Origin of the sequence: Neoaquamicrobium sediminum (assembly GCF_040970315.1) — a bacterium.
Classification (GTDB): Bacteria; Pseudomonadota; Alphaproteobacteria; order Rhizobiales; family Rhizobiaceae; genus Aerobium; species Aerobium sediminum.
Map to the genome: position 1 here is coordinate 1 of NZ_JAZHFV010000006.1, position 57,161 is coordinate 57,161.

53 protein-coding genes (1 of these 53 running past the window's edge) are annotated in these 57,161 nt (G+C 62.9%); 29 read left to right on the plus strand and 24 right to left on the minus strand.

Annotated features, from left to right (window positions below; all coding sequences use genetic code 11):
• The 4 genes from V1479_RS16795 to V1479_RS16810 form a co-directional block, all read left to right on the plus strand.
• Positions 1–747, plus strand: a 747-nt coding sequence (locus V1479_RS16795) for a Crp/Fnr family transcriptional regulator (protein ID WP_368803955.1), incomplete at its 5' end; no start/stop codon positions are given.
• 351 nt (positions 748–1,098) lie between these two features.
• Positions 1,099–1,863, plus strand: coding sequence for a LuxR C-terminal-related transcriptional regulator (locus V1479_RS16800; RefSeq protein WP_438620736.1), 765 nt, complete (start codon positions 1,099–1,101; stop codon positions 1,861–1,863).
• A gap of 157 nt (positions 1,864–2,020) precedes the next feature.
• Positions 2,021–4,129, plus strand: coding sequence for a GumC family protein (locus tag V1479_RS16805; protein ID WP_368803957.1), 2,109 nt, complete (start codon positions 2,021–2,023; stop codon positions 4,127–4,129).
• Entirely contained in the window at positions 4,126–5,391 is a 1,266-nt protein-coding gene (locus tag V1479_RS16810) for a polysaccharide biosynthesis/export family protein (protein ID WP_368803958.1), read from the plus strand. The genes V1479_RS16805 and V1479_RS16810 overlap by 4 nt, the downstream gene beginning before the upstream one ends.
• Positions 5,392–5,431: 40 nt before the next feature.
• On the opposite strand, the gene V1479_RS16815 is transcribed toward V1479_RS16810, so the two are convergent.
• The gene (locus V1479_RS16815) at positions 5,432–6,442 is read right to left on the minus strand and encodes a GDP-L-fucose synthase family protein (RefSeq protein ID WP_438620738.1); all 1,011 of its coding nucleotides are present in this window, start codon (positions 6,440–6,442) and stop codon (positions 5,432–5,434) included.
• Entirely contained in the window at positions 6,414–7,487 is a 1,074-nt protein-coding gene (gmd, locus tag V1479_RS16820) for a GDP-mannose 4,6-dehydratase (protein WP_368803960.1), read from the minus strand. Before gmd ends, V1479_RS16815 begins: the two co-directional genes overlap by 29 nt.
• Positions 7,488–7,765: 278 nt before the next feature.
• Here gmd and V1479_RS16825 point away from each other — a divergent pair, with 278 nt between their 5' ends.
• From V1479_RS16825 to V1479_RS16840, 4 genes are read left to right on the plus strand one after another with little or no spacing between them, the layout of a single operon-like run.
• Positions 7,766–9,019 carry a glycosyltransferase family 4 protein gene (locus tag V1479_RS16825; protein WP_368803961.1) on the plus strand — a complete coding sequence of 418 codons (1,254 nt, stop codon included), beginning with the start codon at positions 7,766–7,768 and terminating at the stop codon, positions 9,017–9,019.
• Complete coding sequence (locus V1479_RS16830; RefSeq protein ID WP_368803962.1) at positions 9,016–10,275, plus strand: glycosyltransferase family 4 protein; 1,260 nt, start codon at positions 9,016–9,018, stop codon at positions 10,273–10,275. Before V1479_RS16825 ends, V1479_RS16830 begins: the two co-directional genes overlap by 4 nt.
• Positions 10,263–12,176 carry an asparagine synthase (glutamine-hydrolyzing) gene (gene asnB / locus V1479_RS16835; protein WP_368803963.1) on the plus strand — a complete coding sequence of 638 codons (1,914 nt, stop codon included), beginning with the start codon at positions 10,263–10,265 and terminating at the stop codon, positions 12,174–12,176. The genes V1479_RS16830 and asnB overlap by 13 nt, the downstream gene beginning before the upstream one ends.
• Complete coding sequence (locus V1479_RS16840) at positions 12,173–13,354, plus strand: glycosyltransferase (protein ID WP_368803964.1); 1,182 nt, start codon at positions 12,173–12,175, stop codon at positions 13,352–13,354. Before asnB ends, V1479_RS16840 begins: the two co-directional genes overlap by 4 nt.
• A gap of 15 nt (positions 13,355–13,369) precedes the next feature.
• Here the strand turns inward: V1479_RS16840 and V1479_RS16845 are convergent, their stop codons facing one another.
• From V1479_RS16845 to V1479_RS16865, 5 genes are all read right to left on the minus strand, one after another.
• Complete coding sequence (locus V1479_RS16845) at positions 13,370–13,957, minus strand: LbetaH domain-containing protein (protein WP_368803965.1); 588 nt, start codon at positions 13,955–13,957, stop codon at positions 13,370–13,372.
• 3 nt (positions 13,958–13,960) lie between these two features.
• Entirely contained in the window at positions 13,961–15,223 is a 1,263-nt protein-coding gene (locus V1479_RS16850) for a hypothetical protein (RefSeq protein ID WP_368803966.1), read from the minus strand.
• The gene (locus V1479_RS16855) at positions 15,220–15,822 is read right to left on the minus strand and encodes a YdcF family protein (RefSeq protein ID WP_368803967.1); all 603 of its coding nucleotides are present in this window, start codon (positions 15,820–15,822) and stop codon (positions 15,220–15,222) included. Before V1479_RS16855 ends, V1479_RS16850 begins: the two co-directional genes overlap by 4 nt.
• A 56-nt stretch (positions 15,823–15,878) precedes the next feature.
• Complete coding sequence (locus V1479_RS16860; protein ID WP_368804568.1) at positions 15,879–16,688, minus strand: glycosyltransferase family 2 protein; 810 nt, start codon at positions 16,686–16,688, stop codon at positions 15,879–15,881.
• A gap of 77 nt (positions 16,689–16,765) precedes the next feature.
• Positions 16,766–17,869, minus strand: coding sequence for an MraY family glycosyltransferase (locus tag V1479_RS16865; RefSeq protein WP_368803968.1), 1,104 nt, complete (start codon positions 17,867–17,869; stop codon positions 16,766–16,768).
• A 295-nt stretch (positions 17,870–18,164) separates the two neighbouring features.
• On the opposite strand from V1479_RS16865, the gene V1479_RS16870 reads away from it, so the two are divergent.
• From V1479_RS16870 to V1479_RS16880, 3 genes are read left to right on the plus strand one after another with little or no spacing between them, the layout of a single operon-like run.
• Complete coding sequence (locus V1479_RS16870; protein ID WP_173192994.1) at positions 18,165–18,548, plus strand: hypothetical protein; 384 nt, start codon at positions 18,165–18,167, stop codon at positions 18,546–18,548.
• Positions 18,549–18,605: 57 nt separating this feature from the next.
• Positions 18,606–20,114: an oligosaccharide flippase family protein gene (locus V1479_RS16875; RefSeq protein WP_368803969.1), complete on the plus strand. Its 1,509-nt coding sequence runs from the start codon at positions 18,606–18,608 to the stop codon at positions 20,112–20,114.
• Positions 20,111–21,115, plus strand: a complete 1,005-nt coding sequence (locus V1479_RS16880) for a glycosyltransferase family 2 protein (RefSeq protein WP_368803970.1) — start codon at positions 20,111–20,113, stop codon at positions 21,113–21,115. Before V1479_RS16875 ends, V1479_RS16880 begins: the two co-directional genes overlap by 4 nt.
• 8 nt (positions 21,116–21,123) lie before the next feature.
• Here the strand turns inward: V1479_RS16880 and V1479_RS16885 are convergent, their stop codons facing one another.
• The gene (locus V1479_RS16885; RefSeq protein WP_368803971.1) at positions 21,124–22,365 is read right to left on the minus strand and encodes a polysaccharide pyruvyl transferase family protein; all 1,242 of its coding nucleotides are present in this window, start codon (positions 22,363–22,365) and stop codon (positions 21,124–21,126) included.
• 276 nt (positions 22,366–22,641) lie between these two features.
• On the opposite strand from V1479_RS16885, the gene V1479_RS16890 reads away from it, so the two are divergent.
• Genes V1479_RS16890 through V1479_RS16900 form a run of 3 tightly spaced genes read left to right on the plus strand, consistent with a single transcriptional unit; the run spans position 22,642 to position 26,539 of the window.
• Entirely contained in the window at positions 22,642–23,862 is a 1,221-nt protein-coding gene (locus V1479_RS16890) for a glycosyltransferase family 4 protein (protein ID WP_368803972.1), read from the plus strand.
• Positions 23,863–25,221 (plus strand): glutamate-1-semialdehyde 2,1-aminomutase, encoded by a 1,359-nt coding sequence (locus V1479_RS16895; RefSeq protein WP_368803973.1) that lies wholly within the window; start codon positions 23,863–23,865, stop codon positions 25,219–25,221.
• Between the two features lie 4 nt (positions 25,222–25,225).
• Complete coding sequence (locus V1479_RS16900) at positions 25,226–26,539, plus strand: glycoside hydrolase family 140 protein (protein WP_368803974.1); 1,314 nt, start codon at positions 25,226–25,228, stop codon at positions 26,537–26,539.
• A 2-nt stretch (positions 26,540–26,541) separates the two neighbouring features.
• On the opposite strand, the gene V1479_RS16905 is transcribed toward V1479_RS16900, so the two are convergent.
• Positions 26,542–27,264 carry a class I SAM-dependent methyltransferase gene (locus V1479_RS16905; RefSeq protein ID WP_368803975.1) on the minus strand — a complete coding sequence of 241 codons (723 nt, stop codon included), beginning with the start codon at positions 27,262–27,264 and terminating at the stop codon, positions 26,542–26,544.
• A 236-nt stretch (positions 27,265–27,500) separates the two neighbouring features.
• Between V1479_RS16905 and V1479_RS16910 the strand changes: the two genes are divergently transcribed.
• Together V1479_RS16910 and V1479_RS16915 are read left to right on the plus strand one after the other, a co-directional pair.
• Positions 27,501–28,568, plus strand: coding sequence for an NAD-dependent epimerase/dehydratase family protein (locus tag V1479_RS16910; protein ID WP_368803976.1), 1,068 nt, complete (start codon positions 27,501–27,503; stop codon positions 28,566–28,568).
• A gap of 39 nt (positions 28,569–28,607) precedes the next feature.
• Positions 28,608–29,900, plus strand: coding sequence for a DUF4910 domain-containing protein (locus V1479_RS16915; RefSeq protein WP_368803977.1), 1,293 nt, complete (start codon positions 28,608–28,610; stop codon positions 29,898–29,900).
• A gap of 7 nt (positions 29,901–29,907) precedes the next feature.
• Here V1479_RS16915 and rfbC read toward each other — a convergent pair whose 3' ends face one another.
• Entirely contained in the window at positions 29,908–30,447 is a 540-nt protein-coding gene (rfbC, locus tag V1479_RS16920; RefSeq protein ID WP_173192961.1) for a dTDP-4-dehydrorhamnose 3,5-epimerase, read from the minus strand.
• 311 nt (positions 30,448–30,758) lie between these two features.
• On the opposite strand from rfbC, the gene V1479_RS16925 reads away from it, so the two are divergent.
• The 4 genes from V1479_RS16925 to V1479_RS16940 are packed head-to-tail and all read left to right on the plus strand — an operon-like array spanning position 30,759 to position 35,064.
• Positions 30,759–32,054: a methyltransferase domain-containing protein gene (locus tag V1479_RS16925; RefSeq protein WP_368803978.1), complete on the plus strand. Its 1,296-nt coding sequence runs from the start codon at positions 30,759–30,761 to the stop codon at positions 32,052–32,054.
• Positions 32,051–32,866, plus strand: coding sequence for a sugar phosphate nucleotidyltransferase (locus V1479_RS16930; RefSeq protein ID WP_173192957.1), 816 nt, complete (start codon positions 32,051–32,053; stop codon positions 32,864–32,866). The genes V1479_RS16925 and V1479_RS16930 overlap by 4 nt, the downstream gene beginning before the upstream one ends.
• Positions 32,863–33,519 (plus strand): PIG-L deacetylase family protein, encoded by a 657-nt coding sequence (locus V1479_RS16935; protein ID WP_368803979.1) that lies wholly within the window; start codon positions 32,863–32,865, stop codon positions 33,517–33,519. The genes V1479_RS16930 and V1479_RS16935 overlap by 4 nt, the downstream gene beginning before the upstream one ends.
• A gap of 24 nt (positions 33,520–33,543) precedes the next feature.
• The gene (locus V1479_RS16940; RefSeq protein ID WP_368803980.1) at positions 33,544–35,064 is read left to right on the plus strand and encodes a phosphomannomutase/phosphoglucomutase; all 1,521 of its coding nucleotides are present in this window, start codon (positions 33,544–33,546) and stop codon (positions 35,062–35,064) included.
• A 15-nt stretch (positions 35,065–35,079) separates the two neighbouring features.
• On the opposite strand, the gene modC is transcribed toward V1479_RS16940, so the two are convergent.
• From modC to V1479_RS17005, 13 genes are all read right to left on the minus strand, one after another.
• Positions 35,080–36,174 carry a molybdenum ABC transporter ATP-binding protein gene (gene modC / locus V1479_RS16945; RefSeq protein WP_368803981.1) on the minus strand — a complete coding sequence of 365 codons (1,095 nt, stop codon included), beginning with the start codon at positions 36,172–36,174 and terminating at the stop codon, positions 35,080–35,082.
• Positions 36,174–36,842 carry a molybdate ABC transporter permease subunit gene (gene modB, locus V1479_RS16950; RefSeq protein ID WP_368803982.1) on the minus strand — a complete coding sequence of 223 codons (669 nt, stop codon included), beginning with the start codon at positions 36,840–36,842 and terminating at the stop codon, positions 36,174–36,176. Before modB ends, modC begins: the two co-directional genes overlap by 1 nt.
• A 3-nt stretch (positions 36,843–36,845) precedes the next feature.
• Positions 36,846–37,637, minus strand: a complete 792-nt coding sequence (modA, locus tag V1479_RS16955; protein ID WP_368803983.1) for a molybdate ABC transporter substrate-binding protein — start codon at positions 37,635–37,637, stop codon at positions 36,846–36,848.
• 183 nt (positions 37,638–37,820) lie between these two features.
• Positions 37,821–38,828, minus strand: coding sequence for a proline racemase family protein (locus V1479_RS16960; protein ID WP_368803985.1), 1,008 nt, complete (start codon positions 38,826–38,828; stop codon positions 37,821–37,823).
• A 48-nt stretch (positions 38,829–38,876) separates the two neighbouring features.
• Positions 38,877–40,331 (minus strand): N-acyl-D-amino-acid deacylase family protein, encoded by a 1,455-nt coding sequence (locus tag V1479_RS16965; protein ID WP_368803986.1) that lies wholly within the window; start codon positions 40,329–40,331, stop codon positions 38,877–38,879.
• 11 nt (positions 40,332–40,342) lie between these two features.
• Positions 40,343–41,998: an ABC transporter ATP-binding protein gene (locus V1479_RS16970; RefSeq protein ID WP_368803987.1), complete on the minus strand. Its 1,656-nt coding sequence runs from the start codon at positions 41,996–41,998 to the stop codon at positions 40,343–40,345.
• Positions 41,995–42,903, minus strand: a complete 909-nt coding sequence (locus V1479_RS16975) for an ABC transporter permease (protein ID WP_368803988.1) — start codon at positions 42,901–42,903, stop codon at positions 41,995–41,997. The genes V1479_RS16970 and V1479_RS16975 overlap by 4 nt, the downstream gene beginning before the upstream one ends.
• A 7-nt stretch (positions 42,904–42,910) precedes the next feature.
• Complete coding sequence (locus V1479_RS16980; protein ID WP_368803989.1) at positions 42,911–43,852, minus strand: ABC transporter permease; 942 nt, start codon at positions 43,850–43,852, stop codon at positions 42,911–42,913.
• Between the two features lie 7 nt (positions 43,853–43,859).
• Entirely contained in the window at positions 43,860–45,455 is a 1,596-nt protein-coding gene (locus V1479_RS16985) for an ABC transporter substrate-binding protein (protein ID WP_173193710.1), read from the minus strand.
• Between the two features lie 66 nt (positions 45,456–45,521).
• Complete coding sequence (locus V1479_RS16990; protein WP_368803990.1) at positions 45,522–46,772, minus strand: D-amino acid dehydrogenase; 1,251 nt, start codon at positions 46,770–46,772, stop codon at positions 45,522–45,524.
• An 8-nt stretch (positions 46,773–46,780) separates the two neighbouring features.
• Positions 46,781–48,445, minus strand: coding sequence for a thiamine pyrophosphate-dependent enzyme (locus tag V1479_RS16995; protein WP_368803991.1), 1,665 nt, complete (start codon positions 48,443–48,445; stop codon positions 46,781–46,783).
• Complete coding sequence (locus V1479_RS17000; RefSeq protein ID WP_368803992.1) at positions 48,442–49,092, minus strand: TetR/AcrR family transcriptional regulator; 651 nt, start codon at positions 49,090–49,092, stop codon at positions 48,442–48,444. The genes V1479_RS16995 and V1479_RS17000 overlap by 4 nt, the downstream gene beginning before the upstream one ends.
• Positions 49,079–50,020: a DUF6963 family protein gene (locus V1479_RS17005; RefSeq protein WP_368803993.1), complete on the minus strand. Its 942-nt coding sequence runs from the start codon at positions 50,018–50,020 to the stop codon at positions 49,079–49,081. The genes V1479_RS17000 and V1479_RS17005 overlap by 14 nt, the downstream gene beginning before the upstream one ends.
• 495 nt (positions 50,021–50,515) lie before the next feature.
• On the opposite strand from V1479_RS17005, the gene rnk reads away from it, so the two are divergent.
• The 4 genes from rnk (at position 50,516) to V1479_RS17025 (ending at position 53,033) form a co-directional block, all read left to right on the plus strand.
• A complete protein-coding gene (gene rnk / locus V1479_RS17010; protein ID WP_368803994.1) occupies positions 50,516–50,953 on the plus strand; it encodes a nucleoside diphosphate kinase regulator in 438 nt (145 codons plus the stop codon).
• Between the two features lie 156 nt (positions 50,954–51,109).
• Positions 51,110–51,649, plus strand: a complete 540-nt coding sequence (locus tag V1479_RS17015; RefSeq protein WP_368803995.1) for a GreA/GreB family elongation factor — start codon at positions 51,110–51,112, stop codon at positions 51,647–51,649.
• Positions 51,650–51,683: 34 nt separating this feature from the next.
• Positions 51,684–52,430, plus strand: a complete 747-nt coding sequence (locus V1479_RS17020; RefSeq protein ID WP_368803996.1) for a sulfite exporter TauE/SafE family protein — start codon at positions 51,684–51,686, stop codon at positions 52,428–52,430.
• Between the two features lie 99 nt (positions 52,431–52,529).
• Complete coding sequence (locus V1479_RS17025) at positions 52,530–53,033, plus strand: DUF305 domain-containing protein (protein ID WP_368803997.1); 504 nt, start codon at positions 52,530–52,532, stop codon at positions 53,031–53,033.
• On the opposite strand, the gene V1479_RS17030 is transcribed toward V1479_RS17025, so the two are convergent.
• On the minus strand, positions 53,013–53,147 hold the full coding sequence (locus V1479_RS17030) for a hypothetical protein (RefSeq protein ID WP_368803998.1): 135 nt from the start codon (positions 53,145–53,147) through the stop codon (positions 53,013–53,015). The two genes, V1479_RS17025 and V1479_RS17030, sit on opposite strands and share 21 nt — an antisense overlap.
• A gap of 265 nt (positions 53,148–53,412) precedes the next feature.
• Between V1479_RS17030 and V1479_RS17035 the strand changes: the two genes are divergently transcribed.
• From V1479_RS17035 to V1479_RS17055, 5 genes are all read left to right on the plus strand, one after another.
• Positions 53,413–54,165 carry a L,D-transpeptidase gene (locus V1479_RS17035; protein WP_438620637.1) on the plus strand — a complete coding sequence of 251 codons (753 nt, stop codon included), beginning with the start codon at positions 53,413–53,415 and terminating at the stop codon, positions 54,163–54,165.
• A 51-nt stretch (positions 54,166–54,216) separates the two neighbouring features.
• Positions 54,217–54,882, plus strand: coding sequence for a response regulator (locus V1479_RS17040; protein ID WP_368803999.1), 666 nt, complete (start codon positions 54,217–54,219; stop codon positions 54,880–54,882).
• Complete coding sequence (locus V1479_RS17045) at positions 54,879–56,249, plus strand: ATP-binding protein (RefSeq protein WP_368804000.1); 1,371 nt, start codon at positions 54,879–54,881, stop codon at positions 56,247–56,249. The genes V1479_RS17040 and V1479_RS17045 overlap by 4 nt, the downstream gene beginning before the upstream one ends.
• Positions 56,246–56,848 carry a DsbA family protein gene (locus tag V1479_RS17050; RefSeq protein WP_368804001.1) on the plus strand — a complete coding sequence of 201 codons (603 nt, stop codon included), beginning with the start codon at positions 56,246–56,248 and terminating at the stop codon, positions 56,846–56,848. Before V1479_RS17045 ends, V1479_RS17050 begins: the two co-directional genes overlap by 4 nt.
• 172 nt (positions 56,849–57,020) lie before the next feature.
• A protein-coding gene (locus V1479_RS17055) for a FadR/GntR family transcriptional regulator (RefSeq protein WP_368804002.1) crosses the window boundary here: on the plus strand, positions 57,021–57,161 show its start. 621 nt of this gene lie beyond the right edge of the window; only the first 141 of its 762 coding nucleotides appear in the window; the start codon lies at positions 57,021–57,023; its stop codon lies beyond the right edge, outside the window.

Sequence of the window (57,161 nt, forward strand, 5' to 3'; positions counted from 1 at the left end):
GCTCATCAGCCTGCCCGCAGTGGCGCGCTGATCAGCCCGGCCAAGCCGGAGAGCGCGGCCACCAATGCCGCCAGCTACACCACGCGGTGGGACACCATCGGGCTGAAGGATCTGGAGTCATTTGGCTTCATGCCAAAGCGTTACGCCGCGCATGGAACGATTGCGCCGCTGGGCGAGGAAAGACATCGCGTCCGTATCGTACATTCGGGGTGGTGTCGGATCGAAAAGTTTGTCGGCGAAGGCGAACGGCAGATCATCGATTTCCCGATCAAGGGCGACATCATAGGCCTTGCGGGAGACAACCGCATGGCCGGGTTCTCGGTCACGGCGATCACGGACGTCATCGTTTTCGAGTCCAGGCCAGGCTTTGCGATGGAGCGTTTGGACGCCAACTCGCCTGTCGATCGCGTGCTGCTGAATTCAGCCGGTCGCCGGCTCGCCATTATGTGCGAACACATGGTCAACCTCGGTCGCCGCAGTGTTCTGGGGCGGATATCGCACATCGTTCTGGAGCTTGGTTGTCGCGTCACAGGAAAAAGGCCCTCGGAAATAGGCCAGTATGCCTGTCCCCTGACGCAGAACGATCTGGCGGACGCGGTTGGCCTTACGCCGATCCACCTCAACCGCAAACTGCGGGAATTGCGGGAAGAGGAATTGCTCTCTTTTCGTCAGGGTACAGTCGAGTTCCTCAATCCAGACCGGTTGATAGAACTTGCGGATTTCGATCACCGATACCTTCGGGTGTGAGGTATCCTCCGAAAGGTGATGGTCTGGCTATCATCATGGGTGAGGGTCGGCCAGTTGTCGTTCAGTAAACTCATCGCGTTGGCGGAGAATCCTTCTTTGTCAGCTATCAAGTGCGAACAAAGATTCTGATTATCTATCCCATTTATTGCGAAGAATGTTCATTTTTCCTGATTTTTAGAATGAAATTGTGCAATTCACTTAATCCTAATCAATGTTTGCCTGATCGATAGGGCCTACTAATGGTTTGTATACCGCCCGTTAATCTTAATGTTTGGCAAACGCCAACGGAATGACGGGCACCAGGATGCGGCGCGGAAACTTGGTGTAGGTAGTAAAGGGGAGCAACTAGTCATGCGCAGCATCCATGAAGAAAGACCGGAGCGTTCTATTTTTCTTGTGAGTGAAGACAATTTGACTGACAGATCTCGCGACGGGGTCGAGCGGCAGGAAGATAGGGGTACTTTGCTCATCTTCGATACCCGTGTCCTCGATCGCGATTGCCTGGCTCAAGGACTTCGCGCCAAGCAGATGCCCTTCGATGTCGTTGCATGCGGTTCGATCGCCGAATGGCGGCAGATGAAGAACCAGCATCCGCCTCTTTCCGCAGTACTTCTGTGTATCGGACGGCAGCGTCCTGCAGACGCGGCGGTCGGATCGACGATCACCAAGCTGGTAGCGGAGTATGCATGCCCCGTTATCGTGCTCGCCGACAACGACGAGCTGGCCCATGTGCTGAAAGCTCTCGAACTCGGCGCCAAGGGTTACATCCCGACTTCGGTCCAGATCGATGTATGCATCGAGGCAATCAATCTTGCGCTGGCAGGCGGAATATTCCTCCCGGCCAGCAGCGTCTTGGCAATGCGCAGGGCGATCGAGGCCGGCAACGACGTGAACCGGCCGATGTCGGGCATGTTCACGCAGAGGCAGGAAGAGGTCGTCAACGCTCTTTGTCGCGGGAAGGCCAACAAGATTATCGCCTACGAACTCAATCTTCGCGAAAGCACCGTGAAGGTTCACATCCGCAACATCATGCGGAAGCTCAAGGCAACCAACAGGACCGAGGTTGCTTTCAAGATCAATGAAATGTTCCCGGAGCACGCGAACTTCCAGCACTGATCGCCGAAGCGATTAGTCAGTTAGTTCTAACGCGGGGGCGTTTCAGATGATTGTTGATGATGTACGGCGTTCGGCCGGGAGTGTGAAACTACGTCAGTCCTGGAATCCCTGGCTCACCTTGCGACGACGACGCATAACGATTGCCGTCGCAAGCGCCTTGGGTTTGTCGGCTGCATGGTTCGGCTATGCCAACGCACCGTCCAGCTATGTTTCGCAGGCGGTCATCGTTCTCGACGTGCGACGGGTTCAGGCGATCCCGAATGAGTCCGTCGTCTCACCGCTACCGCAGGACAGTCCAGTTCTGCGGACACAGCTCGACATTATCGGGTCGCGTACTCTGGCCTTGAACGTGGTCGAACGGCTGAAGCGCGAAGGTATCGATGTCGAGGAGCACCGGCTTGTCGATTGGAGCCCGTTAACGCTCATTCGCTCGGTCGTGGGATTTGTTGCTTCGGGCAACGCCGGTTCATCCGGCGAGGCGGAACAGGCGCCGCAACCCACGACGACCAATTCCGATGAGCGTATGATCGACCTGCTGTTGTCAAACCTCAGAGTCAGCAACGACGGTCGCTCATACACGATCTTCATATCCTATGCTTCGGCAAAGCCCGAGATATCAGCCAGCGTCGCGAATGCGTTCGCGCGTTCTTATCTGGCTCATCAGATCGACATTCAGAAAGCGGCCAATCGCCGGGTAAGCGACTGGCTTGGGGAGACGCTGATCGGCCTGCGAGCTCAGCTCGAGCAATCGGAACAGGCGCTGGAGCACTTCCGGCAGGGCGCTGGGCTTATCCAGACCAATGGCGTATCGCTCCAGTCGATGGCCGTGGCGGCTGCAAACACCGAAACGGCAAGGGTGAAGGGAGCTCTCGCAACGGCCGAGGCGCGGCTTGAAGTCGTGAAACGGCTGGCGGGCGAGCAGGATGTGCCGGCTCTCGCGGAATTTCTCGGCTCGACGGCCATCCAGACCCTGCATACAGAACATTCGAGGGTCGAGCGCGAGCTCGACACCTTGAAAAAGAGCGGTGCGATCCGCAGCAGGCAGATCGATCTGCTGACGGCTGAAAAGGAAGCTCTCGACAGGCAAATCGGCGTCGAGGTCGACCGGCTCATCCAGAGCCTTGCAAACGAAGCTGATATCGCGCGGGAGAACCTCGCCGCGCTCGGACAGTCGTTGCAGGCTGCCCAGACAGAACTTTCGGAAGCCAACAATGCGGAGTTGACCGCAGCGCAGTTGCAACGCGAGGCGACCGCCAACCGGGCGATCTATGAAAGCTACCTTGTTCGCTACAAGCAGACGATCGAACAGGATGGTTTCGAGATGCCCGAGGCGCAGCTTATCTCGCCTGCACAGCCAGCGGCTGCGCGCGCAAGCCCGCGGCCGTCCAACTGGTTGCTACTGGGTATCGGCCTTGCCGGCTGCTTCGCCGCCTTCGGCATCACATGGCGTGAAATGACGGACAGGCGTCTGCGGATCCTGCGGGACCTGGAGGCGACAGGCATCCCGGTAATCGGCGCGGTTCCGCGCCTGCCGGCGCGCCGTTTTGGCAAGGTCGAGACGGTAGCGGATCAGGCTACGCCTCTCGGCCTGGCACTGTCGGGTATCCGGCTCAGCCTGCGGGCGCGAGGCAAGAAGGTCGTTGCGGTCACGTCGGCCGGTAGCGGGCGCGGAAAGACCAGTCTCGCGCTGGGGCTCGTCCGTTCGGCTGCTGCAGCGGGGCTCAAGGCGGTGGTGGTTGAAGCGGATCTCCGGAATCCGAGCCTAGCCAGTACGGCAGGGCTGAAGCCGGACGAGTGGCTGGACGGCATACTGGACAGTGAGCTCGCAAGCGATGCCGTCATCCATCGCGATCCGCAATCGCAAGCCTGCATCGTGCCTGCGCGGTCGCGCAAGGTCGCGCCGGAACTGTTCCTGCAGAGTTCCGCGTTCGGCCAGTTCGTCGCCCGCCTGAGGGAAAACTTCGAACTGGTGGTGCTCGACGCACCCGATCTCGAGCGTGCCAACGATGCTGTGGTGATCGCCGGGCTTGCCGATTGCTCGCTGTTTGTCGTCGATTGCGAGCGCGATCGTTCGGAACAGGTGGTGGATGCGCTTCGCCGCATGACGGCGATCGGATCCGCGCCGGACGGTATCATCCTCAACCGGGCCAGCAAGGATGTCACGCTGGAACCCGATTTTTCGCCGGAAACCACATCTTGGTCGCTGAAGCGACAGCCCGGTGACCCGGCATCCGGCCAAGGGTCGGTGATAAGGATAGCGCGATGAAAAGCACCATTGCCACCAAGGCCGGGCAACGCCGGTTTGCCCAACGCCTGTTCGCTACGGTCGCCGGCAGCGCTTTGCTGGCTGTCACGGTATCGAGCGCGTTCGGCCAGGCTGCAAACGAGCCGTACCTTCTCGGAAACGGTGATGTGCTGGCTATCAACGTCTTCGGCGAGGAGGGCCTGTCTGGCGAGTTTACGATCAATGATGGCGCGATCGCGTATCCGCTTCTGGGGCAGGTCGTGGTATCAGGCAAATCGACGGCGGATGTTGCCGATGCGCTTTCCCGTGACCTCGCGGAATTCGTGCCGGGCCTGTCCGTGGCGGCGGCGGTCAGCCGCTATGCGCCGGTTTTCGTCCTTGGCGACGTGCAGACTCCAGGCCGCTACGACTATCGGCCCGGGATGATCACGCTGGAGCTGTTTGCTCTGGGCGGCGGCCTCCGGCGTGCGGAAACGCCCCTGGCCAGCGGCAGCGGGCTCCAGCTTCTGGGAATGCGCCAGGAACTAAACGACAACGAACTGCAGATCATGGGTCTGGAGGCTGCGCGTGCGCGACATCGTGCCGAACTGGACGATGGCGACTTCATTCCGCCGGAGCCACGCAAGGACGAGCCGGCGCTTCTGGCTTTCCAGCGAAAGGTCAACGAGCGTGAACGGGATCTGCTGACGATCCGCAACGCCAATCTGGAGGCTGAGGGGAAAGCACTTCTGGCCCAGGAGCAGAGTTTCGTCGACGAGATAGCAAGCATCACCCAAAGCATCAAACTGCATGAGGACGAAATAAGGCTGCTTGGCGAGGACGTGGCGGCGACGACCCAACTCGTCGAGCGCGGCCTGACGTCCAAGTCAAACCTGCGCGAATCCGAGCGCCGGCTTTCCGCCACGCGACGCGACGCCCTGGAACTCAACTCATATCTTGCCCGCGCGCGGCAGAATCTGCTTGCGGTCCAGCAAAGGCGCGAGGGCCTCAAGGAGCAGCGCCGCAACGAGGCGGCCGCCAAGCTGCAGGAAGTCGAACTGGAGCTTGAGCGCAAGGCCAAACGCGAGGAGGCGCTTCTGGCTTCCATGGTTGAAGTCGCCATGACGGCGGATTCCGGCGCGCAGCTTCAGGCGGGTGTTACGCTGTCCTATCGCATCCTGCGCCGGACGCCCGAGGGTGACTATGAGGAAACGCCTGTCGGCGAACGTGAACAGATCAGGCCGGGGGATATCCTCAGAGCCGAGATGGTTCGACCGGTCGCTACGAGCGCCAACACGAACTGAAGGTTCCGGCGGCTTCATGCCGCCGGCGCCGCTCCCTCTCTCATCCGACAATTTGCTCCACGGCGCGGCCCAACGGCGGTTGCGCCACAGCGTTGCGGGCGCGCCAGGCGCGATACATTTCGCCAAGCCCGTCTTCTAGAGAAATTGACGGTCGCCAGCCGAGCGATTTGACGCGCTGCGATCCCAGAACCTTTCGCGGCGTTCCGTCGGGCTTGGTCGGATCGAAGACGATCCGGCCGCGATAACCGACGACGCGGGCGACCACATGCGCGAGGTCGGCAATAGAAATCTCCAGGCCCGACCCGACGTTGACCGGTTCGCCGCTTACGTGGCGACTGAGCAGCAACACCACAGCGTCCGCCAGATCGTCGACGTGCAGGAACTCGCGAAGCGGCGTTCCCGTGCCCCAGAGCTCCACGGTCTGCGCCCCAGCTTCCTTCGCTTCGTGCATCCTTCGCATGAGAGCGGGGATCACGTGCGAGTTCTGCGGATCGAAATTGTCGTTCGGTCCGTAGAGGTTGCACGGCATTACCGTGAAGAACTGCTGGCCATGCTGCCGGTTGTAGGATTCTGCCAGCTTGAGCCCGGCGATCTTGGCGATCGCATAGGCTTCGTTGGTTGCCTCCAGCGGTCCGGTTAGAAGCGAGTCCTCCTGGATTGGCTGTTCGGCCTCGCGCGGATAGATGCAGCTCGAACCAAGCCAGACTAGCCGTTCGACGCCGATCTCGTGCGCTGTCCTCAGCACATTCGCCGCAATCATCAGATTGTCGTAGAGAAAGTCGGCCGGGTAGCGGGAGTTGGCCATGATGCCGCCCACTCGTGCCGCCGCGACCACCACCACCTGAGGTCGCGTACGGCGCATCCATGCCTCAGTCGCATCCTGGCGGATAAGGTCGAGTTCGTCATGGCCGGCCAGCAGCAATTCGCACGGCTCCTGCGACAGGCGCCTGTGCAGGGCCGAGCCCACGAGACCAGTGTGTCCGGCGATCCAGACCCGTTTGTCGCGCAGCTCGAACGACTGTTCACATGCCATTGAAGTCATTGCGACCAGCCTCGAGCGCTATGGTTCTCATGTCCGAGCTGACCATCTCGGTGACGAGATCGTCGAAGGAGCAGCTGTGCGACCAGCCGAGCTTTTCGCGCGCCTTCGACGCGTCGCCCAGCAGGAAGTCCACTTCGTTCGGCCGGAAATAGCGGGGATCGATCTCGATGATCGTATTGCCGTTGCGCGTGTCGATGCCGATTTCCTCGACGCCGTTTCCCGCCCATTCGATCGGGCAGTCGACAACCGAGAAAGCCTTCTCGACGAACTCGCGGACCGTGTGTGTCTCGCCCGTTGCCAGCACGTAGTCGTCAGGGATGTCCTGCTGAACGATGCGCCACATGCCTTCCACGTAGTCGCGAGCGTGACCCCAGTCGCGCTTGGCGTCGAGATTGCCGAGCATGAGACGCTTCTGCAGCCCGCGTTCGATGGCGGCGACGCCACGGGTGATCTTGCGGGTCACGAAGGTTTCGCCGCGCACCGGGCTCTCATGGTTGAAGAGAATGCCGTTCGAGGCGTGCATGCCGTAGGCATCGCGATAGTTGACCGTGGTCCAATATGAAAACAGCTTGGCTGTCGCGTAGGGGCTCTGCGGCACGAACGGCGTCATTTCGTTCTGCGCCGTCGGTGCGGTCTTGCCGAAGAGCTCGGATGTCGAGGCCTGGTAGAAACGGCACTCCTTCTCCAAACCGAGGATGCGGATCGCTTCCAGCAGCCTCAAGGTTCCGAGCGCGTCCGCGTTTGCCGTGTATTCGGGGGTTTCGAAGCTTACCTGAACATGGCTCTGGGCACCGAGATTGTAGATTTCGTGCGGCTTCACCTTCTGGATCACGCGGCAGAGATTTGTCGCGTCGGTCAGGTCGCCATAGTGCAGGATGAAACGAATATCCTCGTCGTGCGGGTCCTGGTAGAGGTGATCGATGCGCGCGGTGTTGAAAGAGGACGAACGCCGCTTCAGACCGTGGACCTCATAGCCCTTCGAGAGCAGAAGCTCCGCGAGATAGGAACCATCCTGTCCCGTGACGCCGATGATGAGTGCTCGCTGTTTCGGCAATTGCGCCCCCTTTTATGTTGGCAAGACCAGACCGCAGCTTTGCCGGTCTCGCGCGGGCGCGGAACTTGCCAAATAGGTGCATGGCGGGGCGAAACAGCACAGCCCTAAAGGTGTAGCCTGCAGGCGGGTGGCACGTTCTGCCGCAATCGGAGCGGCCTTCCGCAGCCATAAGGGGTAGGCGGGTTCGAATACCGCTCTGGCTCCACCTTTCGCTGAAATTGCGGTTCCGGTTGTGAAGTCACAGCCTGCGATGCACCAAAACGAACACAGGCGCTCGCATGCGGATCGTTCTCGTCAACCGCTACTTCCATCCCGACCAGTCGGCAACGAGCCGAATGGTCTCCGGGCTGGCCTTCGCGCTTGCAAAACGGGGCTATTCGGTGGCCGTGGTCACAAGCCGGCAATTCCACAATGACAACGATGCGGTCCTTCCGGCCCGCGAAACGATCCAGGGGGTCGAGGTCACGAGGCTGGCTACCTCCGCGTTTGGCAGGGGGAGCCTGCCCGGCCGTGCGGTAGACTATCTTTCATTCCACGTTCTTGCCGCGTGGTGGATGCTTGTGAATGCCCGCCGGGGCGATCTGTGCGTCAACTGCACCGACCCGCCGCTGCTTTCGGTCGCCACGGCCTTGCCGATCCGCCTTCGCGGCGCGGCGCTGGTGAGCTGGGTCATGGACCTGTTTCCGGAAACCGCGATCGAACTCGGCATGCTGGATCGGCATCCAAGGCTTGCAGCGCTCGCGCTGCGCCTGCGGAACTGGTCGGATCGGCGCGCCTCGTTGATCGTCTGTCCGACAGGCACCATGGCCCGCCATCTGGCGGCGACTACAACGACGCCGATTTCGGTCGTTCATCACTGGTCCGACGGCGGCGAGATACGGCCGATTGAACGACAAAAGAACGAGCTGCGTGCCCAGTGGGGCCTCCGGGACAAGTTTGTGGTCGGATATTCCGGAAACTTCGGGCGTGCGCATGATTTCTCGACGCTGCTTGAAGCATCGGACCTGTTGCGCGACCAGAACGACATCCATTTTCTGATGGTCGGTGACGGACAGCAGCGCAAGACGGTCGAGACGGAGGTGAGGCGCCGCCGGCTCGAAAACGTGACCTTCAAGCCGCTACAGCCGATCGATGTGCTTTCGCAAAGCCTCTGCGTCGCGGATGCGCATCTCGTGTCGTTGCTGCCGGAGCTGGAGCACTGCATCATTCCCAGCAAGTTTTACGGCGTGTTGGCCGCAGGCCGCCCGACGCTTTTCGTCGGTTCGCTTGGGGGAGAAGTCGCCCGCGTCGCGCGCGATTACGATTGCGGAAATGCATTCGAGATCGGAGACGCGAAAGGCTTGGCTGCCGAGGTCGTCGCCCTGCGCGATGACGAAGAGCGCCTTCGTATGTTGGGCGAGAACGCAAGGCGGCTGTTCGAGAACGAATATTCGATTGGCATCGGCGTTAACGCATGGCTTCGCGCGGTGTTGAAGCTCGCGCCCCAGAGCGGCATTCCTGTCGAGACGCGCGGAGGCGCAGCAACCGCATGAAGGGAACAGTCGTCGTCAGTCAGCTTGGCGCGCGCATGCACTATGCGGTGCCTCGCATCTTCGAAAACCTTGGCCGCCTCGAGCGCCTTAACACCGATATCTGCGCCGCACGCGGGTGGCCGCGCGCGCTCGGCATGATGCCGCGCCGCGCACTGCCGGCCTCGCTAAGACGCCTCGCCGGCAGAGTTCCGCAAGGCATACCACCCCACAAGATACGCTGCTTCGAGACGATTGGGCTTCAGTCCGTCATCCGTCGCATGATGACGCCGACCATCGCTGTCGATACGCAGGTCGCGCTGGAAGCGGGGCGCGCATTCTCGCGCGCGGTGGTGGCGGAAGGCTTCGGGGAAGCCCGCGCCTTCTACGGCATGAGCGGCGAATGCCTCGAGCAACTGCAGGCGGCGCGAAAGCAAGGCCTCTGGAGCGCCGTGGAGCAGGTTATCGCGCCGCGCTCGGTGGCCGACCGTCTGGTGGCCCTCGAAACCGAGCGGCATCCGGGCTGGGAGCCTGCGCCGGACGAGGTGCCGCTGGCTGGCGAGTACGCACAACGCGAAAAAGACGAATGGGAGGCGGCCGACCTCGTCATATGCGCGTCCGACTTCGTGCGTGACGGTATCGCTGCGGCTGGAGGGCCGGTCGAGCGTTGCGTGGTTGTGCCTTACGGAGTCGACGCCACGGTCGTGCGAAACTTTTCGAAGCCCCGGTTGCCGGGCCGGTTGCGGGTGCTGACGGTGGGAGCAGCCTGTCTCAGAAAGGGCACGCCGGACGTAATGGCCTCGGCACTGCGTCTGAGCAAGGAGGCATCATTCCGCTTCGTCGGGCCGGTCGAGCAACTGCCGGCGGCGCGCCAGCGCGAGCTTGCTGACGCCCTCACCGTGACGGGGCAGGTGCCCCGCTCCGAAATTCCGGCGCAATACGACTGGGCCGACATATTCTTCCTGCCGTCGATCTGCGAGGGGTCGGCCACGGTGATCTACGAGGCGCTGGCGGCCGGACTGCCGGTCGTGACGACGCCGAATGCAGGCAGCGTCGTTCGCGATGGAGTCGATGGTTTCGTCTGCCCCGCAGGCGATGTCGACGCCCTGTGCGACAGGATTTCGCGCCTGGCCGCCGACCCCGATCTCGTCGTGTGGATGGGACGCAATGCGCGTGCGCGGGCGGCCGAGTTCGATGTGGCTGCATATGGCCGGCGGCTGTGGGCCGCCTTCGATCCTTCCGCATCGGCCGAAATGGAAAAACTGTCATGTGCGGTATAGCAGGTGTCATTTGCCAGGATGGCGGGATTGCGCGGCTGGCGTTGCCGGCGATGGTTGACGCGCAACGTCATCGCGGCCCCGACGGCGGCGGCGAGCATTATCTGACGATGGGCGATGCGACCCTCGGGCTGGGCCACCGGCGGCTCTCAATCATCGATCTGTCGGCCCAGGGCGCGCAGCCGATGGTTCATCCGCATACCGGTGACGTGCTCGTCTACAATGGCGAGATATACAACTATCGCGATCTCAAGGAGGAGCTGAGTGCCGGCGGCACCGTCTTTCTGGGCGATAGCGATTCCGAGGTGCTGCTGCACGCGCTCGTCGAGTGGGGGCCGCGCGCGCTGTCGCGCTTGCAGGGCATGTTCGCGTTCGCATTCTACCGGGCCGCTACCGGGGAGATGATGCTTGCGCGCGATCCCCTGGGGATCAAGCCGCTCTATGTCGGGCGGCGCGGGCGTACATTCGTCTTTGCCAGCGAGGTGCGCGCCATTCTCGCCTCGGGTCTGCTCGAGCCGCAGATCGACCCGCGCGGCATCGCAGGGCTATTCTCCTACGGCGCATGCCAGCATCCCTATACGATGTTCCGCAACATCCGGTCGTTTCCGGCCGGCGCGTGGCAGATGCTGACGGCCAGGGGCGAAGAAGAGCCGCCGGTGCACTACTGGTCGCCACCGCGGCCTGAATCGCATCTGAGCCGATCGGAAGCCGTCGAGGCTGTACGTGGAACGCTGGAAGCATCGGTGCGCGATCATCTGGTGAGCGATGTGCCGGTAGGCGTGTTCCTGTCTTCCGGCCTCGACAGCACCATCGTTGCCGGGCTTGCCGCGCGACACGCCTCGACGCTGCGAAGCTTCACAGTCGGCTTTGCCGAGAACCCCGATCTCAGCGAACTGGAACTGGCCGGCGACACAGCGCGCCGCTTCGGCCTCGACCATACGGAAATACGCATCGAAAGCGCGGATGCGATTGCAACGACCGAAGCATGGCTGGGCGCGATCGATATGCCGTCGATCGACGGGCTCAACGTCTATGTGATTTCAAAGGCAGTGCGCGAACACGGCATAACCGTCGCCCTGTCAGGGCAGGGCGGAGACGAGCTTTTCGGCGGATATTCGAGCTTTGTCGATGTGCCGCGCCTCTACCGGATGCTGAGACATGCATCCTGGCTGCCGGCGCCGAAGCGGCGGCGGCTGGCGGAACTCCTCAGCGCGGGCAAGCCGGCAGCGTTCCGGGCCAAGGCTGCCGCTCTGGCCGAATCCGGCGCGGACCTGACCAGCCTCTACACTCATCGGCGGCGGCTAATGGCTCCTGCGCAGATGAATGCGCTCGGTCTCGATGCGCGATGGCTGGGACTGGATGAAAATTTCCTCGATCCCGAGGAAATGGAGGCGATGCCCGTCAATCCTCGGGACCCGATATGGAGTGTCGGCCTGCTCGAGAGCCGCCTCTACATGGGCAACATGCTGCTGCGGGATGGGGATGCCGACGGCATGGCGCACTCGCTGGAAATTCGCGTACCGTTGCTTGATCGACGGCTTGTCGACCTTGCTTTCGGCCTGCCGGGACGCGTTCGCCTTCCCAACGGGCGCGCCGACAAACATATGCTTCGCGCGGCAATGCCGGACCTGCTTCGTCCCGAACTCCTCAACCAGCCCAAGCACGGCTTCACGCTGCCGATACGGCGCTGGATGCTCGGCCCGCTGGCCGAGAGCTGCCGAAGCGGATTCGAACATCTTCGCGCGTCCGGGCTGGTCGAGGCGGAAGGCCTCGAGGCCTTGTGGTCGACCTTCGTCGCCGAGCCGGAAAGTCCGGCATGGTCACGCGCTTTCGCCTGCTGCGTGCTCGGCCACTATCTGCGCCGAACCGCCCGCACCTCGCCTGCAAGGGAGTACGCGTCATGAAGGTCGTCCACGTCATCGGCTCGATCGACCCGGCCTTCGGCGGACCTCCCGGGGTCGTGATGCGCATAGCCGCAGCCCAGGCTGCCAAAGGGCACAATGTGCACATCGTTAGCTACGCGGATGCGCAAGCGGAGCCGCGCATTCGAAGGGCGCTGCTGGACGTGCCCGGGATCCTCGATGTCGAACGGCACCTGCTGCCCGAACCGGGCCGCAGCGAACGCATACTGGCGCTGGCGACACGCCGACCTCTCACCGAAATCATCGCTGGCGCCGATGCCGTTCATCTTCACGGAGTATGGGAACCGATCCTGCGGCAGGCGGCGAATGTCGCGCGGTCGGCCGGCATTCCATACTGCGTTCGTCTGGCGGGAATGCTTGATCCCTGGAGCCTGCAGCAGAAATACTGGAAGAAGCGGATCGCGCTCGCGTTGGGCTATCGACGGATGCTCGACGAGGCCGCGTTCATCCATGTGCTGAACGATGACGAGGCACGACTGCTGGCGCCTTTGAACCTACGCGCGCCAACGCGAACGATCCCCAACGGTATCTTTCTCGACGAGATCGAACCCTTGCCGCCAAAAGGCAGCTTTTCGAACCAGCATTCGGCGCTGGCGGGACGGCGCTTCGTGCTGTTTCTGTCGCGGCTGCACACCAAGAAGGGGCTCGATTATCTGGTTGATGCCTATGCACGGCTCGCGCCGCAGTGGCCGGACGTCGATCTGGTGATTGCCGGCCCGGACGACGGGGCCGAAGCGTCCCTGCGCAGCGCCATTGCCACCCATGGACTTGGCAAGCGCGTGCACCTCGTCGGCGGCCTCTACGGCCGCGAGAAGCTAGAGGCGCTTTGCGATGCCGCGTGCTTCTGCCTACCCAGCCGGCAGGAGGGGTTCAGCGTGGCGATCACGGAGGCGCTCGCCTGCGGCGCCCCAGTCGTCATCTCCAAGGAGTGCCATTTTCCGGAGGTTGCGGCAGTGGGCGCCGGCATGGTCGTCGATCTGAATGCGGAGGCTGTTGCATCCGCACTTTCGGCTATCCTGGCCGACGCCGAGACAGCCGAGGCAATGAGCGCTGCCGGCCGCGCGCTCGTCAGGCAGCGCTTCACCTGGCCGGTTATCGCCGATATGACGCTCGATGCCTACGGGCTTGCGAGAAAACCGAACATCTGCGTCGCTGCTTGAGTTTGATGGGCTGGTTCAGACGATCTTTTTGCGACTTCTGAGCGGCTTGGCGTGATTGCCGCCATAGACTGTCCAGTCTTCGAGGTTGCGGAAGGTCACCGCGCGGGCTCCGAGAACCGCGCCTTCGCCGATATGTACCCCCGGACCGACGAACGCCTCGGCGGCCACCCACGCGTTTCGCCCGACCTTGATCGGCCGAGCACGCAGCGGGAAGTCCGGGTCGTCGATGTCATGTGTGCCGGTACACAGGTGCGCCCGCTGAGAGACGATTGCGAAATCCTCGATCGTCACTGAGGCGACGTTGTAGCAGATTGCGCCAGGTCCCAGAGAGGCCCGCTCACCCATCTTCAAATTGCCGGGCCACCAGATCTTCACGCTGCTGCGCACCATGGCCGTCGGATGGATGTCGGCTCCGAAGGCGCGCAGGACCAGCCGTCGCAAAGGCTGCAACTGCGGCGGCGTCCATCTCGCGAACAAGATCCAGCAGGTCGACCATGCCACCCTTGCCACACGATGGCGCAGTTCGAATGTCGCCCCGCCAAGCAACGGAGACCGTCCGCGTGCGCGGCCCCTGGGTTCTACTGTCTCGCTGTGACGGGCCATGGCTCACGCCACCGTTGCCGGCACCAGTCTGTGTCGGCTTCTGACCTGGTGCAGCGAAGCGAGCATCAATGCCGGCGCTAGGAAAAAGATCATGTGCACCCAGACCTGCAACACCCAGTCGGTCACGTGCGAGATCGAATGCATCGCAGGTACGATGCTGAGCATGTAGACGATCTGTCCCGTCGTGGACCCGCTCATGGCCGAGGCCCAGATGCGGGACATGAGATAGGAGAGGATGAGAAACTTGACCGCTCCGAAATACCAGAACGACAGGAAAGCATCGACAAAGCCGGTCTCGGTCGTGCCCGTTGGGGGAAGATAGTCTCGCGAGGGTTCCGGCGTCGGGATCATCAATGCCTTCTTCGTCGAGGCCCCAAGAATCTGGGCAGGTACGAAGTTGAAGACGAGACGGTTCCAGTGAACCGCGCCGTAGTCGAATTCGCCGCTGCGATCGATCTGCCCTATGCGCTGGACGGCGTTGCGAAACTCGAGCCCGCCATTGGCCAGGTTTTCCCTGAAGTTGTCGACGACATCGATCTCCATGATCTGCCGGGCGTCGAAGCCACCGCTTTCGCGGTTGATGTGACGGTAATCGGCGAGGCTTCCCATGACGAGCGTGATGCCGACCACGCCAGCGATCGCAGCGAGCCGCGGCGGTGTCCAGCCGCGATGGAACCAGTAGGCAAGCGCCAGGATCAAAACGATTTCCAGGGTCTCGGCGCGTTTGCCCGTGACCAAAATCCGGTCGAGGCAGAATACCAGGTCGAAGGCGATGACAGCGCCGGCCAGCCAACTCGGTCGTCGTGCGAAACAGAGGGCGGCGATGGCAAGTCCGTAAATCAGAAGCCGGCCGAAGAACAGGTAAACCACGCTGATGCCGGACATCTGAACGCCGACGGTCAGTTCCGAGGGCATGCGGCTGAGCTGGAAGTAGAACAGCGCTCCCACGAGCGACATGACGACGGCGACTTTCAGAAGCCTCGCTTCGGAAAAGCTCTGGGCGAAAAACGGAAGCGGCGCGGCATTCTCCCGCCAGCCAACACGGATCATCGCCATGCAAAGCACGGCGACGCCCATCGCGGCGGTATAGGCGCCCTCGGGCAGCGTCATATCGCTGATGACCGGCGGAATCTGCGGCAGCAGGAAAGCGAACGCCATCATCCCTGCAAGAAACGGGAACTCGTAGACCCGCCGGGGGGAGGCAAAGCCGGTGGCAAGGAACCAGGCGACGATGCCGGTGAAAATCAAGGTCAGGGCCCAGCTCATGCCGGCTCTCCCGCGCACCAGCCGGTGGGCTTATCCGTAGCTTCGATATCTCGCGCAAGATCGCCAAGCGCGTAGACGACGGTCTTGGCATATTCCTGGGCTATCGCGGGGCCGTGATGGCTGAATGCGGCTCCCGGGAATGTCGGCGGGGGTTCCGTCGGATTGGATTTCCAGTCGATGCGCGGACAGGCCCTTTCGAAGCTCGCCAGAGCGCGGCGCGAATGGTACCAGCTTGTCACGAGCGTGGCCGAAGCCGTCTCAGATCCGGCAAGTATGGGAGCGGAGAGCTGCGCGTTTTCGCGGGTGCTACCGGATCGGCATTCCGTGGTTATGGCACCCCTGGACACGCCCGCTGCAATCATGGCGTCGCGGATGTACAGACAGTCGCCGTCGCCCGATACGAGAATCCTGGGCGCCAGGCCGGCGAGCCACAGCTCTGCCGCTTTTGCAGCGCGCGGCGGTCCGTCTCCCCCAAGTACCACAATGACATCGGTCCTCGCGAACGCGTCCCTCACCGTCAGCAGCGGTTCGGCCAGGGCGACCAGACAGAGATAGAGCACGAAAACCGCAATCGCCGCCAAAGCGGCCGCGGCGAGCATGCTTGCTCTCCCGATACCCGTTGTGATGAGTGCATTCATGAGCTGCATCGCGGTCGTCAGATTCGCAGGCCTTGCCGCCTGCGACGAAGCTCTTCCGTCTTCAGCCCGATCATGAACTCATAGCCGGAAATGAGCCGGCAATAGGCGTAGCCCGGCCAGCCATCGAGGAAGCCGCCGCGCAGCACGTACATGTAGAGAAAGCGCAGGGTGGGGCGGAACGGCAGCCTGGCCGCCATCGCCTTCAGCGCGCCGCGCCGCTGGTCGGCACGTCGGCTGAACAACGATACCCAGCGGAGCGGCGGCGGCGGATTCTCGATCGCGAGTTCAGCCTCCACGCTCGAATAGCGGTTGTGCTTGTCGAACCAGGCGCGGAGCCCGTTGTTGAAGCTGTAGTGGATGAAATGCGCTTTCAGCAGGCCACCCGGCTGGTCGGAAGCGCAGACGGAATGGACCTCGCGGTCGAAGCGGACCTTGGCGGGCCTGACAAGCCGTGTGATCCAGGTGGGATACAGGCTCGCGTGCTTGATCCAGCGCCCCATGAACATGTTCTTGTAGCGCGCCTTGAAAAACGCTTCCGGCCGGCCTTGATCGGCGGCGATCGCCAGCATTTCGTCGCGCAGTTCGTCGGGCGTGATTTCGTCGGCGTCGGGCGTATAGACCCACTCGTTGAGGAACGGGATCTGGGTGAGCCCGAACATGCGCTGGCCGTTTTCGGTCGTGTAGTGATGCTGCACCACACGTGCGCCTGCTGCCCGTGCGATCTCGACGGTGCGGTCCGTGCTGAAGGAATCCAGCACCACCACATCGTCGCTCCAATCGACCGAGGCAAGGCAAGCCGGCAGGTTCTGCTCCTCGTTAAAGGTCATGATGAGCACCGACACGCCGGTCCGAGTACGGCCTGCTCCTGAAGCTGCTCCCGACTTCCTGTCGGCCAGAACAGTGGTCATTGCCCACCTCCCATGACTGGCGGTGTGTCACGCCTGACGAAGCCGGCATTGCCAGCAGGCTGGACATTGGAGCTCCGCCCGGCTCCGGTGAGTGCAGTCACCGCTGCGACGTGCGCGGCAACCGGGATCGCAAGGCCGAGCGCCATCAGAATATCCGGTACGCCGAACAGAATGCCGAAATAGCCAATCGCGCCGCACAGCGCGCTGACACCTGCGATCAGAACGGCAGCCTGCGCGTGCGGCATGCCGCGGTCGACCAGCAGATGGTGCAGATGCATCCGATCTGGCGAAAAGGGGCTACGCCTAGCCGCGATGCGGCGCATGATAAGGCTCAGCGTATCCATGAACGGGATCACCAGGATCCACAGTGCACTGACAAATGCGACGCTGCTGCCGGTCGAGAGGCGAACGACGAAGTAGGCCAGGAACGCACCGAGCATGGCGCTGCCGGCATCTCCGAGGAAGACGCTGGCCTTGGACCGCCAGGGATGGCGCATGTTGAAGACGAGGAAGCCGATCGTTGCTGCCAGCAGCACGAGCGCCTGCAATACCACGTCGGTGTCACCCACATGGGCGGCTATGAGCGCGAGCCAGAAAAGCGCGGCAGCGACGCTTGCACCGGCGAGACCGTCGATGCCGTCGAGCATATTGATCGCATTGACGCTGCCTACGAGGAAAACGAGGGCAAGCGCACCGCCGAGCAGGGGTGACAGCAGCACCGGCAATTCGCCGACATAGCCCAGATGGATCGACAGGCTCATTCCAGGAAGGATGAGCAACAAGGCGGCACAAAGCTGGATGACCAGGCGCGTCGCTGCGCGCAGACCCCAGCGATCGTCGGCGGCACCCGTCAGGACCAGGATGCCGATGCCCGCGGCCATGTACCAGGGCACCTCGTGATGCCCGTCAAAACCGAGGGCGGTTATCAGGAAAGCGCCGAAAATCGCCAGTCCACCGCAGAGCGGCACCGCGCCTTCGTGCTGCTTTCGCAAATCTGGAAGATCGACGAGCCGGAAGCCAGGCGCAACGCGGCGCATGACTTCGATCAGCAACACGGTCGTCAGAATCGCGTTCAGAAGATGTGCGTAGAGATTTGGCAACCCCGCCTCCAAGCCCTTCCCAACCATATGATCGGTACCACTTGCGCGATCCGAACATGATCCGATGCTAGCTTGAACGCTGCTCCGCTCTATCTGGACATTCAGGGAGTCGTTGGGCCCAAAAGAACTAGCTGCGTAATCCTCTGGTAGAGTGTACGGGTTGCCGCGAGCGGCACCGTCCTCCCCGAAACCACCCGCCTTGTCGGCCTTGTCGTGGTTTCGAGCCATATCGGCGCGAATCGGTCGCCCACAAGCTCTTCCGATGCCACCAAAGGCTTAACCCGGTGTCATTCGGATGCCGCAAAAGGACAAATCGTTCAAAGCGATTTCGAGTGCGCTCGGTGCGAGCATCAGCATCGGCGAGTTATCGGTCAATGTCTGCTCGGTAGCTGGGCAGATCGTGTGGAGTACGACCGAAATGGACGTGGTCATAAGCAGTTCCGAGACGCGATCTTTGAGCCTGGCCGCTCTCTACATCTGTCAATCTCTGTTGCTCGAATTGGAAGAGACCGGCAGGATCGATCATGATGGCGTCCAGGGGTTGCTGAAAGATGCCGCTAACGCGCTACGCCAAAGCAGCGCTGTCGCTGCCAAGTCGCAATGGATGGAGGCGGGCCGCATCGTCGATGCGATGCGCCTGAGACACGACCGGCTCTCCGTCCTCGATAAGCCAGGATAGCAGGCGGTCTTCAGCAGACCATGAAAGCCGGCGGCGGCCGGCCGGGCAGGAGGGGTAATGAATCGCGTTCGACGTGCCTTCGTGATGGCTTCGGTTGAGCAGTATCTTTCGCTCATCATCAATTTCGTGCTCGTGGCAACCCTCTCTCGGCTCTTGACGCCGGCGGAGATCGGCATCGCCGTGGTCGGCCTGGGTGTGTGCGTCATCACCTTCTCTTTGCGCGAATTCTTCACCGCCGAGTTCCTCGTGCAGCGACCGGCCGTGAATGCGGAGGAGGTGCAGAGTTCCGGCACCATACTCATCTGTGCATGCGTGATGTTGGGGGTAGGCCTGATGCTGGCTGCCCCCATGCTGTCGCGGTTTTATGGCGAGGAAGGGCTGCAGCTTTTTCTCGCCGTCATGATCCTGGCAACCGTGATCGACACCATGTCCTACCCGGCGGTGGCGTTGCTGCATCGCGAGCTCGATTTCGGCAACACGGCAAGGATCCGCGTGGCCTCGATCGTGGCGATGGCCATCACCACCATCAGCCTCGCGGCGATGGGATTCGGCTTCATGAGCTATGCATGGGGCAATCTCGTTGCTGCGTGCGCAACGACACTGATGACGAGTTTCATCCATCCAGACGCCCTGCCGACGAAGCCGACAGTTTCCGCGTGGCGGGTCGTGCTGGATTTCGGCCGGTTCCGGGGCGCGGCAGGCATCGTCGACAAGATCTACGAGGCGATCCCGCAACTCGTGCTTGGCCGCTTCATGCCGATGTCCGATGTCGGGCTCTACAGCCGCATGAATGCGATCTCGGGCATACCCGACAAGATGCTGCTGTCTTCGGTATTCTCGATCGCCTTTCCAGCCCTTGCCGACGGCGTGCGCAACGGGCGGGACGTCAAGCGCGCGTATTTGCATGCGTTGAGGCTTATTTGCGTGATCTACTGGCCCGCCCTGCTTTTGATGGCGCTGCTTGCGCGGCCGGTCGTCAACCTCATCCTTGGGCCGGCCTGGATGGAGGTGGTGCCGCTTGTCCGGATCGTCGCGGTTGCGGGCATCTTCTTCTTCCCCGTCATACTTACCCATCCGCTGCTAATGGCTACAGGCAAGAACAAGACGGCATTCGTTTCCAACCTGACCGCCAAGTCCAGCGCCGCAGTCATCCTGTGCAGCGCCAGCATGTTCGGATTGACGGCGATGGCCTGGAGCCAGTTGGTGGCCCTGCCGTTGCAAATGATCATCGCGCTTCATTATGCGCGGAAGGCTGTTTCGTTTACTTGGCGCGACCTTGCCGGCGCGATCGGCAGCAGTGCGATCGTCACGGTCGCGGCGATGGCATGCCCGGTGGGTTTCACCTGCTGGATCCGGCCTGATCTCGATTTCACCGTCCTGGAGTTCGGGGCGGTCTTGCTTCTGGCCTTCTGCGGCTGGCTGGCGGGCGTGTTGCTTACGCGCCATCCCGTGCTTTCCGAGATGCTCAATCTGCTTCGACTGCGGCAATGGATAAGGAGCGGGGAGGACCGTTCCGCCGAGAGGGCCGGAGAACGAGGCTTTCTTCAGGGAACGGGCCAGGCATGAGCGACAAGATGGCCAGCATCGACATTCTCGTTCCGAGCTACAACTACGCGCGCTATCTGGACGAGTGCCTCCGAAGCATCCGATCTTACCGTGGATCTGAAATGCGGGTGCTGGTTATCGACAATGCCTCGACCGACGAAAGCGTCGCGATCGCTCGCCGACATGCATCCGAGGATTCGCGGATCGAGGTGCGAGCCCGCACCAAAAATCTTGGATCGACCTCCTCTTTCAATGAAGGTATAGACTGGGCGCATTCGGACTATTTCGCCGTTCTGTGTGCGGACGATTTGTTTACGCCCGGGGCTCTGGCGCGCGCGGTCGCGATCATGGAGCGGCACCGCAACGTGAATCTCGTTTACGGCCCCACGCGGTTCGTGATGGGTGACGACGAAGCCTCTCTTGCATCGACGGATGGAGCCGCAGAAGGCTATCAGGTGATGGCAGGCGGCGACTTCCTTGAAGAGTTCTGTCGAACCGGTCGCAATCCGGTTGCCGGTCCGGCCGTGGTCGTGCGGACAAGCACGCAAAAACGTGTGGGTCACTATCGCGCCGAGCTCACCCATACCGATGATGTCGAGTTGTGGATGCGTTTCGCCGCCATAGGCGATGTCGCGCAGGTCGACGCCACGCAGGTCATCTCCCGTATCCACGGGGAAAACAAATCGTCCGCGGTTCGCGACGTCCATATGTGGAACGTCGAGATGGAGCGGGCCTTCAACGTTTTCTTCGCCGGGCCGGGCGCAAATCTGGCTCAAGCGGAAAGGCTAAAGAGGCTTGCGGTAAACAGCCTGGCGGCGCGGGCCTACTGGTGCGCGGTTTCCCACCTTGTTCGGCGGGAACCGGGGGTAGCCAATCTCATCCGCTTCGCTTTAAGCAGGCGTCCGTCGTTTGCGGTGCTGCCTCCGGTGGGAAGCCTGATGACCAGAGGCGATGCCATGGAGCGTATCGCCGCAACGTTGCGATCCGTGACGGCTGGCGGTGTGCAGTCGACGCGTGGTTGATGCCCTGATCAATGAGACGAGGGCGCACCGGGCGCGAGTTCCACTTCCCGCTCGGGAGGCGATGGCAGCAATTCAAGCACAGCGTCTCGCTGTGCGATCAGGCGTTTCATGTAGCCTGAAGTGACAATGGCCATCCGGTCAGCGATCTCGACACGCTCGGCCGATGCGCGCATGAATTGCTGCTTCAACAAATCAAGATCGAAGTGTTCGATGTGCTGCGAGAAGCCATAAAGGCCGATCTGCCGCAGCAGCGCTTCGTTCTTTTCGGCATAGCCGAGAGAGATCAGCGGCCGCTTCAGCTTGATTGCGCAGACGACGTTGTGGAACCTGCTGGCGACGACAACGTCTGTCAGCGCGATCTGGCGCATCACCTCGAAAAGCGTCGTCGTCGGCTCGACGATGAGGGCTGATGTGAGCTCGGGAGATAGCGTTGCCTGCAGGCGCTCCAGCGCGTGCCACACGGCGCGCTGATCCATGATGTCGCCGGTCAGCAGCCGAACGTCGTGCCCCTTTTCCAGGAGCCAGCCGATGAAGGATACGACCTTACCCATATAGAGGTCGTAGATCTCCTCGGAGTTGGCTCCGCGATTGACCCAGCCCGAATAGGCCATAACGCCCACACCGACGGTCAAAACATCCCGGACGGGCCTCGGCTTCGCGGGAGGCGGTGTAAGGGCAAAGGCCAGATCGGGACAGACCTGGTCCGTTCCGCGACCGATTCCCAATTTCACCATGAAATCGCGCGACTGGATGTCCCTGTAGGAGCGGTAATGGCACAGGCGCGCGGCTGCCGTGAGGAAGAAGCGGCTCATCGGGTGCCGGATGGGTCCGGCTCCAATGCTGACAAATGCCAGACGCGCGCCGACCAGCCGTGCCGCAAGGCACCAGCGCAGTATCATCAGCGGCCATCCGCGCGGTATCTCCTGAAAGTCGTCGAGAAAACCGGTTCCCGGAACGAGAACCATATCGGTGCCCTTCAATTGTCTGATCGGATCCAGCAGGTGGATTATGCGGCCGGGAAGCCTCAACAGCACACGATTGAGAAATGAAGCGACCCTGCCGGTCATGACAGGGCGCGATGTTCCGATCGACGAGATGCCAAGGTCGGACTCGACATTGGCCGGGTTCGGACAAGCGCAGACAATCTCGGCGTCCGGCCGCGCATCCCGCAACAGGTCCGCCATTGCCTTCAGCGATCCGTCGTTGCCGGTGTTGCCGCAGCCGAACTGCCCGAACAGCACGATTTTCATACCCACCCCTCGTGGATTTTTGCCTGACATAGTGGCGAGCGGGCTGCCGAAGGACAGTTGGCATTTCGAGGGTGGTTCACCAAACGCCAGACACAGGGATGCTGGCCCGCCACTCCAATGCACCTTGCCTAAGCCGCACGCACACGCGCTCACCACAAAGGGGTAGGGTCAGCTTGCACCAATGCCCGACTATCGAGCCGGGGCGTTTCGCCTAGCATGCAATGGATTCAGGCGACACCGCCGACGTCCCGGCGATGGAAACCCGACGGTGATTTCGTGAAACTCGCATATTTCGTCAAGCCGCATCTGGGCGGTACCTATACGGTCTTTCGGCAACTTCGGAAGGGTCTGCGGGCACACGGCATCGAAGTCGAGTGGATGGGGCTGTCGCATGACGCGCGCGAAGCCACCGCCTGGACCGATACTTCGGAGAACGGCGTGCTGCTTCACACCGAAAGCTGCAGCAGCGAGAAGCAGCAGGCGGAGGCCATGCTGGCCGCCTTGCACGAACGCGGCTTCGACGGTGTCTTCGTCAATGTGCTGGCCGATCGCGTGCAGATGAATCTCGCGCGCTATCTGCCTGCCCACATGCTGCGTATCATGATCGTGCACAACATCACGCCCGGCACATACGCCGCGGCCCGCGCGCTGCGCGACCATGTCCACGCCACTGTCGGCGTGTCGCAGCGCTGCCGGCGCGACCTGGTTGTCCGCCACGGTTTTCCCGTCTCGCGCACTTTCGCGATACCGAATGCGCTGGAGGTCGAGGAAATTGCCGATAGACGACGCCGCCGCGAGCCCGCAGAGCCGCTGGGGGTTCTGTACCTGGGGCGTGTCGAGGACGCGTCTAAAGGCGTCTTCTGGCTTCCCGACATCATGGCCGCTGTCACCGAGCCGGTCACGCTGACGGTGGCCGGCGACGGGCCGGACCTCGAAGCGCTGAAAAAGCGGCTCGAACCCCATGCCGCCATAACCACTTTCCTCGGTGCGGTGTCGCCTGATCAGGTTCCCGAAACGCTTGCTTCTCACGATGTGCTGCTGATGCCCTCGCGCTTCGAAGGCTTCGGTCTGACTTTGCTGGAGGCAATGGCGGCGGGCTGCGTGCCCGTTGTTTCCGACATTGCCGGCGTCACCGATACGATCGCGGAAAACGACGTGTCGGGCATTCGGTTTCCCATTGGCGACTGGCGCGCAGCGGCGCGGAGCATCGACGAGCTTGGGCGTAATCCGGAGCGACTGGCGACGATGTCCGTGGCTGCGCGGCATCGCGTGGCGGACAAGTTCGGGCTCAAGCGCATGGCCGGAAGCTATGCACGTCTCATCGAAGACATGGCGCATCAGCGCCCTGCGATCGCGCTGCCGCTACCGATGGACGAATGGGCAACGCCGCTGGGCCTTCGCGCCGGCCTGCGAACCTACCTGCCCGCGCCGGTCAAGAACTGGCTCAGGGTTGCACGCGAACGCTGGTACCGAAATCCTTCGAGGGATGCTGCCTAGATGATTACCGACTTTACGCGATCCGACGCGTTGCGCAGCCGTGCCGCGGAACTCATTCCCGGCGGTGCCCACACCTATGCCAAGGGAGACGACCAGTACCCCGTGCTGTCGCCCGGTTTCATCGCCCGTGGCGAAGGCTGCCATGTATGGGATGTGGATGGCAACCGCTACATCGAGTACGGCATGGGCAACCGCGCCGTGGGTCTCGGCCACGCCTACGCTCCGGTTGTCGATGCTGCCGCTCGCGCGATGCGCGACGGGGCAAATTTCACGAGGCCGCACCGCCTTGAGGCCGAATGTGCCCAGTCATTTCTGGACACTGTCAAGGGCGCGGAGATGGTCAAGTTCTGCAAGGACGGGTCCGATGCCACCTCCGCGGCGGTGCGGCTGGCCAGAGCCTATACCGGTCGCGACATGGTCGCGTGCTGTGCCGACCATCCGTTCTTCTCCACCGACGACTGGTTCATCGGCACCACGCCGATGAATGCCGGCATTCCCGAGGCCGTCAGGCGGCTCACCGTGACGTTCCGCTACGGCGATGCCTCGAGCGTGGAAGCCCTTTTCGCACTCTATCCCGGCCGGATCGCGGCGGTCATCATGGAGCCCTCGCGCGGGGATGATCCGCCGGCCGGCTATCTGCACGAAGTACAGCGCATCTGCCGCGACAATGGCGCACTGCTGATCCTCGATGAGATGATCACGGGTTTCCGCTGGCATGAGGGCGGCGCCCAGACGCTGTATGGCATCGTTCCGGACCTGTCGTGTTTCGGCAAGGCACTCGGCAATGGCTTCTCCATCTCGGCGCTCGCCGGCCGACGCGAATTCATGCGGCTGGGCGGGCTCGACCATGTCGACCGGCCACGCGTGTTCCTGCTGTCGACCACGCACGGCGCGGAGACGCATGCGCTGGCGGCGGCGATTGCGACGATGCAGGTCTATCGGGACGAACCAGTCATCCAGCATCTCTATCGCCAGGGCAGGCGGCTGCGGGAGGGGGTAACGCTCGCCGCGAGAAGGCGAGGGGTGGAGAGCCACTTCGCAGCCGTCGGTCGCGATTGCTGTCTGGCGTTCAGTACGCTCGATCGGGCGGGTAAGCCCTCGCAGGCCTTCCGGACCTTGTTCCTGCAGGAAATCATCCGCCGTGGCGTGCTCGCCCCGTCCTTCGTGGTGAGCTACACACATGGTGACGCGGAAATAGACGAAACCGTGTCAGCCGTCGATGCCGCTTTGGAGATCTACGCGCGGGCGCTTGAAGATGGCGTCGAACGCCACCTCGTCGGTCGGCCGTCGCAAGTGGTTTTCAGAGCGTTCAACGGTGCTGCTACGGCGGGGCACAAGCAGCTTGCGGCCGTCAGATAACGGAATGCCGGCGACCCTGCGTGCCATTCTCGTATCCGTTTTGCTGCTCGCGACGGCTTCGGCCGCCTGGGCGAGCGCTTTCCCGCTTCGCATCGATGACGCAGGGAGCTACCTCGTCGATTCAGACGACCGCCCGTTCCTCCTGCACGGCGATACCGCTTGGTCGCTCATCGCGGAACTGACCAGGGAGGAGGTTGACGTCTATCTGGCTGACCGTCGATCGCGTGGCTTCAATACACTCGTCGTGTCGCTCATCGAGCACAAATTCGCCAGCAACGCGCCGGCAAATGCCTATGGCAATCTTCCGTTTGCCGAGGGGCGGCCCTTCGAGCCGAACGATGCCTTTTTCGATCATGCGCGATGGGTTTTGTCGCGGGCGCGGGAGGAGGGCTTCGTCGTGCTGCTGACGCCCGCCTATCTTGGCTTCGGTGGCGGCGAAGAAGGTTGGTACGCGCAGATGCAGGCTGCCGGCACGGAGAAACTCGAGGCCTACGGCCGGTATCTGGCCGAGCATTTTCGTGGGCTCGACAACATCATATGGCTACACGGCGGTGACTACGATCCGGCCGACCCGTCGCTTGTCGAGGCGGTGATCGATGGCCTGCGCGCCGGGGGCGATAGCGCTCTGGCTGCCGCGCACGGAGCGCCTGACTCGATCCCTGCGCAGGTGTGGCGGAATGCCGACTGGATGGACATCGAGACGATCTATTCCTATTCCGATGTGCATCGTCAGGTCCTCGAAAGATACCAGATGGAGCTGGGCCGACCTCTGCTGCTGTTGGAGGGGGTATACGAAGGCGAACACGACTCGAGCGAGCAATCGCTGCGTGAAATCGCCTATGGCGCTCTTCTCGGCGGTGCAGCGGGACAGGTGTTTGGCAACAATCCCATATGGCATTTCAGCGGACCCGGTATCTACTCCGTCGAGGAGACGTGGCGCGAGGCGCTCGCGAGCCGCGGCGCGGAAAGCATGACGCATTTGAAAACGCTGTTCGATGGGATCGCGTGGTGGACGCTTGAGCCTGCTTTGGTGGATGGCCCGATCCAAGCAGCGGGAGGCCGGCTGATGACGGCGGTCGCTCCCGACCGAAGCTGGTCGATTTCCTATCTGGTGGCGCCGACTGGCGTCGAGATCGACCCCTCCAAGTTCGGTGCCGAAAGACTGAGTATACGGTGGTACGACCCCTCGGCTGGAGTGATGGGGCAACCGACCGCGGTTTCGGCCGACCAGGGAAAACCTTTAGCAGTAGCGCCACCGGCACCACAAAACCGGGCAGGCTTCGCAGACTGGGTCCTGCTCGTTTCGGCAGGAGAATAGCTCTACGGCGACACTTTTCGCGCGAGCGCCACAAGCGTCCAGCCAAGGCCGAGCCGCTCCTTGAGCCGTTCGAACCTGTCGTCGAAGAGAGCCCGGACCGGATAGTTGATCTTGCGTGAGTTCAGCAGGCGCATGACACCTCGATTGGCTCTCGGCGTCACCGACTTCAGTTCGAGTATCCGGAAGGAACGGGAGAGCAGGGTGGTCAATTCGCGGGCGTCGACCCATCGTCTGATCTGCCCCGGCCCAGGCGGTTCGATCCGGTTGTATCGCTCGAGCACCGGGCGGTTCTGAGTCGGGAGCATCAACAAGCCGTTGGGTTTCAGCAATCTCGCGATGCGCTCGACAAATGCCTGCTGGTCGGCAACGTGAGCCAGAACTTCGAGAGTGACGACAACGTCGAACTGCTCTGGCTCCAGTTCCAGTGTCATGAAGTCCCCCGCGAGGAAACGGACCTGTGGGAACAAAGTTCGGGCGGTTTCGATCTGCGTCGGCGACAGATCGGTTGCCGTGACGTTGCCGAACGCTGCAAGCCGAGGGCAAAGCCACCCCGTGCCACATCCGACTTCGAGCAGCTTCATATTGGTGACGTCGAGCGATGAGAGCCAGTCGCAAACGGTTCTGGCCTGACGCGCCGATATTTCCTCGTATCCCTTGTCGCCCGAAATGGCGGCCCAACTGTCCCAGAACTTCCGTTGCAGGTTGAGCGGCGGCTGCGCTGTCATCGTCATATGTCCAAGAGGAATGTCTCATGACGATACGCACAGGTCGAAGATGCTGTCGAAGTGGCGAAATCATCCTTGGCATGGAAGCCGACCGCCAACGAACGGTCAGTATACCTCCCAACGGGTGATGCCAGGCCACCATCACCCGCCGCATTCATCCTTTCGGCGACCTCGTTGCGTGGCGGGCGAAGAGGCTAGCCTTGCAGCAACCGAAACGCTGAAAACGGACATATGCGATGCGCGTGCTTGTTACCGGCCACAAAGGCTATCTCGGATCCGTGATGGTGCCGCACCTGCTTGAGGCGGGGCACACGGTTACCGGTCTCGATTCCGACCTGTACGAGAGATGCACCTACGACAGAGGCGGCACGCAGGCGGCAGTGCCACATATCCGCAAGGATGTCCGCGACGCCGTACCGGAAGATTTCGAGGGGCAGGATGCGGTCATTCATCTGGCCGCGTTGTCCAACGATCCGCTGAGCAACCTCAATCCCAACGTGACCTACGACATCAATCATCGCGGCAGCGTGCATGTGGCGCGCATGGCCAAGGAAGCGGGTGTGCGCCGCTTCCTGTTTGCGTCGTCCTGCAGCAATTACGGCCAGTCGACTGCAGAGCTGATTGACGAGACTGGTGCGCTGCGCCCGGTGACGCCCTATGGCTGGTCGAAGGTCCTCGCCGAGCGCGACATCACCAAGCTGGCCGATGCCGACTTCTGTCCTGTCTTCTTCCGGCCGGCGACGGCATATGGCATGTCGCCACGCATCCGCTTCGACATCGTGCTCAACAACCTCGTGGCCGGCGCCGTCGCCGACGGCAGCATCTTCCTGAAATCCGACGGCACGCCATGGCGCCCGATCGTTCATGCGCAGGACATTGCCCGCGCATTCGCTGCAGGGCTGACGGCGCCGACGGACAAGGTTCACGGCCAGGCATTCAATGTCGGCACCACCGCCCACAACTACCGCATCAGCGAGATCGCCGAAATTGTCGCGAGCGTAGTTCCAGGTTGCCGGGTGGACTATGCCGAAGGTGCCGGTCCGGATACGCGTTCCTATCGTGTCAGTTTCGAGAAGCTCGCCACGGTCTTGCCGGCGGCGCGGCCGCAATGGGATGCCGAAGCGGGTGCGAAGGAACTCTACGCCGCCTTCTCGCAGTCCGGCGTGTCGCGCGACGATTTCGAGGGGCCGCGCTTCCAGCGCATTGCCCACATAAAACAGCTCATGCGCGATGGTGTCATCGACAGCGAATTGCGTCACACGGAAAAAGCCAGGGTCGGCAAGACACTGTCACTTGTCGATTGATCGCCGCAAGCGATGGAAGTTCGTGTCCTCGATTCGAATATGACCGGCGCCGGCGAGACCGACGTCGGTCAAGCCATGTACGAGCTTGCCAGCAGTCTCTTTCCCATCTGCCGCAGTCTGACCGGGCAGGGGGTGCGAGATACGCTTGATGTTCTGGCGCAGACCGTCGAACTGCAGCGCCGTGCTGTCGCCACCGGTACGCCGCTCTTCGATTGGGTCGTGCCTCCGGAATGGACCATCAGGGATGCGTTCATCAAGGCGCCAGATGGAAAACGCGTCCTCGACTTTTCCGCGTCCAATCTGCACGTCGTCGGCTACAGCATGCCGATCCGCCGCCTGATCGACCTGGCTGAGCTGAAACGCCATGTCTTCACGCTACCCGATCAGCCCGACCTGATCCCTTACCGGACGTCCTATTACGGTCGAACATGGGGCTTCTGCATGAGCCACACCAAGCTCATGTCCCTTCCGGACGCCGTTTATGAGGTCTGTATCGATTCCGAGCTCAAGGACGGACAGCTCGACTATGGCGAATACATTCATCGCGGCCGCACCGAGGATGAGATCCTTCTGACGACGCATATATGCCATCCGTCGCTTGCCAACGACAATTGTTCGGGCTTGGCGCTGCTGGCGATGTTGGCGAACGCAATGCGCGGCCGCGACACGCGCTACACCTACCGCTTTCTGTTCGCGCCCGGCACACTCGGCCCACTGGCCTGGCTGTCGGCGAACGAGGACCGGGTCGGCAGGGTCAAGCACGGCATGGCAGTGTCCTGCGTGGGTGACGGGGGAGGCCCGACCTACAAACGCAGCCGGCGCGACAATGCGGTCATCGATCGCGTCATGACGCATATACTGACCGGGGAGGGCGAGCAGGCGCGATCCGTGCCATTCTCGCCTTATGGATATGATGAGCGCCAGTTCTGTTCACCGGGCTTCGACATGCCGTTCGGCCTCTTCCAGAACAGTGCTTTCGGTACCTTTCCGGAGTACCACACGTCGGCGGACAATCTGGATTTCATCCGTCCCGAGCACCTTGCGCGCTCCTATCGCATCGTCACTGATGCAATCGACATTCTGGAAGAGGATTGGATTCCGATCAGCCTGAACCCGAAGGGCGAGCCGCAACTGGGGCGCCGGGGGCTCTACGCGTCGGTAGGAGGCCCTTCGTCGGGAGGCCATTCCACCATGCCGATGTTGTGGGTGCTGAACCTGGCGGATGGCCGGCACTCGCTGATCGACATGGCCGAGCGCTCGGGTCTGCCATTTTCGCAGATCATCGAAGCAGCGCGCAGGTTGCGCGAGCACGATCTGCTGCGTCCGGGCTAGTTACCCGTCAGGCTTCCGTCATTTCGAGGAGAGGCCATGCGCGGTCCCGGTCCGAAAGGGTCGTCGGCCGGGCAGGCCATTCGATGCCGAGGAAGGGATCGTCGAACCGAAGGCCACACGCCGCATCCGGCACGTAGTAGGTCGACATCAGGTAGTTGACCAGACAATGGTCTGCGAGCGTGATGAAGCCCTGCGCGAAGCCCTTCGGCACATAGAGGAGCCGGCGGTTGACGGCCGAAAGCTCGACCGCAAGCCATTGCCATCTGGTGCTGGATCCGGGACGCATGTCGACGATTACATCGAGCACAGCGCCGTTGATGCACGAAACGAGCTTCGTTTCGGCATGCGGCTCCCGCTGGAAGTGCAAGCCGCGCAGTGTCCCCTTCTTTACCGAGTAGGAGTGGTTGTGCTGCACGAAGCGATGTTCGAGCCCACGGCTCTCAAACGCTTTTGAGCAAAATGTGCGGGTAAAGGTGCCCCGGTCATCCCGGAACGGTTCTGGTTCGACGATCCAGGCCCCATTAAACTGCGTTTCGATGAATTTCATGATCTCGCCCACGCTGTTCTTATGCGGCGATGATCGGGTGTGCGGGCGCGTGATGCAAAACACGCTTTCGGCTGATGTCGGTCGTGTCGGTTCTACGAACGGGGTATCGCGGCATCTCGCATAGCCAAGGGCAGGCCGGGTTCGGCCTCAACCTTAGCCCGCCTACTCCATTGGGGGATGCGTTTGCCCATTCTGCGGTCTCGGCTTCGCGGAGGCCGGCTCGTATCGTTCAATCCAGGCTTGGCGGGGACATGCAACCTGATGTCATCCGCTTTTCCCGAAACCGCAGAGTCGATAGCTGGAGAGACGCGATGAATTATCAGGCGGTGGAGACCACGTATCGAGTTTCGTCGGTTCATCCGGCCGCCAGTTGCAGGCTCTGCGGCTCGCCTTTGTCGGCAACGTTCGTCGATCTCGGCATGTCGCCTCCCTGTGAGGATTTCCGGACGGCGGAGCAGCTCGACGAACCGGAAGTCCATTATCCGCTGCACGTGCAGGTGTGCGACAAGTGCTTCCTTGTTCAGCTTAAGGAGTATGTCAGCCCGGACGCGATCTTCACCGAATACGCCTATTTCTCGTCCTATTCGACGAGCTGGGTCGCGCACGCCAAGGCCTATTGCGAAGCGATCACCGACAGGCTCGGGCTGTGCGGCAACCATCTCGCCGTCGAGCTTGCCAGCAATGACGGCTATCTTCTCCAACACTTTGGCGCGCTGGGTGTACCGGTGCTTGGTATCGAGCCGGCCGCCAATGTCGCGCAGGTCGCAATCGAAAAGGGCATTCCTACCCGCGTCGACTTCTTCGGTGTGCGGCTGGCGCGCCAGTTGATCGAGGAAGGCATTGGTGCAGATCTCATCATCGGCAACAATGTGCTGGCGCAGGTGCCCGACCTCAATGATTTCGTCGCCGGCATCAAGCTGCTGCTGAACCCGGAGGGTGCGGTCACGCTGGAGTTTCCGCACCTCGAACGACTTATCGCCGAAAACCAGTTCGACACGATCTATCACGAGCACTTTTCCTACTTCTCGCTGCTGACCATCCAGGAGATGGCGCGACGCCACCGGTTGAAAGTGTTCGACGTCGAGAAGCTGCCGACCCATGGCGGTTCGCTGCGCGTCTATCTCGCGCATGCCGACTCGGCGCAAGACGTCGGTCCAGCCGTCGGTGAACTTGAGGCGCGGGAGCGCGAACTCGGTTTCGACCGGATGGAAACCTACACCTCGTTTGCGGCCAGCGCCCAGCGAGCCAAGCGGGACATCCTTTCGTTCCTGCTGACAGCACAGAGCGAAGGCAAGGTCGTCTGCGGCTATGGCGCGCCCGGCAAGGGCAACACTTTGCTCAACTATTGCGGCATCGGTCCCGACCTGCTGCGCTTCACGGTCGATCGCAACCCCTACAAGCATGGTCGCTATACGCCCGGCATGCACATCCCGATCCTGCCGGTCGAGGCTATCGAGCAGGCCCGGCCGGACTACATCCTGATCCTGCCGTGGAACCTGCGGCACGAGATCGCTCAGCAGCTCAGCTATGTCGCCGGCTGGGGCGCCAAACTCGTCGTGCCGATCCCCAACGTCCGCATTGCATCGCCTACGGAGTTCGCAAAATGAAAGTCGTTCTTTTCTGCGGCGGTCTCGGGACCCGCATCCGCGAGTACAAGGAAGGTGTGCCCAAGCCGATGATCCCGCTGGGGCAACAGCCGATCCTCCATCACGTCATGCAGTACTATTCAGATTACGGGCACCAGGATTTCGTCCTGTGTCTCGGCTACAAGGCGAACGTCATCAAGGATTTTTTCCTCAACTTGAGGCCGCAGTCCTTTGCCGACTGCGTGGTGTCGGCTGGCGGACGGCAGGTTGAATATCTCGGCGATATCCCCACCGACTGGCGTATCGCGCTGATCGACACCGGCATCTGGCGCAAGATCGGCGAGCGTCTGTGGGCGGTGCGCGAGATGGTCGAAACCGAGGACATGTTCCTCGCCAATTACAGCGACGGACTGTGCGACGTCGACCTCGACGACATGGTCCGGCGTTTCAAGGCCAGCGACAAGCTTGCCTGTTTCCTGGCCGTTCGCCCGCCGCTGACCTATCACCTGGCCGATATTGCGGAAGACGGCCGGGTGGTCGAATTCAGGACTTCCGATCGGTCCGACATCTGGATCAACGGCGGATACTTCCTCTTCCGCCGCGAGATATTCGACTACATGCGCGAGGGCGAGGAACTCGTGCTGGAACCGTTCGAGCGGCTGATCCGGGAGGACAAGCTCATGGCCTACAAGCATGAGGGGTTCTGGCGGTCGATGGATACGCTGCGCGACTGGCAGGCGCTGGAGGAGATGGTCGAGCGCGGCGAGATGCCCTGGAAGCGCCACACGATTGCGCCGGCTGCCTCGAAGAGGCTCGAGCTCGCATTGCCATGAGGTCGCTGGAACTCACACGCGGCAACGAGCCGTTGACCGTTTTGTGCCTCGGCGCGCACTCCGACGACATAGAGATCGGGCTAGGCGGCACACTCATCTCCATGGTGACGGCCGACCGGCCTTTGCGGGTTTTCTGGTGCGTGTGCAGCGCCAACGGCATTCGGGCGGACGAAGCCGAGGCGTCAGCCAATGCGTTTCTTGGTCCCCAGGTCGAGCGCCACACGCATTTCGGCAATTTCGAGGACAGCTATTTCCCGTCGCAGAGCATATCGATCAAGCAGTGGATGACCGAGATCCGCGACACCGTCGTGCCCGACGTGATCTTCACGCATACGCGCGACGACGCTCATCAGGATCATCGCGAGATCAGTCTGCTGACCTGGAACGTGTTTCGCGACCAGTTCATCCTGGAATACGAGATACCGAAATGGGATGGCGACGTCGGGCGTCCCAATGTCTACGTGCCGCTCAGCAGGGACGCGATGGATCGCAAGATCGATCTCCTGTCCTGCCACTTCGCGACCCAACGCTCGAAGGACTGGTTCGACGAGGAAACGTTCCGCGGGCTTGCGCGGTTGCGGGGAATGGAGTGTCGTGCTCCTGAACGCTATGCGGAAGCGTTTCACATTCGCAAGGCAACCGTCGTCTTCTAGCGGATAGCAGTGGGGGAGGGTCTCATGTTCGGCAAGCCCGCAGATCGGCTGGAGCGCAACAGCGTAGCGTTCGAGACCACGCCCCTCGTCAAGCCGTCCGGCTTTCGCGAATACGATGCGCGCTGGTGGTTCGGCTATCCGGGCTCGGATGTCGAGCCGGAGATAAACCTGCCAGGCCTGCAGGCGCTAGGCCTCGGTCTCGGCACCCTCCTGCGCCGCATGGGCAAGCCGCCCGAGATCGTCACCGGGCACGACTTCCGCTCCTACTCACAGTCCGTAAAGCAGGCGCTGACGCTGGGTCTGATCACGGCTGGCATACGCGTGCACGACATCGGGCTGGCGCTGTCGCCGATGGCGTATTTCGCGCAGTTCGCGCTTGGCGTGCCGTCCGTGGCCATGGTGACCGCATCGCACAACGAAAATGGCTGGACCGGCGTCAAGATGGGCGTCGAGCCGCCGTTGACGTTCGGCGTCGACGAGATGTCCGCATTGCGCGACATCGTTCTTTCGGGCGCAGGAGAGCCGGCGCCCGGAGGCGCATACGTGGCCGTATCGGGCATGCGGGAGCGCTACCTTGACGATCTTGCCGGACGGATAACGCCGAAGCGGCGCCTGAAGGTGGTGGCGGCATGCGGCAACGGTACCGCGGGCGCCTTTGCCCCGGAGCTTCTTGAGCGTATCGGCTGCGAGGTCGTTCCCCTCGATGTCGAGCTCGACCACAGCTTCCCGCGCTACAACCCGAATCCCGAAGACATGAGGATGTTGCATGCCATCCGCGACGAGGTGCTGCGCACCGGTGCGGATCTCGGGTTCGGCTTCGACGGCGACGGAGACCGTTGCGGCGTGGTCGACGATACGGGGCGGGAGATATTCGCCGACAAGATCGGCCTGATGATTGCGCGCGACATCGCCGTGCAGCATCCCGGCTCGCGCTTCGTCGTGGATGTGAAGTCCACGGGCCTGTTCAAGGAGGATCCGCTGTTGCGCGAAAACCGCGCCGCGACTGAATACTGGAAGACCGGCCATTCGCATATCAAGCGGCGGATGAGCGAAACAGGCGCCATCGCCGCTTTCGAGAAATCCGGCCACTTCTTCTTCGGGGAGCCGATCGGTCGCGGGTACGACGACGGGCTTATGACCGCGATTGCCGTCTGCCGGATGCTCGACCGCGAGGGCGCGCCAAGCCTTTCTCGCCTCTATGACGAGCTGCCCGTCACCTACGGAACGCCGACCATGTCTGCGCATTGCGACGACGGCGAGAAATACGATGTCGTCAGTGCCGTCAGCCGGCTGGTCGGAGATGCTGCGCGCAACGGCGAGATGATCGGCGGCGGTTCGGTGCGCGAACTGATCACCGTCAACGGCATTCGCATCGTGCTCGACGATGGCACCTGGGGGCTTGTCCGGGCTTCGTCCAACAAGCCGGAGATCGTCGTGGTCGTGGAAAGCCCCGTCTCTGGCGAGCGCAGGCGGGCCATGTTCGACGCTGTCGATATGGTCCTGCGCCGCCATCCCCAGGTCGGACCGTACAATCAGACTTTCTGAAGTCTCTGCCGTCCCCTACAACGCATCGTGCTGCACGTCGTCGCGCGCCACCGCCATCGATTTCAGGATGGCGAAGCAGGGCGCTCCTTCTTCGAGTGAGAGTGCATGGACCGACCGGGCCGTAATGCGCGCCAGCAGCTCGTGGCCGGCAAGGTCGAGCCGCACCACTGCCCCTGGACCGTCGCCCTCGGCCAATCCCTTCACGACAGCAGGCAATACGTTGAGCGCCGAGATTTCCTGCGGGCGCTGGCGTGCAACGATGACTTCGTGCGCATGGATGCGAACCTGAACGCGCGCGCCGGGACCCGCATCCATGCCGGGCAGCCAGATCTGGCCCGCCGGCGTGGAAAGCCGCGTCAGTCCGTCATCCTCATGCGCTTCCACCGATGCCGGCAGCACGGAAACGAGATCGCGCAGGCCCATCGCGCGCAATGCCGCCGGGTCGAACATGATCTCCGCTGTGGTGCCGGTTCGCACAAGGCGGCCATGCTCGATCACGACGATACGGTCGGCGAGTTCGCGGGCCTCTTCCAGGTCGTGCGTCACGAGCACGGTCGGCATTCTGAGATGCGAGCGCAGCGCGCGCAGTTCGCGGTAGAGAATCTGGCGTGTCGCGCGGTCGACGGCCGAAAACGGCTCGTCGAGCAGCAGTGCCGCCGGTTCGCGCGCCAGCGCGCGGGCAAGCGCCACGCGTTGTTGTTGGCCGCCCGACAGCGCGGCTGGCTTGCGATGCTCCAGGCCGGGAAGGTTTACCAGCGACAGCAGTTCCATTGCCTTGTCGACCTTATCCCGACGAGGGACATGACCCATCGCCGCCACAACGTTTGCCAGGGCACTCATGTGCGGAAAGAGCGCATAGGACTGGAAGACGATGCCGACGCGCCTGCGATGTGCGGGAAGATCGACACCGGTTTCCGTGTCCAGCCATGGCTCGCCGCTGACCGAGATGTTTGCGTGCGTGGGCGCCCACAAGCCTGCGATCGAGCGCAGGATCGTGGTCTTGCCGGACCCTGAATGGCCAACAAGCGCCATCAGTTCGCCGGGTGCCACGCGAAAGGAAACATCAAGAGGGATCGGCCCTGCCGCCTTCGCTGACATGTCCAGCGCCATCAGCCGAGCCTCCGCCCGACACGCGCCGAAAGCCAGAAGGTGAGTGAGATGGTGGCGAGCGAAATCGCCAGCAGCACTGCCGACATGATGGCGGCAGACTGATCGTCGAAGGCCTGGACCCGGTCGTAGATGGCGATCGCGATCGTCTTGGTTTCGCCGGGAATGGAGCCGCCGACCATAAGCACGACGCCGAACTCGCCGAGCGTGTGCGCGAAGGTCAGCACCATGGCCGTCAGCAGGCCAGGCCAGGCAAGCGGAAGCTCAACCTTCCAAAGCGAGCAAAGCGGGGAGAGGCCGCAGCACTGTGCCGCCTCCCGCACTTCCGTTGGAATTGCCTCGAAGCCACGCTGGGCCGGCTGGATGGCAAAAGGGAGATTGAGCACGACTGATGCCAGCACCAGCCCCTCGAAAGAAAAGACCAGTTGCCGGCCGACCAGCGATTGCCATATCCCGCCGACCGGGCTGTTCGCCCCGAACGCGACGAGCAGATAGAAGCCGAATACAGTCGGCGGCATCACCAGCGGCAGCATGATCAGAGCTTCCGTGAGGCCTTTGCCGCGAAATCTCCGATAGGCCAGCAATCGCCCCAGCAGGATCGACAGCGGCAACAGGATAAGGACCGTCCAGCCAGCCAGGCGAAGCGACAGCCAAAGCGCTGTCCAGTCCACTGGTTATTGGCCCTTGGGCGGCGCGAAGCCGTAGCGTTCCAGGATTTCGCGTGCAGTCGGTTGGTCCATGTATTCGTAGAATGCCTCCGCTACCGGACCTGCATTCTTGAGCAAGGCCATGCGCTGGCGCAAGGGCTCATGCCATTCCTCCGGAACAAGTTCGAAGGTGCCGCGCTCCCTGTTGCTTGGTGCGAGAGCAAGCGAATACGCAATGATGCCGCCGTCTGTGTTGCCCGATAGCGCAAACTGGGTGGCCTGGCTGACATTCTCGCCGAGCACGATGTGCGGCTGGATGGCATCCCACAAACCTTCGTGGGTCAAGGCTTCGCGCGCGGCAACGCCGAAGGGCGCATGCTCGGGATTGGCGATCGCGAAGCGTCCCAGCGTACCGCCCGCCAGTGCCTCCTTCAGCGAGCCGAGGCTGCCATCCGCAGCCAGCTTGGATCCATTCGGCGTGATCGCAACGATGCGTCCGACGGCATATACCGTCCCCTCGTCACGCGTCAGGCCGTCTGCTGCCAGATCCAGCAGCGTCTTCTCGTCGGCTGCAAGGAAAAGTTCGAATGGAGCGCCCTGACGAATCTGGCGGGCGATATTACCGGTGGACCCCATCGAAAGGCGCACTTTCTTGCCCGTATCGGCTGCAAAGCTTTTCGCGATCTCTTCAATGGCGAACTGGAGGTTTGCCGCTGCCGCGACCACGGGTGCGTCTTCCTGAGCGCTGGCAGTTGTGGAGAACAGGCCAATAGCCAGCAACAGGCTGCAGGCAAGTCGAACACGAAATTCGCGAAACATGAAACCCTCCGTTATTTCTATGAGAATATATCGACATGGTTCCTGCGCGAAAGCAATCGGGGGGCTGATTGAAATTTACGGCCTCAGGTCGTCTGGCCGATTTCCATCGACCAAACGCTTGAGATGACACATGGGCGAACCATGCGTGGGAATGGAGATACGCCTCCGACAATGAAGTCGGCGTCAGGACTCGACGATGAAACCGTGGGCGAAGGGGTCCGCCGGATCGATCACGAACTGATTCATGCCCATCATGAAGGATTTGGTGCCGATGCTCGGCACGACGCAGGGATGGCCGTTTGGCAGCTTCGAGCGTGTGGCCGTGCCGGTGAAGTGTGTACCCAGCAAGCTGTGCTGCACGAAAGGCTCGTCCGGGTCGTGAATGCCCTTGGCGACGCGGAGCGCCAGATGGGCGCTGCTGCCTGTGCCGGACGGCGTGCGGCCCATGCGGCCGGGCCGATAGACGTTTGCTGCCAGATAGCTACTGCCGCGATCGGCCTCCCGCCGTTGCACGAAAGTGAACAGATCGACCGGTACCGGCTTGCCGGTGGCGGGGTCTGCCAGAGCGGTCGTTTCGCCGATCGCTTCCCACAGCGCCTGTGCCGTATTGACGATCTCCCGCTCGGCCTTCTGGGAAAGCTCGATGCCGGCCGATGCGGCGTCGATGAAGCCGTAGAACAGCCCGCCGAATGCCGTCTCGATGCCGATGGTGCGGCCGTCGGGCAGCGCGACCTCGAAGTCGCCGACATGGTAGGATGGCACGTTGCGGAAACGAACTTCGCGAACAATGCCGTCCTTGACGTCGGCTTCGATCTCGAGCGGCCCCAGGACCGTATCGAGCGAAAACCGTGTTGCCGGCTCGGTTGCGGGAACCATGCCCGATTCGATCAAGGCTGCGGCGGTGGCGAACGTGCTGTCGCCACACCCGTCGAACATGCCCGATGGATGCAGGAAGATAACGCCGTAGGCGGCTTCATCGCTGACCGGATCGGTGAGCACGGCGCCCAGCATGTTGCGATGGCCGCGCGGCTCGCGCAGCATCGATTCATGCAGCCAGGACATGTTTCGAATGTAGTAGTCCGCCTTATCGCGCATGGTCGTGCCGCGAATGGCGGGATAGCCGGAGAGAATCGTTCGCGACGCCTGACCATGATGGTGGTCGACGCAGGTAACGATATTTCGTGCAAACATTGGAAAAGTCCCTCCCATTCCCCTGCGAACCGTGCGCAGCCGCGAAGCCTAATCTGCTTCGCGTCTCAGCACCCGGCCCGGTCGTGCGCCGGTCGATTTGCCTTCGCGCCAGACGATATTGCCGTTGACCAGCACCGTGTCGATGCCCGCCGATAAGGCGATGGGCTTTTCGAAGGTGGCGCGGTCGATCACCGTCTCCGGATCGAACAGCGTCACATCGGCGAAGGCACCCTCGCGCAGCACGCCACGATCCTTGAGACCAAATTCCATAGCGGTCAGCCCGGTCATCTTGTGCACCGCCGTTTCGAGCGGGAACAGGCCGAGGTCGCGGCTGTAGTGGCCGAGCACGCGGGGGAAGGTGCCCCACAGACGCGGGTGCGGCTGCTCGTCATGCGGCAGGCCGTCGGAACCGATCATCGTCGGATCGAATTTGAGGATGCGCTTCACGTCCTCCTCGTTCATCCGGAAATAGACCGCGCCCGCCGGCAGGAGGCGCTCGACTGCCGTGTCGAGGTCGCAGTCCATCTCGGTCATGATGTCGGAGAGTTCCTTGCCGGCGTGCTGCGGCATGGCCTTCGACCACGTGACGATCGTCTTGGGAGAGCTCTTGGCATGATCGGCGGTCAGGATCGTCGACGATGCCGCATAGGGATAGCAGTCGAGGCAGACATGCTGGTGTGCCATATGCGCCTCGATGTGCTTCAGCGTCTCGACCGAGCGGCCGTGGTTCTTCTCGCCTGCGAGCTTGTGGTGCGAGATGAGAAGCTGCACGCCGACTTCGCGGGTAATGCGGAACGACTCGTCCAGCGAGTCCATCGAATGGTCGCCCTCGTCGCGCATGTGTGTGCAATAGAGCCCGCGATACTTTGCCATCGGCCTGCAGACTTCGATGACCTCTTCGGTGGTCGCGGCCTTGGCAGGCGGATAGGCAAGGCCGGTCGAGACGCCGATCGCGCCGGCTTCCATCGCCTCGACGACGTGTTCCTGCATGGCGGCGATTTCGGCAGCGGTCGCCGTACGGCTCAGGTCGTCCATCGTGATGGCGCGTAGCGTCGTGTGACCGACCAGCATCGCGCAATTGGTAGCTGCCGGCTGCTGCCGCAGCGCGTCCAGATAGTCGCCGAAGGTGCGGTAGCGATACCAGTCGCCGCTGTCGTCGAGCAGGTCCAGCGGCGGCGTGACCGGGCGATTGACCGGGCGTGGCATCGGCGCGAGCGAGATGCCGCAATTGCCGCCCACGACCGTCGTCACGCCCTGGCTGACCTTTGCGGTCATATCCCCGGCCGACAGCAGGATGCGGTCGTCATGCGTATGGGCGTCGATGAAGCCGGGCGCTGCCACCCGGCCATTGGCGTCGATCTCGCGCTCGCCCCTGGGATCGCGAAGGTCGCCCATCCGCGTGATGCGGTCGCCGACGATGCCGATGTCTCCGGCGAAGCGCTCGGCGCCGGTGCCGTCGATGATCGTCGCGTTGCGGATGAGGATGTCGAAGGTCTGCTGCATGGCGTTGTCTCTCAAAGAGGGCGGAAATGCTGGAAATCCCAATGGCGGCCGGGGGCGGCGTCGAGCAGGGCGCGCGTGTAGGCCTCACGGGGGGCAGTCAGGACATCGGCTGCGGCACCGAACTCGACCATGCGCCCGTTCTGCATCACCATGATCGTATCGCAGATCTGCGCGGCAACCCGCAGGTCATGGGTGATGAACAGCACGCCGACGCCGGTCTTCTCGCGAATATCGTCGAGCAGCGCCAGAACCTGCGCCTGCACGGATACGTCGAGTGCCGAGACGGCCTCATCCGCGACCAGCACGTCCGGCTCGAGCGCGAGAGCACGCGCTATGCACAGGCGCTGGCGCTGGCCGCCCGAGAACTGGTGCGGGAAGCGTTGCAGCACGTCCGGCGACAGGCCCACCAGCGTCATCAGTTCGCGTGCCCTGGCAAGGGCTGCATCGCGGCTGACGCCGAAATTGGTCAGACCCTCGGTGATGGAATCGCCCACCGTCAATCGCGGGTTCAGTGACCGGTACGGGTCCTGGAAAACCATCTGGACGCGCTTGCGCATCGCCTGCAGCGGCTGGCCGCGCAACGCTGCGATGTTTTCGCCGCAGATGACGACTTCGCCGCTGGTCGGGTCTTGCAGACGTACGACGCAGCGGGCGAGCGTCGACTTTCCAGAACCTGATTCACCAACGACACCGAGGATTTCGCCGCGACGCAGGGTCAGGTTGATGTCGACCGCCGCAGCCACGTCGCGGCGCCGTTTCAGGAAGCCCTTTTCCGAATAGGTCTTGCCGAGTTCCTTGACCGACAGCACGATCTCGTTGCGGTTTTCGGCGCGCGTATCAGGCACAAGGCTCGGCACTGACGACACCAGCATGCGGGTGTAGTCCTCCGCCGGTTCTGCCAGAATCTGGTCGCGCGGACCCATCTCGACAACCTCGCCACGGTTCATCACCACCACGCGATCGGCGATGTCGGCCACCACGCCGAAATCGTGGGTGATGAACAAAACGGCCGTGTTGTGCTTTTCCTGCAATTCGCGGATCAGCAGTAGGATTTGCCGCTGGGTGGTGACGTCCAACGCCGTCGTCGGCTCGTCGGCGATCAGCAGCTTGGGTTCCAGGATCAGGGCAATGCAGATCACAACTCTCTGCCGCTGGCCGCCGGAAAGCTGGTGCGGATAGGAATTGTAGATGCGTTCGGGGTCCGGCAGGTGCACGGATTCCAGCATCGCCATGACCCGCTGCCGGCGCTCGCGCTTGCCGAGCTCCTTGCGATGAATGCGCAGGACCTCGTCGATCTGATCGCCGACCGTCTCGACGGGGTTCAGCGCCGTCATCGGCTCCTGGAACACCATCGCCATCGTCGTGGCGCGCAGGTCGCGCAGGCGTTCAGCACTGGCCTCGAGCACATTCTCGCCCTGCAGAAGTATGCTTCCGCTCGTGCAACGGAGCGCCTCGCTCGATAGCAGGCCCATGATCGAAAAGGCGGTCACGGACTTGCCCGATCCCGACTCGCCGACGACGCAGACGGTCTCGCCCGGGTTCACGGTGAGGCTCACGTCGCGCACGACCCTGGTCTGACCCGCACCCACAAGGCTGACGTCGAGGTTACGAACGTCGAGGACCGGCTGACCTTTTGCGTTGCCGCCGTCTTTTTTCTGGTTGGTCATGTGCGTTTCGCCATTTTCGGATCGAGCACGTCGCGCAACACGTCGCCCAGGATATTGACGCTCAACAACGTGAGCGCCAGCACGATGCCGGGGTAGAGCACGAGGCCGGGATAGAGCTGGAAGTACATGCGCCCATCGGCCATCATGTTGCCCCATGACGGGATTTCCGTAGGAAGGCCGGCACCGAGGAAGCTGAGCGTCGCCTCCGTCAGGATGGCCGAGGCAAAGATGAAGGTGCCCTGGACGATCAGCGGCGCGATCGTGTTTGGCACCATATGGCGCGTCAGGATGCGCAGCGTCGGCGTGCCGAGCGACACGGCCGCCTCCACATAGGCCTCCGACCGGACGTTGAGGATGATGCTGCGCACCAGCCTGACGACGCGCGGTATCTCGGGCACTGTAATGGCGACCAGCACGGTCACCAGCGATGCGCCGGTCAGCGAGACGAGCGCGATGGCCAGCAATATGCTTGGGATCGCCATGACACCGTCCATCACGCGCATGATGATGGCGTCGAGCACCTTGAGATAGCCTGCCACCACGCCGATGACGAGCCCGGCTGCGATGCTGGCCGCAGCCGCGCCAAGGCCCACGATGAGCGAGATGCGCGCGCCGTAGAGCAGGCGCGAATAGAGGTCTCGGCCATAGGCGTCGCTCCCCAGCCAGTAGGCTTCGGAGATGGGACTGAAGCGCCCACCTGGATTGATGGCTATCGGGTCGACGGTGCCGAGCACGGGCGCGAAAGCCGCCAGCACCACGACCGTGACGAGCACGACAAGGGCCACAAGGACCGGGATGCTCTTCAGCGAAAGCAGGAGCTGGTTGAAGGTCGAGTTCTTCCGGTCGATGCCGGCGCCTACCGGCGGCAGTTCTGCGACGGCCGGATTCTGGATGGTCTTCATCATCGCGGCCTCAGTAACGGATCCGCGGATCAAACACGGTGTAGAGAATGTCGACCGTGAGGTTGATCAGCACGTAGGTGAACGAGAACAGGAGAATGAGCCCCTGGATGACGGGGTAGTCCCGGGCAAGCACGGCTTCCACCACGAGCCGTCCCAGGCCCGGCAGGTTGAAAACGGATTCCGTGACGACGACGCCGGTTATCAGAGACGCTACGCCGATGCCGATGACGGTGACGATCGGCACGGCGGCGTTGCGCAGCGCATGACGCAGCAGGACCGTGCTTTCGCGCGCGCCCTTGGCGCGGGCGGTGCGTATGTAGTCTTCGCCCATCACGTCGATCACGCTGCTTCGCGTGATACGGGCAACCAGCGCGACATAGATGCCGCTGAGCGCGACGGTGGGCAGCACGAGGCGATGCAGGAACGGGCCTATGCCCTTTTCGAGCGGGCTGTAGCCCTGCACCGGGAACCAGCCCAGCTTGAGCGACAGCAGGTAGATCAGGAGATAGCCGATGACGAAGGTCGGGATTGAAAATCCCATCACCGAAAAGGTCATGACGGTGCGGTCGAGCAGCTTGCCCGGGCGCCGCGCCGCCACAACGCCCATCGGTACGGCGACGATGATCGTCAGTACGATGGTGGCGAGCGCGAGCGAGATGGTCGGGGCAACGCGCGAACCGATCATGCTGACGACCGGAGTGCCCGAAATAAGGGACACTCCAAGATCGCCCTGAAGCAACTGCTTCAGCCACACGAAGAGCTGGGTCAGGATCGGCTGATCCAGTCCCATCGTCCGGCGAATCTGCTCGAGCTGCGCGCCCGAAGCATCATCGCCGGCAAGGATCGCGGCCGGGTCGCCAGGCGTCAGCCGAAGCATGGCGAAGACCACGATCGCGACCATCGTCATCACCGGTATCGTCGCCAGTACCCGCTTGATGACATAAGGGAACATCGTTTCCTCACTCAGCCGTTTTCTGGACGTTCCAGAACAGGGTGACCGGAGCCTTCGGGAAGCCCGTCCATTCGGTGCTGTAGGCGGCCGGGATGCGGAACTGGCCCAGCGGGCCCACGACGCCTTCGTCGATCGCGAGCTTCTGGATCTTCACCGCGATCTCCTTCTGCTCCTCCGGCGTTGCTGCGCGCGCATAGTCGAGCCTCAGCGCCTCGATTTCCGGCACGTCGGGCCAACCGGCCCATGAAGAGCGTCCGGCCGTCGACAGGGTGGTGTTGCCGAACGGATCGCCGCTGGTCGCCAGGATGCTGTAGGTCGAGAAGATGTTCCAGCCGCCTTCAGAAGGCGCGTTCTGGTTGCCCTGCTGGGTCACGACCGTCTGCCAGTCCATCGTCTTCATCTCGACGGTGAATCCGGCCTTGCGCAGCGCGTCGCCGAGCACGATCGGCTGGGCGGCCAGCATGGCGATGTCGGTCGGCTGGAGAAGCACGACGGGCGTGCCATCGTAACCGGCTTCCTTCAGCAGGGACTGCGCGCGCTCGATGTCGGAATTGACGACCCACTCGGCGCCATACTCATCGCCGTTCGGGTTGCCGCAGCCCATGACGGCGCCGCAGGTCTGGTAGAAATCCGGATTGCCGACCAGCAGCTTGAGCACGTCTTCCTGCCCGACGGCCGCCATCGCCGCCTGCCGCACAAGCTTGTTGTCGAAGGGCGGGTACAGGTGGTTCATGCGGAAGTAGGTCCAGGCACCGAGCTCGTCCATGACCTCGGCCTTGATGCCGTCGGCGGCTTCCACCAACGGCAGCAGGTCGAACGGCACTTCCTGGATGAAGTCGACCTCGCCGTTCTGCAGCGCGTTGATGGCGGTCATCTGGTCGGGCATCGTCACCCATTCCACGCGATCGACATTGACCACCTTGCCGCCAGCGGTCCAGCTCGACGGCTCGTCGCGGGGCACGTAATCCTCGTTCTTCTCGTAGACGACGGAGATACCTGGCTGGAATTCGGCCTCGACGAACTTGAACGGACCCGAGCCTACGAATTCCGTGATCGGTTCGGAGGAGGGCGTCTCGGCGATGCGCTTCGGCATGATGAAGGCCGGCCGCGAGCTCAGCTTGGAGAGGCCGGAGAGGACCAGCGTCGTCGGCTGGCTGAGCTTGATCTCGAACGACTTGTCGTCGACGGCGTCGATGCCTTCTACCATGGTCATGAGCGCCTGGCCGGTGGTGTCCACCTCGGCCCAGCGCTTCAGCGAGACGACGGCGTCCTCGGCGGTGACCGGTTCGCCGTCATGCCACTTGAGGCCGTCGCGCAGCGTGAATGTGTAGAGCTTGCCGTCTTCGGAGACGGTCCAGCTCGCCATCTGCGGCTGCACCTTGAAGTCGGAGTCCACGCCAAGCAGGGTGTCGTAGATCATGTAGCCATGGTTGCGCGTCAGGAAGGCGGTGCTGAGCACCGGGTCCATGACCCGAAGGCCGGACTGCATCACGGCCCGCAGGGTTTCAGCCTGCGCCACCGAATGGCCTGCCATCGGCACCATCACCGCTGCCGCGCATAGCAGCGCGCGGGCATGCCTGAAAAATCGTCCATATGTCTGCATCATGATATTCCCCTTCTCGTTGATCGCCGGGACGTTCCTGCCCCTTTGGCGGATTGATGCTCTCTGCTAGTGAAGCGCGAATTTGCCCTCCCTGATGGCTGTGGGACGGCGCGCAATCCTGTCCCGCAGCAGGCCGGCGCTTCCCGCCGCCAGCGTGAATCCCAGGCTTCCGTGCCCGGCATTGATCCAGAGGTTCGTGTAGGGCGTGGCCCCGATCAGCGGTGTGCTGTCCGGACGCGCCGGCCTCAGGCCAGCCCAAGGCTCGGGTTCCGCCGCCGGTGCGAGCTGCGGCAGGAAATCGTGGACCTGTGTTTTCAGCAACTCGATGCGGCGGCTGCGGATGCCCGCGTCCCCGTCGCCGATGTCCACCATTCCGGCGACGCGAAGCCGGTCGCCGAGCCGCGCATAGACAACCTTGGTCCTGATATCGCTGACGCTCAGCCGGGGCGCCTGGCTTTCGGGCGTCAACTGGTAGGTGAGGCTGTAGCCCTTGAGCGGATAGATCAGCGGGTTGAAACCTGCTTGCGTGGAAAGCCGCTGTGCCCCAAGCCCGTTGGCGATCACGTATCCGTCTGCCTGCAGAGAGCCGGCGCTCGTATCGAGCGCGGCCACGCGACCGCCCTCCAGTTTCAGACCGCGTACCTCGGTGTCGAAATGGAAGTCCACGCCGGACGCGGGATGCGCGAGCTTGCGGTGAAGCTGGGCGCAGAGCTTCAGGCAGTCGCCTGCATCCTCCTCCGGCAAGAAGATGCCACCGACGATGCCGCGTCCGCTTTGCGCCAAAGTCGGCTCCATATCGAGGCAGGCCTGCGTGGTCAGCACGCTGTGCTCGCCACCGGAGCCATCCTGAAACGCCATCTGTGCACGGGCTTTCGCGTACGTCGCATCGTCCTCGTAGACGAGCAGCTTGCCGGACGGTGAAAAGTCGAAGTCGAAGCCCTCATCCGCCACCATCTTGCGCAGCAACTCGCGGCTGGAGATGCCGAGTTCCAGCAGCTCCATCGTGACGCGGCGGGCCGTGGCGCGCTGGCACGCGCGCAGGAAGGACAGCCCCCAGCGCCATTGCTGCGGGTCGGCGCGGAGACGGAAATGCAGTGGAGCGTCCCTGTCGGTGAGCCAGGAAGGCAGTTTCGGCAGCACGCCCGGATCGGCCAGCGGCGCGACGAAGCTGTAACTCAACTGCGCGCCGTTGGCCTTGCTCGTTTCGATGCCGGGTTCGCTCTGCCGGTCGATAACCGTTACGGCATAGCCTTCGCGGCGCAGGAAATACGCCGTGGTCATGCCGATAATGCCCGCTCCTATGACGGCGATGCGCATAAGCCCTGCTACCTGTTTGCCGTGCGCAGCGCATCGATGGTCGCCGCTGCCGATATGTGTTGGAGGCTGGTTTTGACCGAGATCACGACCGGGCGGTCAGCCGAAAGCGCGGTCGTGATCGCTTCTTCGATCTCGCCGGCAGTCTCGACCCGCAGTCCAAGCGCACCGTAGGCGGTTGCCATGGCGGCAAAGTCCGGGTTCGTCAGGGCGGTCATGCCGACGCGTCCCGGGAAGTGCTTTTCCTGATGCATCCTGATCGTGCCGTAGGAACCGTTGTCCGAGACGACGAGGATGGGCGCCGCGCCGCTTTGCATGGCGGTCGCAAGCTCGCTTCCCGTCATCAGGAAGCCGCCATCGCCCACGAAACACACGACCTTGCGATCCGGGTGGCGCAGACTGGCGGCGACGGCTGCCGGCACGCCATAGCCCATTGCGCCGGACGCGGGCGCCAGCATCGCGCGGCCGCCGCCGAAGCGCATATGCTTCTGCACCCAGCCGCCGAAGTTGCCGGCATCGAGAGCGATGATGGCCTCGTCGCCCAGCAGCCGGTCGAACGCCTCCACGAACGCGCCGAAGACGATGCCGTCCGGCGCCTCTGCCGTTCCGCTCCACTGGCGCAGGGCTGTCGCGGTGGCGTGAAGCTCGGCGCACCATTTGATGTGATCCTCGCTCGGCGTCTCAGGCGCGACGGCGCGTAGCTGGTCGAGGAACAGGAGCGGATCGGCGGCGATGCCCATGTCGAGGCTGCGAACACTGCCGACCGCGGCTGCATCCGGCCAGACCTGCACCACGCGTTGTTCAGGTGCGGGTGCCGCTGGAAAGGCATAGCCCTGGGTGGTGACGTCTCCCAGCCGCGTGCCCACGGCGATCACGAGGTCCGCCTGTTTGAGGCCGCGCAGCAGTTCGGCCGGCGCGCCATAGGTCATGTGACCCGCATAGTTCGGGTGGTCGCCGGGCATGAGGTCGGCATGCCTGACGGCGGCGGCAACGGGCACGCCGAAGGCCTCGGCCACCGATTGCAGCGCTGCTTCGCCACCATTTGCCTTCAGAAGGCCGCCAGCGACAATTAGTGGCCGCTTTGCCTCGTCGATCAACGTCCTCAGCCGTTCGATGTCTTCGTGAGGGGCTGCAGCGCGGGCCAGACGGTTGACGGTCACCGGGACTTCGGTCACGTCGTCGTCCAGCATGTCCTCGGGTAGCACGACCACTGCGGGGCCGGGCGTTCCGCTCGCCGCCGCATGGAAAGCGGTTGCCACGGTGTCGGCCAGCCGTGAAGCGTCGTTCACCTCGGCGACCCATTTCACCATCGGGCCGAACACGCGGCCGTAATCGACCTCCTGAAACGCTCCCATGTTGCGATGGGCGCGTTCCACCTGGCCGATGAACAGCACCAGCGGCACGGCGTCCTGTTGCGACGAATGCACGGCGATGGCCGCATTCATCGCACCGGGCCCTCGGCTGACGAAGGCCACGCCGGGGCGCCCGGTCAGGCGGGCATCGGCGAGCGCCATGAAGCCCGCGCCGCTTTCATGCCGCGTGGTGACGACGTCGATTTCATCGCGCGCCGTCAGTGCGTCCAGCACGCTGAGATAGCTTTCACCAGGCACGCAGAAGAGCCGATCGACGCCATGTGCGACCAGTGCATTCACCAGCAGGTCGGCCGCGCGCGTCATTGGTCGGTTTCCTTCGGAGTGCGGCGCGTCTCGAGCGAGCGCAGCGACTGTTCCTTGAGGTCTGGCGGCAAGGCACCCGTCAGGTGCTGGGTGGCCTTCCAGAGCCGGTCCCAGCCTTCGGGCGTGCGCAGCGAGACGCCGAGGAAGTATTCCTCGGTCTTGGAGCGGAGCATCAGGTAGAGAATGCCGGCCAGCATGATGCTGACTACGGCGGGCACATCGACATCGTCGGTCAGGCCGTCAACACGGTCGATGAAGGCACGCGCTGCACTTTCGCGGCGGTCTGCGAGCTTGGCGCTTACCTCATTGCGCTCGATCAGCTCCCAGCGGCGCACCTCGCAGAGTGCCTGGTTGTTTGCCAGGCCGTCCATCTGCTCGCGCAGCATCGCGAGGATCAGGGCCGCGGGTGTCTGCTCGCTCGACTCGTCGTTTTTCACGACGTTGGCGCGCTTCGTCCAGAAGTCCTGTTCCTGCATCCAGGCCATCATCAGGCCCGGCATGCCGTCGAAATAGCGGTAGATCAGCTCCTTGCTGACGCCGGCCCGCTTGGCCACGGAATTGACCCCGACGCCGGCCATGCCGGTCTCGCGAATCTGGTCCTCCAGCGCCTGGAGGATCGCGCGTTCGGTTCGCTCACGCCGCGACATCGGAAAGCCTCACCATCATCAAGTTTCGGGAATCCGGATCGGTCTGCGGATGGGCGGTCCCCCCAGACATCCGGGCGAAAAGCTCGGTGGCCGCGATGCCGATGCTGCGCTCGCCCTGCCAGACTTCCGCCGACAGATAGCCCGCCGTGCCGACACGCTCGGCAGTCAGAAGGGCCGGGTTCGCCGTTTCCAGCCCGATGATGTCACCGGCCCCGTCGACGACGATCCGGTCCCGTTCGGCGAGGCGGAACGCAACGGGATGAGTGAGCCTCAGGAACGAATGCCGAGCCGGGCTGCTGGTGAGCGCGCCCCATGCGATGCCCGACAACGCGTCCGCGAGGTTCTGGCAGGGACCGTCGGCTATGAAGATCGAATTGTGGAGCAGGGCAAAGCCGCGATCGGCGTCGCGGCGGCAGGCTTGTCCAAGATCGCTGCGGCGCTGGACACGCGCCGAATTCGCCCAACCAAGCGCACCATCGGCGGTGATCGCGATCAGGCCCGCGTCGATCTCGGGTGACTGCGCAAACTCTGCATCGATTGCCGCCTGCGGTGTTTCGCCGGCATTCAGGCGCGCAAGCACGGCATCATTGATCGGAACGTCGCTGGTATTGGGCGCGTGCGGCAGGCGATGGCCGGTCACCAGTGCGCATCCGTTTGCGCCGGGCAGGAACTGGATCAGCGGTTCGGGGCGGTTCGGGCCACTCGAAATACACGCCGCGATCCCCGCGTCATGCCATGAAGCTGGAATGTCGAGCGTGCCGACGCCTCCATCCTGCGTCCAGCGGTGATGCACTTTGCCGTCGGCGTCGAGGATCGCGAAGACGGCAAAGCCGCCAATGGCGCCCCGGCCAAGCAATTCGGCAGCGAGCACGGCATTGAAAACAGCCGCCCCTGAACGGGTGCCAAAGGAAGCGATGCCGATCGTCAAGGACTACCCCTTCTGCGCCATGTCGCGCGACATTTCGAGCTGCCGGGCTAAATGTGAACACCCGGTCACATTTGCAACGCTAGGCGGGAGCCGGCGCCTTGTCAATCGGCAAACGCAACGGAAAATCGAACTGGCAACAGGTGGTTCGCGCGCTTTGTCACACCGGAGGTAAAAGGCGTGAATAGCTTGGCCAGCAAGGCGCTCCGGCATGTCCGGCGCTCGTCATCCAACTGGTGCGGCTTGACATTCGCCAGGCGATCGCCCACCTCTGCCAGTATGAGCAAGACCGAGCATCGCATTTCCATCCGTTACCGGGTGTGTCCTATCGCGGGACACTGACCCGCGGCTCGGTCGCGTCGCGCCCCGGCCGCGGGGCATCGGCTTTCGCCTGATGGGTGGTAGGCTGGATACGCGACAAAAAATCAGCAATTTCTAAACGGACCGCAGGCCCTTGCCGATGCAAGCGCGGCCACACGGTCAACAGGATGTCCAGCAATGGCCGCAGACAACAAGAAACACCGCAAGCCCGCGATCTCCATGACGCGTTCCGACCATGAGCGGCTGTCGCTGCTCGCGGAATCGTTCGCCGAGCGCAACCCCGCCGTCGCCGAACAGCTCTTCGCCGAGTTGGACCGTGCGCGCCTGGTCGCGGACGGCCGGCTTGGCGACAACATCGTGCGCATGGGCTCGACCCTCCGCTTCACGACGGATGCGGGCGAGGATCGTACCGTCACGCTCGTCTTCCCCGGTGAGGCGGACATCGCCGCGGGGAAAATCTCGATCCTTACGCCGATCGGCGCGGCGCTGATCGGACTGTCGGCCGGGCAATCCATTGATTGGGCATCGCGGGACGGGCGCAGCCACCGGCTGACCGTCGAGAGCGTTGGCGAAGCGGCTGCGACAGCCGCCGTAAATGCCGTCAGCGACAGCTAGCGTTGGCATGAACCGCGTTCCGCTTCTCTCCCGCCTCAAGCTCTTCGGAGGCTGTCTCATCGCAGGATCGTAGCCCCTGTGCCGCGTCAGCGGCCAGGGGATTCTCCACTCTCGTTTCAATTTTGCCGCCTTCTGGCGGAGCGATGGAGAACTGCGATGTCGGCCGAGAGCTGCATTCTCACAACCAAGGACTTCACCATTCTCGAGGTGATGCGCGACCGATGTCTCGGGCGCGAGGACCCGCTTGCGCTGCTTCTGAAAAGAAAGCTCGATTCCGCCCTTGTCGTCTTTCGCGACGATGTGCCCGCAAACGTCGCTACGCTCAGCAGCCGCGTCAATTTCAGCGTCAACGGTGGTGAGCGGGACACGCGGGTTATCTCGGACGGAAACATGTCCGCTCCGGTCGGCCTCTTTCTGCCAATCAGCAATCCGCGCGGACTGGCGCTGCTCGGCCTGATCGAGGGACAGGAATTTTGCTTCACCGACCCCGACCGGGTGGAGCGCCGGGTGATGCTGGAACAGGTCCTTTACCAGCCCGAGGCTGTCCGGCGCGAGAAGGAAGCGATGAGCGGGCTTTCGCGTCCCTCGACGCGCAAGCCCGTGCTGCGGCTCGTCCATTCCGCTGGAGGAGCGGTGCGCCAGCCCGTTCCGGCAGGGCCGGAAGGTTTTGACGATCCCGGTCCTTCTGCGGCATAGGCTTTGCCGCCGCGAGTCGGCGGAGAGGAAATCCATGACAGACTATCTGGTGCTGGCCGCGGCGGCATTTTTCGCAGGCATGCTCAATACGGTGGCGGGCGGGGGCACGTTTCTGACGTTCCCCGCTCTCGTCTACACCGGCGTGCCGGTGGTCGCGGCAAATGCGACCAGTGCCGTCGCGGTCTTTCCCGGCTACCTTGCGGGGGCCGCCGGTTTCCGGCGGGAAATTGCCACTTTTGATCGGACAAGGCTCGTCAAGATCGTTGCGGCAACGGCCATCGGCGGATTGATCGGGTCGGTGCTGCTGCTGGTTTCCTCCAATGAAGCGTTCTCAGCGGTCGTGCCCTTTCTGCTGGCGCTCGCCACCCTTGCCTTCGCGTTTGGAGACAAGATCAGGGATTGGGCACAACGGCACAGCTTCGGTTCCGCGGAAGGGCCGGTGGGAGCCGTGCTGGTCTCCATCTACGGCGGCTATTTCAACGGCGGGCTCGGCATCGTGCTGCTTGCGCTGTTCTCGTTGTGGGGCATGCGCGACATCAACCTCATGAACGGCTTGAAGAACGGCCTGTCCTTCGTTTTATCCGCAATTTCGGTAGCGACCTTCGCGCTGGCGGGTCTCGTTGCCTGGCCGCAAGCCCTCGTGATGATGGTGGCTGCCACGGCGGGCGGCTATGCCGGTGCGCCGCTGGCCCGCGCGCTGCCCCGGTCGGTTGTCCGCGCGGTGGTCATCGTCGTCGGCGCGGCCATGAGCACGATCTTCTTCTGGCGACTGTTTGCCTGACGCAATGCGTTCCCTGGGAGCGCGCAGCAGGTGATGAAACCTATCCGGCGCTGAGCTGTTGGTTGCTTGTCGGACAAGCAACCAGATGGAGCCGCTGCCATGTCATACGCTCGCTTTGCCGCAATGATCGCAACGTCGACGGTGGTGATGTTCGGGCTGATGTACCTGAACACCTATGCCCTGGATCACGTTGCTTTTAGCCAGACCCGAACATGGATGGCGCTGCTAATGGGCGCTACGATGGCGATCATCATGTTGGCCTTCATGTGGTCGATGTATCGCAACAGGACGGCCAACGCCCTCATCATCGGCACCAGCGTCGTCGTCTTCGCGGGCTCGCTATGGCTCGTCAGGAGCCAGGAGACTGTTTCGGACGTGTCCTACATGCGGGCGATGATCCCGCATCACTCCATCGCGATCATGACCAGCGAAAGGGCCCATATACGCGATCCGCGCGTGCGCGAACTCGCCGACGGTATCATCGAGGCGCAGGTTCGCGAGATCGACGAGATGTATCGCCTGATCGCGGACATAGAGGCAAATCCGATCCCGCAGGATGCTCCGGATTTGCCGCCGCAAGCCTCAACCGATGAACCAACCTAGCCGGTTGGCGGCGAGCGCCCCCGTTTCGCCGGGCATCGTGTTGGCGAGCCTGCGCCGGTTGAACGCCGTCTGTGGGCTCGTCGCGGTGCTTATCTTCTTCCACCATCTGAACATTGCGACATCCTTTCATCGAAGCCGCTCTCATGGCGCTGGTTGCTGCGGGACACTGTCGCTGCATATTCCCATTCCGCCACCTGAACGATAGCGCGGTTCGGGAGGGCACCTCCAACGAGTATTCGTCATGAGGCGATGAGGCGAACTCATCGCTGCCCAACCTAGGTTGATCCGGCCTCATTCCTCGACGTCAACGGTGTACGTAAGGCAGCCTTAAGCTTGGCGTTGTTGAGCGCGACCTTGATGAACTTGACGAGGTATGCGGATGACGCGGAATTTTGGATCTTCCGACGACGAAAAGAAGAGTGCGCCGGCCACCGTGCGGATGGGGCGCCGGGCCGTGCTGGCAGGGATGAGTGCGTTGCTGGCGTCGGGATGCGTGGCTGCCCGCCCGACGGTGCCGGCGGCGCCGATCGCACCTGCGCCCCCGCCGGCGCCCTCTGTTCCACCCATGTATTTCGCCATGCCGGAGGAACGGTTTCCGCTTCCCGCCGTCGATGTCAGCAAGATGGACCGGCGCTATTGGCGAACCGATGTCGACTATGCAACGCAACACCGGCCGGGCACGATCGTCGTCGATACGCCGAACCGCTATCTCTATCACGTCAAGCAGGGAGGCAGGGCCACGCGCTACGGTGTGGGCGTCGGCAGGCAGGGTTTTTCGTGGGCCGGTGCGGCGATCGTCGCCTACAAGCGGGAGTGGCCGCGCTGGACCCCGCCGGACGAAATGGTCGCGCGTCAGCCGGCGCTCGAACCCTACAGCATCGCCAATGGCGGCATGGACCCGGGTCTGAAAAACCCGCTGGGAGCGCGGGCGCTTTATATTCACCAGGGCGGCAAGGATACGCTCTATCGCGTCCACGGTTCGCCCGAAGCCTGGAGCATCGGCAAGGCTGTGTCTTCGGGGTGCATCCGGCTCGTCAATCAGGACATCATCCATCTGCACGCAGAAGTGAGGGACGGAAGCCCGATTGTCGTGATACCCGACCCCTCCATGGAGCATTTGCTGGTCGGCTGACCGGATCGGCGGGCAGCGGTGCGGCATAAGGGAAGCCCTGGAGACGATATCTTGAGAGTTCTCGTCGTGGAGGATGATGCGCTGCTGCTCGACGGTCTTTCGGTAGGGCTTGGTCTCGCGGGCTTCACGGTCGACGCCGTCGCGACCTGCGAAGATGCCGACGCGGCGCTGTCAGCCCAGCCCTACGATGCCGTCGTGCTCGACCTTATGCTGCCCGACGGCTCTGGCCTCGACATTCTCGCCTCGATGCGCGGCGGCGGCAACACCACACCGGTGCTGCTTCTGACCGCGCGCGACCAAATATCCGACCGGATCACCGGCCTGGATGCGGGTGCCGACGACTATGTCGGCAAGCCGTTCGATCTCGACGAATTGTCGGCACGGGTTCGAGCCGTCGCGCGTCGCGGGCAGGGCCGCGCGGCTGCGAAGCTCGAATGGTGCGGCGTCATGCTCGATACTGCACGTCAGACCGCGTCGCTGAACGGCGAGCCGTTGATGCTCACGCGCCGCGAGTTCGGCGTTCTGCGCGCGCTGATGGAACACCCTGGCATCACGGTTTCCAAACATACGCTCGAAGAGGCCCTTTATGGCTGGCAGGAGGAAGTCGAAAGCAACGCAGTCGAGGTGCATGTGCACCATCTGCGCGCCAAGCTTGGCGCCGGTTTCATCCGCACCGTGCGTGGCCTTGGCTACCGTCTGGCGGAGGAGGGTGCATGAGATCGATCCGTGCCCGGCTGCTGGTCGTTCTTCTGGGGTCGACCGGGCTCGTCTGGTTTCTTGCGGTTGTCTGGATCTATTTCAGCACGCAGGCGGAGCTTGAGCGGGTACTGGATGCCCGCCTGATGGAAGCTGCGCGCATGGTCGATTCGCTGTTGACCGATCGCCGCGTGGATCTGGCGTTGGCCAGTATCGATGGCAGCGGCACCAGCGTTCCGCAGTCGCTTGCGGTTGAGCCGCAGTCATACGAAAGGCAGCTTTCCTGCCAGATATGGTCGCTCGACGGCACACTGGTCGGGCAGTCCGAACACGCTCCGCAGGGTCGCCTGACGGATGTGAAGCAGGGCTTTTCCGAAACAGACGTCGGTGGCGAGACCTGGCGGGTCTTCGCGATCGAGAACGAAGCGCTGGGCGTACGGGTGATGGTCGGCGACAGCATCCGCATCCGCGACCGGCTTGTCAGCGAGGTGATCAAGGGGCTGGTCGCGCCGGCAGCACTGGTTCTGCCTTTTCTCGGCGGCGCGATCTGGTTCAGCGTGAGGCGCGGCATGTCGCCCCTGAAAGATATGGAGCATGCACTGGCAGGACGTGATGCCAACGATTTGCACCCCTTGCCCGAAGCGCGATTGCCGAAGGAGATCGCGCCGGCGGTCGAGGCGCTGAACGGTCTTTTCAGACGTGTTGCAGATGCGCGGGACCGCGAGAAGAGTTTCACTGCCTTCGCAGCCCATGAGTTGAAGACCCCGCTCGCCGGGCTCAAGACGCAGGCGCAGATCGCGCTGGCTAGCGCAGACGGCGAGGTACATGCCCATGCGCTCCGGCAAATTTCGGCCGGGGTCGACCGCACGTCGCGACTGGTTCGCCAGTTGCTCGATCTCGCTGCGGTGGAGGGTGATGCCGAACAATCATCCGCGGTGGCCGTCCGGGCGAGCGAACTGGTAGCGCGCATCGCCGGCAATCTGTCGTTGCCGTCAGCGCCGCCGATAGAGGTCGTCTATGATGGTCTGGATGCCGACAGGCCGGTGCGGATCGACCCTGTGCTGGCGACCCTGGCACTTCGAAACCTGATCGAGAACGCGATCGTCTATTCGCCTCAGGGGGCAAGAATCGTCGTCCGGCTTTCTGCGCGCAAGGGGCGTCTAGATCTTTGCGTCGAAGACGAAGGGCCCGGCATTGCCGCAGACGAGTTGTCTCGCGCGACCGATCGGTTTTTTCGCGGACGGCATCGCTCGTCGGAAGGCAGCGGGCTCGGCTTGGCGATCGCGAAGGAGGCGGTCTCGCGAATGGGAGGCGATCTGTCTCTGGGCAACCGGGAGCCGCACGGCCTCCGGGCTGTCCTGTCGATACCGGTAGAGGAGTTGCCATGACGATCACGAGAAGAACGCTGCTCGTAGCTGGCGTAACGTGCATGGCCGCCGGTGCCTCTCCCGCGCAGCCGGTTCCCGGGCTGTCGGATATCCTGTTCGATCCGATGTTGCCGGTGCTTGGCAATCCGGACGGCGATGTCACGGTGGCGGAGTTCTTCGACTATGCCTGTCCCACCTGCAAGGCGCTTCACCCGCATCTCAAACGCGCCGTGGCGGAAGATGGGGGCATTCGCCTCATCATGAAGGACTGGCCGATCAATGGCGGCGAGGTTCTCTACCCCGCCAGGATGGTGCTCGCCGCCAATGCGATCGGCGTCTATGCGCAAGCGCATGATGCGGTTATGGCGCTCAAGGGGCGCCTGACGTTGCGCCGTATAGACGATGCGATGCGCGATGCGGGCGTGGATGTCGGCGCGGTGCGGGATGCGCTCGATGTGCACCTGCCCGCCATAGACGCGTTGCTCGAACGCAATCACGCGCAGGCGCGAGCGCTGTCTTTGGTGGGTACGCCCGGCTTCATCGTCGGCAGTACGCTCTACAGGCGGCCCGTTGCACCGGACGAACTGCGCAATCTCGTTGCCGCGATCCGTCGCGGCTAACGACAACTTCCACAACATCTCAATTGCCTTCGTCCGGTCCTCGCCACGGGGATCGCACGCATTTGTGAACGATTACGTGGGCATCTGACCGCTTTCACTTGACACTCCGCCGGATCGGCAAAATAAACGAAGGGAACCAATTCATGAAATGGTTCCTCTCGGAGGGGTGGGATTGCAGGCTGAACGGCCGACATCGAATTCGTCTATCGCGCTGGAGAAGCTGCGCCAGCTCGTGCGCGAGCATCGCGACGATGTGGAGTGGCGACTGCCGCCGGAACGCGACCTGGCATCGTCCATGGGGCTGGGGCGTCGG

Bases quoted from the DNA above. Each gene is read 5' to 3' on its own strand.
- V1479_RS16800 (WP_438620736.1), top strand. From the start codon at position 1,099: ATGCGCAGCATCCATGAAGAAAGACCGGAGCGTTCTATTTTTCTTGTG.
- V1479_RS16810 (WP_368803958.1), top strand. From the start codon at position 4,126: ATGAAAAGCACCATTGCCACCAAGGCCGGGCAACGCCGGTTTGCCCAA.
- V1479_RS16825 (WP_368803961.1), top strand. From the start codon at position 7,766: ATGCGGATCGTTCTCGTCAACCGCTACTTCCATCCCGACCAGTCGGCA.
- V1479_RS16830 (WP_368803962.1), top strand. From the start codon at position 9,016: ATGAAGGGAACAGTCGTCGTCAGTCAGCTTGGCGCGCGCATGCACTAT.
- asnB (WP_368803963.1), top strand. From the start codon at position 10,263: ATGTGCGGTATAGCAGGTGTCATTTGCCAGGATGGCGGGATTGCGCGG.
- V1479_RS16840 (WP_368803964.1), top strand. From the start codon at position 12,173: ATGAAGGTCGTCCACGTCATCGGCTCGATCGACCCGGCCTTCGGCGGA.
- V1479_RS16845 (WP_368803965.1), bottom strand. From the start codon at position 13,957: ATGGCCCGTCACAGCGAGACAGTAGAACCCAGGGGCCGCGCACGCGGA.
- V1479_RS16850 (WP_368803966.1), bottom strand. From the start codon at position 15,223: ATGAGCTGGGCCCTGACCTTGATTTTCACCGGCATCGTCGCCTGGTTC.
- V1479_RS16855 (WP_368803967.1), bottom strand. From the start codon at position 15,822: ATGCTCGCCGCGGCCGCTTTGGCGGCGATTGCGGTTTTCGTGCTCTAT.
- V1479_RS16860 (WP_368804568.1), bottom strand. From the start codon at position 16,688: ATGACCTTTAACGAGGAGCAGAACCTGCCGGCTTGCCTTGCCTCGGTC.
- V1479_RS16870 (WP_173192994.1), top strand. From the start codon at position 18,165: ATGCCGCAAAAGGACAAATCGTTCAAAGCGATTTCGAGTGCGCTCGGT.
- V1479_RS16875 (WP_368803969.1), top strand. From the start codon at position 18,606: ATGAATCGCGTTCGACGTGCCTTCGTGATGGCTTCGGTTGAGCAGTAT.
- V1479_RS16880 (WP_368803970.1), top strand. From the start codon at position 20,111: ATGAGCGACAAGATGGCCAGCATCGACATTCTCGTTCCGAGCTACAAC.
- V1479_RS16885 (WP_368803971.1), bottom strand. From the start codon at position 22,365: ATGAAAATCGTGCTGTTCGGGCAGTTCGGCTGCGGCAACACCGGCAAC.
- V1479_RS16895 (WP_368803973.1), top strand. From the start codon at position 23,863: ATGATTACCGACTTTACGCGATCCGACGCGTTGCGCAGCCGTGCCGCG.
- V1479_RS16900 (WP_368803974.1), top strand. From the start codon at position 25,226: ATGCCGGCGACCCTGCGTGCCATTCTCGTATCCGTTTTGCTGCTCGCG.
- V1479_RS16905 (WP_368803975.1), bottom strand. From the start codon at position 27,264: ATGACAGCGCAGCCGCCGCTCAACCTGCAACGGAAGTTCTGGGACAGT.
- V1479_RS16910 (WP_368803976.1), top strand. From the start codon at position 27,501: ATGCGCGTGCTTGTTACCGGCCACAAAGGCTATCTCGGATCCGTGATG.
- V1479_RS16915 (WP_368803977.1), top strand. From the start codon at position 28,608: ATGACCGGCGCCGGCGAGACCGACGTCGGTCAAGCCATGTACGAGCTT.
- rfbC (WP_173192961.1), bottom strand. From the start codon at position 30,447: ATGAAATTCATCGAAACGCAGTTTAATGGGGCCTGGATCGTCGAACCA.
- V1479_RS16925 (WP_368803978.1), top strand. From the start codon at position 30,759: ATGAATTATCAGGCGGTGGAGACCACGTATCGAGTTTCGTCGGTTCAT.
- V1479_RS16930 (WP_173192957.1), top strand. From the start codon at position 32,051: ATGAAAGTCGTTCTTTTCTGCGGCGGTCTCGGGACCCGCATCCGCGAG.
- V1479_RS16935 (WP_368803979.1), top strand. From the start codon at position 32,863: ATGAGGTCGCTGGAACTCACACGCGGCAACGAGCCGTTGACCGTTTTG.
- V1479_RS16940 (WP_368803980.1), top strand. From the start codon at position 33,544: ATGTTCGGCAAGCCCGCAGATCGGCTGGAGCGCAACAGCGTAGCGTTC.
- modC (WP_368803981.1), bottom strand. From the start codon at position 36,174: ATGGCGCTGGACATGTCAGCGAAGGCGGCAGGGCCGATCCCTCTTGAT.
- modA (WP_368803983.1), bottom strand. From the start codon at position 37,637: ATGTTTCGCGAATTTCGTGTTCGACTTGCCTGCAGCCTGTTGCTGGCT.
- V1479_RS16960 (WP_368803985.1), bottom strand. From the start codon at position 38,828: ATGTTTGCACGAAATATCGTTACCTGCGTCGACCACCATCATGGTCAG.
- V1479_RS16965 (WP_368803986.1), bottom strand. From the start codon at position 40,331: ATGCAGCAGACCTTCGACATCCTCATCCGCAACGCGACGATCATCGAC.
- V1479_RS16970 (WP_368803987.1), bottom strand. From the start codon at position 41,998: ATGACCAACCAGAAAAAAGACGGCGGCAACGCAAAAGGTCAGCCGGTC.
- V1479_RS16975 (WP_368803988.1), bottom strand. From the start codon at position 42,903: ATGATGAAGACCATCCAGAATCCGGCCGTCGCAGAACTGCCGCCGGTA.
- V1479_RS16980 (WP_368803989.1), bottom strand. From the start codon at position 43,852: ATGTTCCCTTATGTCATCAAGCGGGTACTGGCGACGATACCGGTGATG.
- V1479_RS16985 (WP_173193710.1), bottom strand. From the start codon at position 45,455: ATGCAGACATATGGACGATTTTTCAGGCATGCCCGCGCGCTGCTATGC.
- V1479_RS16990 (WP_368803990.1), bottom strand. From the start codon at position 46,772: ATGCGCATCGCCGTCATAGGAGCGGGCATTATCGGCATGACCACGGCG.
- V1479_RS16995 (WP_368803991.1), bottom strand. From the start codon at position 48,445: ATGACGCGCGCGGCCGACCTGCTGGTGAATGCACTGGTCGCACATGGC.
- V1479_RS17000 (WP_368803992.1), bottom strand. From the start codon at position 49,092: ATGTCGCGGCGTGAGCGAACCGAACGCGCGATCCTCCAGGCGCTGGAG.
- rnk (WP_368803994.1), top strand. From the start codon at position 50,516: ATGGCCGCAGACAACAAGAAACACCGCAAGCCCGCGATCTCCATGACG.
- V1479_RS17015 (WP_368803995.1), top strand. From the start codon at position 51,110: ATGTCGGCCGAGAGCTGCATTCTCACAACCAAGGACTTCACCATTCTC.
- V1479_RS17020 (WP_368803996.1), top strand. From the start codon at position 51,684: ATGACAGACTATCTGGTGCTGGCCGCGGCGGCATTTTTCGCAGGCATG.
- V1479_RS17025 (WP_368803997.1), top strand. From the start codon at position 52,530: ATGTCATACGCTCGCTTTGCCGCAATGATCGCAACGTCGACGGTGGTG.
- V1479_RS17030 (WP_368803998.1), bottom strand. From the start codon at position 53,147: ATGTTCAGATGGTGGAAGAAGATAAGCACCGCGACGAGCCCACAGACG.
- V1479_RS17035 (WP_438620637.1), top strand. From the start codon at position 53,413: ATGACGCGGAATTTTGGATCTTCCGACGACGAAAAGAAGAGTGCGCCG.
- V1479_RS17045 (WP_368804000.1), top strand. From the start codon at position 54,879: ATGAGATCGATCCGTGCCCGGCTGCTGGTCGTTCTTCTGGGGTCGACC.
- V1479_RS17050 (WP_368804001.1), top strand. From the start codon at position 56,246: ATGACGATCACGAGAAGAACGCTGCTCGTAGCTGGCGTAACGTGCATG.